This window comes from Gluconobacter sp. Gdi, from assembly GCF_014132155.1.
Taxonomy (GTDB): domain Bacteria; phylum Pseudomonadota; class Alphaproteobacteria; order Acetobacterales; family Acetobacteraceae; genus Gluconobacter.
In genome coordinates, this window is record NZ_BLJQ01000004.1 from 230,687 (window position 1) to 282,981 (window position 52,295).

Genomic DNA, 52,295 nt, shown 5'->3' on the forward strand with positions numbered 1-52,295 from the left:
GCGCAGCTTCTTGTCAGCCCGGCTTTCGGTCGTGTTTTCACTGATCATATGGCGACCATTCGCTATACGAGCGAAAAAGGCTGGCACGACGCCAAAATTACAGCGCGCCGCCCCTTGAGCATCGACCCGGCATCCACAGTCCTGCACTACGGACAGGAAATTTTCGAGGGCATGAAAGCCTATCGGGAAGCAGATGGTCATATCGCGACGTTCCGTCCGCAAGCCAACGCAGCCCGTTTTGCAGCCTCTGCCCGCCGGATGGGCATGGCTGAACTGCCCGAAGACCTCTTCATTCAAGCCGTTGATGAACTCGTCCGTATCGACCAGGACTGGGTTCCGGCTGGTGAAGGACAAAGCCTCTATCTTCGCCCCTTCATGATCTCCAATGAGGTGTTCCTCGGCGTAAAGCCTGCAAGCGAATACCTGTTCATTGTCATCGCCTGCCCGGTAGGCGCCTATTTCAGCGCAGGCTGCGTTTCTGTCTGGGTTTCCGAGTTCTACACCCGAGCAGCGATTGGTGGCACGGGCGAAGCCAAGTGCGGCGGCAACTATGCCGGCAGCCTTGTCGCTCAGGCCGAAGCCAAGGAGAAAGGCTGCGATCAGGTTCTGTTCCTCGATGCCCGTGAACGACGCTATGTCGAAGAAATGGGTGGAATGAACGTGATGTTCGTACGCAACGACGGCAAGATCGTCACGCCTCCCCTCGGAGGCACCATTCTACGCGGCATTACCCGTGACAGCCTGATCAGACTGGCTGCCGACAACGGCATCGAAGTCATCGAAGAACCCGTTGAAATCGACGAGATCTTCACGGGAGCCGCATCCGGGAAATACACCGAAGCCTTCGCCTGCGGCACGGCTGCGGTACTTTCACCCGTTGGCAAGCTGGTCCGGCCTTCCGGGGAAGCCGTGTTTGGCGACGGCGAGACGCCGGGTCCGGTGGCCACCAGACTGAAGAAAATTTTGACCGATCTTCAGGGCGGCCGCACCAATGACGCCCATGGCTGGGTGCATCGCATCGTCTGACGACAAAAAACTCCTGTCAGTTCAATACTAACAGGAGTTTTTACAGCTTTGACAACCACAGATCAGGCTTTCCAGCTTCTGATCGGCATCAAATACGGATTGCGCAGTCACACATCCGAAAGAACGCACCCAAACCCGTAATGGGATTTAGTCGGGCAATATTTTAAGAGAGATTGCTGGGGCGAATGACGGGGATCGAACCCGCGACAACCGGTACCACAAACCGGCGCTCTACCGACTGAGCTACATCCGCCACACAGCGATGCGTTCTTTAGAGAAAGGTTCAGCTGGCGTCTAGCCCTTTCTCAAAGTTTTCTTCAATTTTCTGCTTAGATAACAGGGACACCACCAGTTACAGCAATATTGGCACCCGAAACGTAACTTGCCTCATCACTGGCCAGAAAGACATAGGCCCCGGCGAGCTCCGCAGGTTGCCCCGGTCTTTTCATCGGACCATCTGCTCCAAAGTTGCGAACGTGCTCTCCACCCATGGTTGCGGGAATCAGCGGCGTCCAGATTGGTCCGGGAGCAACCGTGTTTGAGCGTATTCCCTGTTCCGCCAGCAACTCTGCCAGACCACCGCTGAAGTTCAATATGGCGCTTTTGGTTGCAGAATAGGCCAACAGCTTTGGCTTTGGCCGATCCGCATTGACAGAGACGGTGTGAATCAGGGAACCGCCTTCAGGCATATGAGGAACAACCAGCCGCGATAGCCGGAACACTGCGCCTGAATTCGTATCAAACGTCAGATCCCATTCGTCTTCGCTGACATCTTCCAGAGATTCACGTTCGATCTGAAAAGCAGCATTATTGACGAGCACATCCACCTTGCCGAACTCGGCCACCGTCTTGTCGACGATTTCCTTGCAGACGAAGCGCTCTTTAATGTCTCCCGGCAAGAGCAGCGCTTTTCGTCCCGCTTTATCGACCCATGCTGCAGTCTCGCGGGCGTCGTCCAATTCTTCGGGCAGGAATGACAACGCTACATCCGCCCCTTCCCGCGCAAAGGCAATCGCGACTGCACGGCCAATCCCGGAATCGCCTCCGGTGATAATCGCCGTTTTTCCCCTCAGGCGTCCATTCCCCACATAGGTCTGCTCACCATGATCAGGCTTGGGTGTCATTTCTGACGTCTGGCCCGGAATATGCTTTTGCAATGGTGTGTCGAACGGGGGCTTCGGATATCGGCTCATGTCGAACTCCTTAAGTTGTTCTCATGCCAACGCTGTGAATGCAGTGAATGTTCAATCATCTTTCCACGTGAACATCTTCAATCCTGCTCTAAGGCACGGTACACTGGCCGCACCATTGCCGCGCCGGGCCCGAATACGTCGCACCCTGTAGCTCTTCACTCTCAAGGATTGTCATGACACCCGCTCTCTACCGCCGCCAGTGGGGACAAAACCCGCTGCGTGAGGTTCTGGCTGGCATGGTCGGCACTTTTGCCCTCATTCCCGAAGTCATTGCCTTCTCTTACATCGCCGGTGTTTCACCTGCGGTCTCGCTGTTCGCGTCTTTTGTCATTTCGGTCTCAATCGCAATTTTTGGTGGCCGACCCGGAATGATCTCAGGAGCCGCAGGATCTGTTGCTCTTGTTGCCGCACCACTCGTACATGCCCACGGCGTGCAAGCCATGCTGCTCGCCACCCTGATCGCCGGCGCTCTACAGATTGTGTTCGGCCTTCTGCGCCTTCAGGCCGTTATGCGGTTTGTTTCTGCGGAAGTTCGCACAGGCTTCGTCAATGCGCTGGCCATCATGATCTTTTCCGCACAGATGCCACAGCTATTGGGTGTTGGCTGGGAAACTTACGCCCTGATCGCTCTGGGTCTCGTCATCATCTACCTGCTTCCCAAGATTTCTGACGCCATCCCATCCCCGTTGATTTGCATTGTCCTGCTGACGGCCATCACAATGGTCCATCCAATGCCTGTTCACACGGTGTCAGATCTAGGGGAACTCCCAACGGGTCTCCCTCACCTCACTATTCCCCACATCAACCTGGATTGGGCGACCCTGTCAGCCGTTATTCCCTATGCCGTCGCCATGGCTGCCGTGGGTTTGCTGGAATCCATGATGACAGCATCAGTCGTCGATGACCTGACGGACACGCACGGCAATCAACGTATGGAGTGCACAGGCCTTGGCATCTCCAACATTCTCGTTGGAGCATTCGGCGGCATTGCCGGGTGTGGCATGATCGGCCAGACAGTCGGCAATCTGCGTTACGGCGGCCGCGGACGTCTCTCCACCTTCACGGCAGGCGCTTTTCTGCTTGCCCTGATGGTCCTTCTTCATCGCTGGGTGGGACAGGTTCCGATGGCCGCTTTGGTCGCCATCATGATCATGGTTTCGATCAGCACATTCTCCTGGGGCAGCCTGCGGGACGTCACGCGCCAACCCAAGCTTTCAAGCCTGACAATGCTTGTAACCGTCGTTGTGGTCGTGCTGACGCATGATCTGGCTGCCGGCGTTCTAGCCGGGGTTCTCCTGTCGGGCGTGTTCTTTGCCTGGCGCGCTGCCAGCCTGCTGACTGTAACCAGCCACCGCGACGGATCAACAGAGACCTATACCATCTCCGGGCAGGTCTTTTTTGCGTCCGCAGACGGCCTTTCGGCCGAGATTGACTATCTGACGAACGCTGAACTCGTCGTACTCGATTTAACGCATGCAAGGTTCTGGGATGTCACGTCCGTTCAGGCACTGGAAAAGGTCCTGGACAAGCTTCGAAGTCATGGACGTACAGTTGAAGTCACAGGCCTGAAGCATGAGCAGCATGGCATAATTGCATCTCAGTCGGACAATACGCTTCTGGCAATGTGACACGCCTTTCACGGAATATCGCATCCGGACAGGAAGCAGGATACAAAGACCTACTCATGATTGTGAGAGGGGAACCTGCCCGGATGCGCAGATTTGTTATCACCAGCCTCCTATGCTCCATCCTCGCTTCCGGAAGCTCTGCCTCCGCACAACCCGCGTTTCACAATAAAAACGCCACAGCTCAGATACCTGCTGCCGCACAGGCTCTGATCAATCGCTACAACATGCAGCCCGTTCCTGTGGAAGGTGGCTGGTTTTCCCAGCTTCAGCGCACCACAGAAACTATTGCGGGCTCGGCTTTGCCTGCACGCTATGCTGGTGTCACACACCCTCTCTCCACAGCGATCCTGTTCGTGGAAACACGACGGGACTTCTCTGCACTTCACACCCTGAAGACAGCCGAGATCTGGCATTTCTACGCTGGAGATCCCGTTCATCTTCTGTTGCTTCATCCTGACGGCCGAGGCCAAAGTATCACGCTGGACCGGGACCATCCTGCCTATGTCGTTCCTGAAGGTGTTTGGCAGGGCTCGGCACCTATCGGTCCCGCTGGCTGGTCATTTGTTGGCACGACCATGGCTCCGGGCTTTATTCCCGAAGACTTTCAACTGGGTGAACGCAAAGCCCTTAGCGAGCGTTATCCTGCCTTCCGCAAGCAGATTACTGCCCTCACCCGTGTGAAAGTCCAGACCCAATGAAGATCAGCCTTGGTATTCTGTCGCTTCTGTTCGCACCTGGTTTTGCAGCCGCGCAGGTTGTCCACCCAGACCATGTTCCAGCAATTTACCCCGCACCAGGCAGTACCCTGCAGGAATTTATCGGTATTGGATCTGCACTCCCGTCCCATCATCAGAGCATTGCACTCTTCACCCTGACCGCAGGAACCACCTATCCTGAGAGTTACAATCGACGTTCGGAAGAAATCTTCCTGATCCATGAGGGAGAAGGCACCGTCTGGCTTGGAGATCAGATAACTCTTGTCAAAGCAGGCGACATCATTCGCATCAGCCCACATTTGAAGCACAAGATTGCGGCTTCCCCGCACTCGCCCCTCAGTTTTTACGCAATCTCGGCTCCCCCTTTCACCGCCGATGATTACATCCTGACCCCACCGCGGTGATGCCTCCAGCACCAGGCTCATTTCCTTCAAGAAATTTAATATCCCTGAATTCCCTGCAGTATTAAAAGAATGATCTGACTGCTCTTCCTGAAGCAGGTGAATGAATCTGCTTCAGACCGCGATGCAGTTTTCCATACAATCTTTAATGTTGCGGTAATCCAGTCTTCATACTCCCGTTTGATGAAAACTGTATTAAGGCACCATGCAGCTGCCAGCCTCATCATCCGATGCACAGTCTTTACCGCGCAAGCATACTCGCGACCATCGCGTTGATGCCTTGCGGGGCGCTGCTCTGCTGATGATGCTGGCTGACCATGTGCCCGATAATCTCATCAACAGAATCACCATTCGCAATTTCGGTTTTGCCGACGCAGCTGAAATCTTCGTCATGCTGGCAGGATATGCGTCCTATTTGGCATATGGTCGGTTGATCGACCGCGACGGGTGGACCAGCGGTATCCGCCGCATCCTGTCGCGCTGCGCCAAATTGTATATTTATCAGACAGCCATGACACTGGTGTTCGTCTGGACCGTTCGGCACTGGCGCCATTACGAGCCCGTCCCGGAATATATTCTTGAGCCGCAACTCGCCCACGGATACGGCTGGCTATGGCGCATCCTCACCTTCGATGCGCTACCGAGCTACCTCAACATCCTGCCGCTCTACATTGTTCTTCTGGCTCTTTTCCCGCTGATCTACGCTGCCCTCAAGAAAAGCGTCTGGCTGCTGCTTGGCGTCAGCGCAGCCATCTGGGCGATTGCCAATATCGATCCGCGCATCACGGTTCCAAACTGGCTGGACCCAAATGGCTGGTACATGAATCCGTTCGGTTGGCAGTTTCTATATATTCTGGGTGTGCTCGGTGCCGTTTGGGCATCCAAGCATAATGGCGACCTGCCAGCCAGAACATGGGCCAAGGTGCTCTGCGGGGGCTACCTGATTGGTGCCTTTATCCTCTGCTTTCCGTATGAATACTGGCACCTGAGCGGGCTGCGCCTGTTTCCGGCCCCACCCAATAATGGGAAATCGACTCTCGCCGTCTGGCGATTGTTCGACATTATGTCGATCTTTTATCTCGTGCAGTCTTCACGTGTTCTACGTCGTTTTTCAGCCGATCGTCTGGGCCAGATCCTGGCCTTGCTTGGCAGAAATTCACTGGAAGTGTTCTCGTTCGGCACAGTGCTGGATTTGCTGGGACGCCTGATCCTTGGAAGTTTTGGAACAGGCCTGGGCCTTCAGATCATTATTAATGTTCTGGGGCTTATTCTGACCTTCGCGCTGGCAATCCCGCTGGACCGCTCCCGCCAGAAGGCGAAAGCGGCCCGTGCACGCATGGCCCCTCAAGCCGTAGCAGCACGTCCGGGATAGCTGATCTCAAAGCGCTCACAGTCCATGGGGAAGAGACGGACCTGCACATCCATCCCGCCCTCATGATCAAACCGCTCGACCACTTCGCCATGCTGGTAAAGCCAGGCCAGTGCCGCACCATCCTGCAGGGACAGGCTGACTTTCACATCCTGCATGGACTGCGTCAGGTACTGGTCCAGCGTCTCGAACAAATCAGGGATACCATCGCCTGTGATGGCCGAAATCACCACAGCGTTGTCACGCTTCGGCACGGCTTCAACACCGCCGATCAGGTCTGCTTTGTTCAGAACCTCAATTGTTCGCTCCGGCCATTGGGCATCCAGCATGCCGTCCCGCACCATGCCGTCCAGAACATTCAACACGTCAGCACGCTGAGCGGCACTATCCGGATGAGCCACATCACGAACATGCAGAATGACATCTGCCTGCGAGACTTCTTCCAACGTCGCCCGGAAGGCAGCAATCAGTTCTGTCGGCAGATCGCTGATGAATCCCACCGTGTCAGACAGGATAACGTTCCGTCCTGAAGGCAAACGCAGCGCGCGCATCGTAGGGTCCAGCGTCGCGAAGAGCTGGTTTTCAGCATGGACTGCCGCGCCTGTCAGCGCGTTGAAGAGCGTGGACTTACCCGCATTGGTGTATCCCACAAGGGCAACAATCGGGAATGGAACCCGCTTGCGGGCATCCCGATGCAAGCCACGTGTGCGCCGAACCTGCTCCAGCTCTTTTTTGATCCGGCCGATCCGGTCCGCAAGCATTCGCTTATCTGCTTCGATCTGCGTTTCGCCCGGTCCACCAAGGAAGCCAAAGCCGCCGCGCTGACGCTCAAGATGGGTCCACAGACGTACAAGACGAGAGCGCTGATATTCGAGGTGGGCCAGTTCGACCTGCAACACACCCTCTCGGGTGGCGGCACGGGCGCCGAAAATATCAAGGATCAGACCCGTCCGGTCCATAACCTTGCACCCCAGCGCCTTTTCCAGATTGCGCTGCTGCCCCGGAGACAGGCGGGCATCGATAATGACGACATCAACTTGATCCAGCTTCACGGCTTCGGCAAGCTGTTCAACCTGCCCGCTACCCAGCAGCGTTGCCGGGCGACGCGCCCGAAGCAGAATTGCCGCCTGCCGAACGATTACCAGTCCGATGGAGGCCGCAAGACCCACCGCTTCTTCCAGGCGGGCATCTGCAGCCCGGATATCTTCCTGCTGTCCCGATTTCTCCCAAGGGAGAATAACAGCAGCACGCGTGGCAGGCTTCTTGGTATCAAATCCGCTCAAAGTTCATTGTCCGCAAACCGCGGGAGGGCTCCCACGGGCATGATTGTACTGATGGCATGCTTGTAAATGAGTTGAACATGCCCATCCCGGCGCAGCAGCAGCGTGTGGCTGTCAAACTGAGCTACGACCCCCTGAAGCTTCACGCCATTGACGAGAAACACCGTGACGGGTGCCTCGATCTGATGGAGATGCTGGAGGAAAACTTCCTGCACAGCGTCTCTTCCGGCGGAAGTGGATGAAGTTTCTGACGTCACGATAATTTTGACTCGCCGGCCCTGAGGAAAAAAGGAATTGGGATCACTGCCCGTTTATCCCCCGACTGCCGGTGACGTCGAGCGATCTTCCTGTGTGGTAACACCAAGCTGCTTCAGCTTGCGATGCAATGCACTGCGTTCCATGCAAACGAAATTGGCCGTACGGCTGATATTGCCACCAAACCGCATGAGTTGAACCTGTAGATACTGCGTTTCAAACAGATCTCTGGCTTCCCGCAACGGAAGACTCATCACGTCCGCCCCCGAGTTCAGACGCGTCATCGACGGCGCGCCCTGACTGATGGTGGAAGGCAGCATATCTGCACGAATGGGATCACTGCCCGAGCCCGGCATCATGATGAGCAGACGCTCCATCAGGTTGCGCAGTTCACGCACATTGCCGGGCCACTCATAAGCCTGCAACGCCGCAAGCGCATCCACGGAAAGTTCGCGGATCGGCAATCCCGAAGACTGTGCGCAACGCTCCAGAAAGTGCTTGGCCAATCCCGGAATATCTTCACGACGCTCCCGGAGTGAAGGAATGCGCAGAGGGACCACGGCCAACCGGTAATATAGATCTTCCCGGAAGCGATGCGCCATGATTTCGGACTGAAGATCACGGTTTGTCGTGGCAATAACCCGCACATCAACCTTGAGGCGCGTGTTGCCTCCAATCCGCTCAAAAGTCTGGTCCTGCAAGGCACGAACGATCTTGCCCTGCGTCTCCAGCGGCATATCTGCCACCTCGTCGAGCAACAACGTTCCGCGATGAGCACGTTCCAGAACCCCACGGCGTGCGGGCTGGCCGTCCGTACCATCCAGACCGAACAGCTCTTCTTCAAAACGGTTCGGCGCGAGCGTGGCACAGTTCAGCGCGATGAACGGACCTTCCGCACGACGGGAGCGCGCATGAATCATCCGCGCGGCCACTTCTTTGCCTGAACCGGCTGGGCCGGTAATCAGCACCCGGGAGTTGGTCGGGGCCACGCGTTCGATCTGGGCCCGAACAGCCGAAACGGCAGCCCCTTCCCCCGATAGCGTCGTCTCAGGCCCGGCCCGCAGTCGCAGCTCTGCATTTTCGCGCTGCAAACGGGCAGCTTCCAAGGCACGCTGAACCACCAGAAGCAGACGATCTGACTGGAACGGCTTCTCAATGAAGTCGTAGGCACCATGCTTAAGACTGGCGACAGCCGTCTCAATGGTGCCGTGACCCGAAATCATCAGCGTCGGCAGACCTGGCTCTTCAGCCTGCATGACCTTGAGCAGTTCAATCCCGTCCAGCTTGGAACCCTGCAACCAGATGTCCAAAATAGCCAGGGACGGCCTGTGTGCCCTGAAAAGTTCCAAAGCCTGATCGGAGTTCGCGGCCGTGCGGGTCGCATATCCTTCGTCGTTCAGGATACCTTCGATCAGGAACCGGATATCCGGCTCGTCATCGACGATCAGAATCTCATGTTCCATCTGTCACCCTCATGATCCGGTCTTCCTTCTCTCCTGCACCACCCAGCTCCGCCAGAGGCAGAGACAGTGTGACGAGTGTCCCGCGCCGTCCGGATGACGGATCGGGGTCCCGATCGGTGAGCTGAAGCATCCCGGCATGGTCCTCCATGATCTTTTTGACAATCGCAAGGCCAAGACCTGTGCCCTTCGCCTTGTGTGTCACATAAGGCTCGGTCAACCGGTGGCGTTCCCCAGTCGGCAGACCAATCCCGTCGTCTTCTATCCCTAGCAGGACATGCCCGTCCCGAATGTGCAAGCCCACCACAATGTGTCCAATTGGCTGCATCAGGGCGTCAGACGCGTTTTCCCGCGATTTTCCGCGGTCTGTCATGGTTATGGCATCTGCCGCATTCTGCAGAAGGTTTGTCAATGCCTGCCCTATGAGTCGCCGATCGCACCGAACGATAGGCCCTGAGGGCGGCAGATCCCGTGTTTCGAACACAATGTCGGGATGAGCGTTTCTTTGCAGCACCAGTGCTTCACGGCAGATCCGGGAAAAGTCCTCGTTCTGCATCACGGGTTGTGGCATCCGTGCAAAAGCAGAGAACTCATCCACCATTCGGCCGATATCCCCAACCTGCCGGACAATTGTATCTACAAGCTGCGTATATGTGTCGGGATCGCTCTGAATTTCTTTCAGGAAGCGCCTTTTCAGCCGCTCTGCTGCAAGCTGGATTGGCGTCAAGGGGTTCTTGATTTCATGCGCCACGCGTCGGGCCACGTCAGCCCAAGCCGCTTTACGCTGCGCTGACTGAAGCGCCGTGATGTCATCGAAGGTTACGACGTATCCAGCGACATCCGTGCCGCGGAGTTCGGCCACAATCCGCACCAGGAGTGTTCGTCCGGCACCGGCACCGCCACCGTCACCAGGCCCTCCCGGGCGCTGTGCGCCATCTGTATCCACTTGAATTTCATCAGTATGGACGCGTTCCGGCGCCTGCCTTGCCTTGTCCAGCAAAGCTGAAAATTCCGGGACACTGACAGAGAGCCTCATACCGATCGCGGGTTGCAAATCCCGCTGGAGCACGACGGAAGCAGCCCTATTCGGCAGTTCGATCACCTGTCCCCGGTCCAGACCAATGACGCCCGCCGACACGCCCGCCAGAACAGTTTCCGTAAATCGCCGACGCTCATTGATCTGATCGTAAGCCTGCATCAGTTCTGACCGCTGACTCTCAAGCTGGTCGGTCATACGATTGAAGGCCCTGGAGAGCCCCACAACCTCATCGTCCTTTTCGCGGCTCGTCTTTGCTGGCACCGGAACACGAACACCCAGATCGCCTTGGGAAATGCGCGTTGCTGCAAGAATGAGAAGGCCTAGCGGGTTTGCAATACGGTTGGCCAGCGCAAGCCCTGTCAACATGCCAACAGCCAACACCAGCAATCCCATCAGGCCGAAGATCACCACAACAGTGACCTGCGTTTTACCCCGATTGGCAATCATGTGCTGGTAATCCTGCACGAGCTCGTTGGTACGCCGCATATGCTCGAGGACATCAGGATCGACAGGTCGGGTAATGACCAGCATAAGCCCCGAATTCCCGCCCAGCGAGACAATGGCGCGCACCATGCGCTGATCAGGGCGGTTGAGAATGGCGACGTCTCCCCCGCGTGCCATCTCCACCACAGACTTGGGCGGTAAAGGCGGCAGGGTATTCATGTCCGTCTTGCCAAGAAGACCACCGACACCCAGGACTTTGTCCGTGAGCGGATCGAAGACCTCCGCATCGGTCAAACCACGCTCGTAAACCTCATCGTCCAGCAGTTCCTGCAGACGGGATGGACTGTGGAACAGGTCTGTCCCGTGCGTGAACAGCTCATCGTTCTGAATAAGGATCAGCGTATTTGCGAGGGCAAATGCTTCTGTACGGATATTGTCGTTATGCTCCCGCAAATACCCCGCAGCTACAGAGCGGGCCTCCGTCAGAGCATTACTGACGCGATTGGAAAACCAGATCTCCACGCCGTAATGGAAGAATAGCGCTGCTACAGCTCCCACGACGATGGTCGGTGCAACAGCGACAATTCCAAACAGGGTAATGAGGCGCGCATGAAGCCTTGCACCGGCTAGCCCAAGCCGCCGTTCCGCCATCATGCGCCCGATCTGCACCACGCCTGCTGCCGTGATCAGCATGAGCATGATGAAGTCGAGCAGGAAGATGATGGCCTGCACCTGCGGACGATGCGCCAGTGACATGCCGCCCGCGAGAACGACAAAAGTCGCGAACGCCAGAATCAGTGCCATGACGGTTAGAAGAACCACCCCGTTGGCGCTTGTCAGTCGTCTCAGCACACGCCCCGGAGAAAAAGAACTCACTCGTCACTTCCCTTTGGAACCGTAATATCCAGTTCCCTGATTTTCTTGCGCAACGTGTTGCGGTTCAGCCCAAGCATGGCGGCCGCGCGAAGCTGGTTCCCGCCTGTTCTCCGCAGGACCATGGTGATAAGCGGCCGCTCGACTTCCCCCACCACGCTGGCATGCAGATCACCCGCATCATTTTCCAGACCCGTCTCAAAATACTCAATCAACGGACGTTCGAGAGCCCGTGCCAGCCCCCGTGGCCGATCATTTTTAGTGCCTGGCAGACGACAGACCGCACTAATGCGCTCAGGTCCGAGGCGCTGCGACGGCTCGAATGCGGCCAACCAGCGATGCAGACCGCTTTGAAAATTACCCTGCCGCAGCAGAAGGGTCAGGTCATGCCTGCTGGCGGCAATCACACGCAGATCCGTCTCCGGACGCTCAATCTCCGAAACAAACCGGACCTGTAACGCAGGGCACAGGCAGTCAATCTCATCGACAAGCAGAGTCCCGCCCTGCGCCTGCTCGAACCAGCCGCTTTCACGCCCTCCGAACAGAGCATCTTCGCGCAGTGCACAGGGGGTAGCTGTCAGCGCCGCGACCACAAATGGCTGCTGCGCCCGAACACTATGCGTGTGCAGTCGACGCGCCACGTCCTGACGATCAAGCCGGGATGCCCCATACAGAAACATCGGACGGCATGCTTCATCCGCCAGCAAGGGCTCAGCCTGCATCACCATCCCTGACTAAACCTTGGCCGGTCAGGCTGCTTCACTGCATCCATCACGCGGCATGCTGCCGGCTGGTCCGTTCTCACGGTCCCGGACAACGCCCGCTTCGATGTTCCGGTCATAGAACTCTTCCAACATGGAGATTGCTTCCGGCGCGTTATCCACACGATTAATGGCGGAACGGAATGTTGCAGAGCCGGGCAGACCGCCGGAGTACCAGGACACATGCTTGCGCGCCAGACGCAGACCGGGGCGCTCCCCGAAATGATCCAGCATCATCCTGTAGTGACGCAGGGCAATGGACTTTTCCGTTGCCAGATCCGGGTCCGGAACGTCCTGCCCGGTTTTCAGGGACTGAGCCACCTGCGCCGTGAACCACGGACGGCCATAACACCCTCGCCCGATCATCACGCCATCCGCGCCAGACTGATGAAGTGCCTCACGTGCATCACGGATCGTATTGATGTCGCCATTCACGATCACCGGCAGACCCACAGCATCCTTCACGGTCTTTACGAAACGCCAGTCTGCAGTTCCGTTATAGAACATCTGACGGGTGCGCCCATGAACCGTCACGAGCCGGATTCCGCTCTCTTCCGCAATTTTCGCAAGCCGTGGTGCATTGAGGGAGTCGTGATCCCAGCCCATCCGCATCTTGAGCGTCACGGGAACGTTCACGGCCCTTGCCGTAGCCTCAAGAATCTTTCCAGCCTGCACTTCGTCCCGCATCAGGGCGGAACCCGCCATCTGGCCGATCGCGACCTTCTTCACAGGGCAACCGAAATTGATGTCGATGAGGTTTGCACCGCCATCGACCGCAATTTTCGCAGCCTGCGCCATCGCATCCGGATCACACCCTGCGAGCTGAACCGCATTCGGGCCATTCCCGGCCGAACGCGCCATGCGCATGGTGTTCTCGTTCTCCCGGATCATTGCCCAGGATGCGATCATTTCAGACACTACCAGTCCCGCGCCAAGGTCGCGCGCAAGCTGGCGGAACGGCAGATCCGTAACCCCTGAAAGCGGAGCAAGGATCACCGGATCTTCGATCACTACGCCCTGGCCAAGATCAATGGGCGCGAGAACGCGGTTCGGGGGAGCGGAAGAGGAGGAAGCTGTCATGACACTGTTAATTTACCGATGCACTCTCTCAAGCGCAAACGGTCCTTTGCCACGAAACCGTTAATGCCCCTGAAACGCTATCGACTTGCATCTCTTTCATACTTTGCAATGCGACGCAGGAGGTTTTCATGCCCCACATCACCGCGAGCGACGGAACACGCATTCATTACGAAGAACAGGGGCATGGACGCCCCCTCGTCCTGATCCACGGATGGACATTTTCTGGCCGGTTTTTCCACCGCAACGTCGAAGCCCTGTCCGAGCATGCACGTGTCATCACCATGGATCTGCGCGGACACGGACGCTCGGACAAACCAAAACACGGTTACCGCATCGCAAGACTAGCCGCAGACCTGCGAGACCTGATTGGTGCATTGAACCTAAAGGATGCGACCGTTCTGGGCTGGTCCATCGGGTGCCCCGTTATCTGGTCCTATCTGGAACTGTTCGGGCAGGATCGGCTCAGAAGCGCCATTTTCGTTCAACAGACGCCGAAACAGTATTACTCTCCGGAATGGAAGCTGGGTCACGCAACCTGCTACGATCAGGCCGGTCTGGCTTATCTTCAGCAGCAGGTTTTTCTGGATGCTGAAAACTTTGACCGCGGCAATCTGGCAGACTGCCTGAGCCGGGACATTCCAGAAGACGAGAAAGCTTTCCTGCTTCGGGAAATGGCCGCCAGCCCGGACTATGCCCGCGCCGCCATGATGGCCGATCACACCACACAGGACTGGCGGGACGTTTTGCCGCACCTCAAACTGCGATCCCTTATGATGGTCGCGGAGAAGGACAAAATCCTGCCCGCAGGGGGGCCAGCCTGGGTGGCCGATCATATGCCGAACTGTGAAGCCGTTTTCTTTAAGGATAGCGCGCACATGGTCTTCATCGACGAAACCGAAAAATTCAATCGGACCGTTATCGAGTTCCTGAAAGGCTGATTCCGATGTCCCTGCCCTTTCTGTTCGGCATGAACGAATTTACCACCCAGCCCTGGTCCTTCGAAGAAGATGTCGCACGCTACAAAGCAGCAGGCGTACAGGCAATCGAGATCTGCGAAGCGAAGCTGGACCCTGCACGCATCCATGAACAGATGTCTCTTGCTGCCAACAGCGGCATGACCATCAGCGCCATTCAGCCTTCTGTCCGTACCTTCTTCGACAGCCGGATGGCCCCTGAACCAACCGACCCGGCCCAGCGTGCAGCATGCCTCAGGAAAAGCCTTGAGACTCTTGCGCCCTATGCGCCCGGCGCCGTTTTTGTCACCAACACAGGCGCTCCACCCAATGGGAACATGCATCGCGTCATGGATGAGACCGCACGTTATCTGCGAGACTTGTGCCCGCTGGCGGCTGATCTGGGCGTTTCCCTGTCGCTGGAGCCGCTAAATCCCACATCCGTCAATGTTGAGAGCGCAATCTGGACGATAGAGCAGGCCCTGGAGATCATTGATGGTGTTGGCCACCCAGCGATGGGCCTTTGCCTGGATTACTGGAACATCTGGCAACAAGACGACGTCTGTGGTGCCATTCGGAAAGCTGGCAAGAAAATCAACGTTCTTCAGGTGAGCGACTGGCGGACGCCATATTCTGCCACGGATCGGCTCATTCCCGGCGATGGCGTCATTCCTCTGCATGACATGCTTCGCGCCACCTGGGAGGCGGGCTTTCGTGGAGCCTGCACCGTCGAAATTTTCTCGTCAGAGGTTCCGGACAGTCTCTATGACGGAGATCTCGAGGCTCTTATCAGTCAATCACGCAAGGGACTGGAGAATGCCTGGAACAAGGCCTGACATCAGCCAGTCGGACCAATTTCCAGCCGATGCCGGGTCATGCCGGCATCCGTGATCACAAAACGACCGTCTTCGCGCAGGCGAACGAACCCCATGCGCTCCAGGCGCTCAAGGCAGGGCTGGTCACGCAGACCTGTTGGCCGCCCTGCATCGCCACAAAGCAGAAGTCGGTGCAGGGTCGAGCGGCAACATGTTTCTAGATAGGGTTCTTCCCACATTGTTTCGCGTCTATCGCGTCCCCATGCTCCCGCCAACCCCTCTCCCCTCACGTTCTGCCCCACCACGTGCACGCTGCTCAGGTTTGCGGTAAGGGAAAGACTCATGATTGATCTTGGAAAACTGGCCACGCCCCTCCTGCATCGCTTCGATCCGGAGACGGCGCACGAGCTTGCCATAAACTCCATGGCCCTTGGGCTGGGAGGGTCTGCTCCGAAAGACGTACCGGCACTTGCCACCCGCGCTTTCGGACTCCGCTTTCCGAACCCAATTGGTCTGGCTGCGGGTTTTGACAAAAATGCGCGCGCCGTTCGCCCCTTGGCCAAACTCGGATTCGGCCATGTGGAAGCGGGCACCGTCACACCACGACCGCAGCCGGGAAATCCCCAACCGCGCCTGTTCCGCCTGCCGGAAGACGGCGCGATCATCAATCGCATGGGGTTCAACGGCTGCGGGATTGACCGGTTCTGCCGCAATCTCGCACGCCTGCATCGCCCGATGCCTAATGGCCGCACACGCGGTGCGACAGTGCCTCTGGGCGCGAACATCGGCATTAACAAGATCGGCGCAGAGCCTCTGCGGGATTATCCGGAACTCGTCTCCCGCGTCAGTCCTTATGTGGACTACGTGACGATGAACCTGTCCTCACCCAACACACCCGGCCTGCGGGACCTTCAGTCCGCCCAGATGCTGACGGACCTGCTGAGTGCCATCAACACGCGCAACCCGGATCGTCTGCCTCTGCTGGTCAAGCTGGCTCCAGACATGGACGACAGCTCCTACGAGCCCATTCTTGAGGCTGCCATTGCGGGCGGGGCACAAGGACTAATCCTGACCAACACGACAATTGCCCGCCCAGCAAGTTTAACGAGCCCATTGGCAGCCGAGACCGGTGGCCTGTCTGGCAGACCTCTGGCATCCCGGTCGCGTGAAGTTCTCAAGGTTGTCTCAAACCTGAACAAGGGCCGCATCGCGCTCATTTCCTGCGGTGGTATCGAAACAGGAGAAGACGTGCTGGACCGTATCCGTATGGGTGCGGACATGGTCCAGATCTACACGTCTTTCGTGCTCCAGGGGCCCGCTCTTCTCAGTCGCCTTAAGACGGAACTTCTGAATGCCATGCGTCGGGAAGGGTTCGAAACCATTGCAGACGCACACGGGACCGCTCTTTCCGTCTGAAGCCTGCGTCTCGTTTCAAAAAACGTTATCAATACCAGCGCCTTTGCCCAGTCTGGCAGAGGCGCTTTCTTTTTGCTCGCCAGCCGAAAAAGACCCCGATCGTCGCCTCTGCAAGGCTTTCCTGAACCTTGTGGCTCTTCGGATCGTTAAAACCCAACATCAAAACCAGGAGTGAAAGCCCCACATGCAAGAGCCCCACCTCACAGGGCCGGAAACCCGCCGGCGAACCCGCTTCACGTGCAGAAGCGCTTTCCTTGCCCTGACGCTCTTGTGTGGCGTACCGATCACAGGCCATGCCGCCCCCGCTGCGGCCCCACAGGCAGCACCAACAACAACCCAGAAAGCCGTTGTGGACAAGAACGGCGGTCTGGGCTGGACGGCCGTATCGGACACGATCAACCGCCAACTTGAAGACAGTTCAGCAACGCTGAAACAGATCCTCAATGTTCTTAACCGGACAGACGCCAATCTTGGCAGTACCGAGTTGGACAATCTGTCTGCGCGTGCTCAGCGTGTTCAGCAAAATACACAGGACGCACTGACACAGATTCAGAACTACGACGACATCACGGACTCCTATCTTCAAATTCTTGGGCCCAAGGCCGCAGAAAACGAAGACCCGTCTGTCACGGAACAGCGCGCGCGACTGCAGCAGAACTCCCAGGGTGTGAAGTCTGCCCTGATGCGGTCCAAACTTTACAATCTTCAGGCCAAGCAGCTCAATTCCGCCATCGCCACGCGTCGGACACGCCTGCAAAATGCCGCTCTGTCTGAACGGACAGTATCTCCGCTGGCGCCCAAATTCTGGCATGCCCTCCTGACAGAACGGCCGGAAAACAAGTCGTCGCTCCATGAAGACGGCGTACTATCAGCATGGATGATGCTCCTGATCGGCACGGCGGGAACATTGGTCCTGATCGGAATTGCTTCCCCCTTCATTCTGCGCCTTCTAAAGCGCGCTGGCGCCAAATTCCGTTCCTCTGCGGAGACTGGCGTAAAAGACGCGCTCGCCAGCAGCATCATCGCCATCACACTCAATGGCATCCTTTGCGCATTGCTCGGAGGGCTTGCCTGGCTGATCTGGAGTGCTGCCGTACTGGATGCAGATGGCGGTCCGATCGCCGCCATTCTGGGAGAAAGCCTGCCGATCTGCGGTTTTATCATCGGCGCCGGCCTCCCGGTTTTCGGACGGAAAGGTGTTCTGGAGGGCAATCCAAATGAACGCCGCGCCCTCCGTGGTGTGGACTGGATGCTGGCACTCAGCATTCTTGTCCTGAACCTTCTTCGCTCTTTCCGCGCTCAGGATGTCTTCGGCCCCACGCTTCAGACCGTCCTGGAAATGGCGTTCTCTCTGGCGATTGGCATCTGTGCAATCGACACCTTCCGCCGGTTGGGCAAGCAGGACGATACACGCCAGTTCGCACCCACCGCGCTGGGCCTGTCTTCCCTGATTTTCGGCATCTCGCTCATCGCCGTGCTGCTGGGATATGTCTCCTTCGCATTCTCCCTGAACGGCTGGCTCCTGTCATTAGGAACGGGTCTGGCCGTCGTTGTGCTTCTGGGTCTGTGCTGGCGTAGCATTCTGGATCATCTTTTTGATCCAGAAGGCCGCTTTAGTGCACGTCTGCACCCTCTCGGCCTGTCTTCGCGTCGCCTCACGCAGATCGGTGTTCTGCTGTCCGGCATTGGGAACATCCTGCTGCTGCTGCTGCTTTTCTCGATCGCACAGACTGACGGAAGCTTCAGCGTGGGCGATATAGGCAGCCGCCTGCGCCTGCTGTTCGTCGGCAATACCATCAATGGCGTAAAGATCTCGCTCGATACGGTCGTTCTCTGCGTCGTGCTGGTAAGCGTCGCTTACTACATCATTCGCCAGACAAAACACTGGATCCGAGATCGTTTCCTGCCCACCACGCAGCTTGATATCGGTGCCCGGACATCCATCCTGAGCATTTTCACATACTGCTCGTGGATCCTGGTTGGCCTTGGCATTCTGTCGATTGCTGGACTGTCTGTTCAGAACCTCACCTGGGTGGTGAGTGCGCTGTCGGTGGGTATCGGTTTCGGCCTTCAGTCCATTGTACAGAACTTCGTCTCCGGCATGATCCTGATGGCAGAACGACCAGTCCGGGTCGGGGATATGGTGGAAATCGCGGGCGCCAAGGGTGACGTTAAGCGCATCAGCATCCGGGCTACGGATATTGGCCTTGGCGACGGTTCGACGCTGATTGTTCCGAACTCGCAGTTCATCACGTCCAGCGTCAAGAACTGTACCCTGTCCGGTTCAACAAGCGCTCTGACACTGAACTTCAAGGTGCCCACCACCACCGATCTGGAAAAAGCCAAATCCCTGCTCATTGAGGTGGCTGCCCAGCGCTCTGAAATTCTGTCTAATCCTGCACCTGTGGTGCGGATCAGTGCGCTCGCAAGCTTCAGCCTCACCATGAGCCTGACTGTCCGGATCCTGTCTGCCCGGGACGCATCCGCCATACAGGATGCGATCCTGTTCGATGTTTTCCGTCGGTTCAATGCGGAAAATGTCACACTCACGACTGCCTGATATTTCCAAGTAGCCAGTGGAAAACCTCGCTTTTCCACTGGCCGTCCTTTAAGGTGTTGAGTGTCTGAACCGCAGGGACACAGACCGTGCCGCCATCACATATTTCCGGACACAACAGCTCAGGGCAGCTTTTTCATCTGCCCATCCGTGCGCGAATGCTCGCCGTCACCGAAGCTGCCGCTTATCTGGGACTGTCACTCCGTCGACTAAGACTGCTTTCCATGCTTGGAGCAGGCCCAGAGCGCGGTCATATGCCGAATGGGAAGCCCGCATACCGCCGGGAAGACCTCGAAAACTATCTCGTCCAGCTTTATGGCAAAGCCGATATTTCCGGCACTGAAATGGCTCGTCGTCGGGCCGAATACGCCAATCAGCGTAATTCCACACTCGAGCGACTGCAGACAGACCCCAAGGCTCCTCTTCCCCCACCGGACCCCTTCATGATGATGGCCACGAATGGGGAAGTGTGCCAGCATATGGTGTTCTTCATCCTGAAGGTCATGGCCATTTTTGGCTTTATCCTTCTCTGCATTTCACCCACACCGCTCCTGCGTACCCACTTTAACTGAGTCGAAATCAGCCCTGTATGAAAGTTGCCGTTGTTGCCATCGTCCGCGATGAGGTCTCTGATATCCTCTGGTGGCTCGGCTGGTATGTCAGTCTTGGTGTGGATACCATCATCATCTTCGATGATGGTTCGAAAGATGGAACAGATCGCGTTATTACAGACGCAGCCTGTGTGCATGATATCCGCCTCTACCGCATCGATAGTGATGGCGGCTCTCATATAGAAAGACAGAAACAGGTCTATCTTGAAGCCTTGGAACACCTCAAAGGTGAGTTTGACTGGGTCGGCTTTCTGGATGCGGATGAGTATGTATTTTTCCCGAGCCACAAGACCATTCATCAGTTCCTGAGCGAGATGGACGATGATGTTGGTGCGGTTGGAATCAACTGGTGCAATTACGGCAGTTCAGGCCATGTCATCAAACCACGTGCTCCGGCCTTTCATGCCTTCACGCATCACTACAAACCTGAGATCTACATAAACCGTCACGTCAAATCCTTTGTCCGCCCCGATCGATGGAGTGGCGAATGGTGCAATGTTCATTATTTCGACGTTGCCCCTTATCGCTACGTCAACGACGCCAGACAGGACATTGAGTGGTCTGACACACTAGGCATCACGGACCGCATTCCAGAATGGAAAAATGCGAAAGTCATGCATTACCAGCTCAGAAGCATGGAGCATTACGTAGAGCGCACAAAACGCCGCAAAGACGTTCAGTATGGTATGCAGGCCTTCACAGAGGCAGATTATAACGACCTCTATGATCCAACGCCTCAACGTAAAACAGACATTATCCGCGAATGGGCTCGCAATGTCGTTCGCCAAGGCCGTGCAGGAATTCTTGATGCTCTTCCGGACACTGAACGCTTAGCCCCGCTCCCTCCCGCGACACCCACACTGCATGCATTTACACTGATGCCCTTGGGCGGTGGTCATATCTGCGTCCGTGACACCAAGGCGTCAGTTACCGACCAAGCGTCAACAGACCCTTTGCTTCTCGCGATAAGAATTGGGGAAGCGACCTCCCGCGTTTTTCTGGCCGCCATTGGTGCTGATGGCAATCCAGCTCCAGTCAACCTGGACGGCAATCTGCATCTGCTCGATTTTTTGCCTTATGACGTCGTGCCTACAACAGAGGCAGGATCTGTGGCCCTGCGCCAGGCAGACTGTAATCTTTTCCTGAGTGCGACCCCGCATGTTCTGGGTGGGCAGGTCACGTCGGATCGGCGCGAGGTCAAGGAATGGGAGTTGTTCCAACTCTGCCCCCTTGAGGACGAAACCGCTGCAAATGCCATTCTAACCGGCCCTACACTCAGCTTCGCAAGACTTGCCCTGTCTCAGCCGGTTTCTCTTGCTGCCATCAGTTTTCTGTCCAAAGAGAATTTGCGACTGACAGTTTCTGTGCTGCCTCTACTAATGGACTTTCTGGATGATACGGAACGTCAGATGCTGGAAGCCAAACTCCCAGCCTGACAGAAGTTCTCAGTCTGGAAAGCCTGACAGCACGACCTTCCCAATTCCCTTCCCGCTTTCCAGAAGTTCATGCGCCAGACGTAGGTTTTCCAGCGTGATAGGACCCAGCGTCTGATGCAGCGTGGTTCGGAGTAATCCTGCATCGACCAGCGACGCAATCTGCCCAAGAATTCGCCCCTGCACAGCCATGTCTGGCGTATTGAAGGCTGGACGCGCGAACATATATTCCCAGTGGACGGAAAGCGATTTTCGCTTGAAGGGCATGATATCAAATTCACCCGGATCGTCGATCATGGCCAGCGCACCCTGCGGGGCCAGCGCGCGAACAATCGCATCCTTGTGCTGCCCAGTCGCAGTTAGACCGGCCACATACCGTACATGTGGAAGACCAATCCGGGCAAGTTCCTGATCGAGCGGACGACGGTGATCAATGACATGATGCGCCCCCATGGATTTGCACCATTCCACGGTCTCCGGCCGGGATGCTGTCGCAATGACCTTCAAGCCGGTCAGACGACGAGCAATCTGCGTCAGAATTGACCCGACACCTCCAGCGCCGCCAACAATCAGAAGCGCATCCGGGCTTTCCATTTGCCCGGCCGTGAGGCCCAGACGGTCGAACAGCAACTCCCACGCCGTTAAAGCGGTTAGAGGCAAAGCGGCCGCTTCGACATCCGTCAGGCTTTCCGGGGCACATGCAACGAGGCGCTCATCAACCGCCTGAAAGCGGGCATTACTGCCCTGACGAAGATTGCTGCCAGCGTAGAAGACCCGATCGCCAGCACGAAACCCGCGAACCTGACCACCCGTTGCCACAACCCGCCCCACGGCATCGTAACCCAGAACGCGTGCTTCTCCTTCAGGGGGAGCGACAGACCGGAGTTTTGTATCAACCGGGTTCACGGAAACAGCCGAAATTTCAACGATAACATCCCGTGGGCCCGGCTCAGGGGTCGGAATATTCAATTCCACGAGCGCATCTGTTTCTTCGATGCGGGTCGCACGGGTGTGTCCGAAAGCTTTCATGACGGGCTCCGCAAGGTACTCAGGAATTACGATCCATCAGCATGCTTGTCACAGCTGATTTGAAGGGAAGAAGGCGGTTAGCAACGGCCAGACCCAACTTTCTGGCAGCCAGAAATGGCGTCTCATCACGCGTATAAACTGTCGCGATCGCATTGGTTGCAGCAAACAGGGGCGCCGTCGCCATACGATGCGTCCGGGCGAACTTTGACAGTACGCTAGGGGACCCCGCGTCTCCAGGCCCATCGGCGATGGCACGCGCGAGCGTTTCCTGTCCTTTAAGACCCAGATTGAAGCCATGGGCCGTAATAGGATGCATCCCCACGGCAGCATCCCCGATCAAGGCAAAACGCGGCGCATGAAAGCGATGAGCATAGACCGCTTTCAGGGGATAGGAACACCGGAGGCTCTCCAGCTCCATTGGACCCATACGTCCCTGCGTCCGCTCCGTGATCTCGGCGTTGAATGCGTCGGCGTCGAGCGTCTTCAGTCGCGCAATTTCATCGTTTTCCAAGGTTAGAACGAGCGAGGACGAAGCCCCTTCACGTCCGTCAGGAGCGATTGGCAAAAGGGCAATTGTCTGTCCCTCGTCAAACCACTGAAGCGCGGTATGAGCATGGCTTTCCGGATGATGCATCCGACAGACCAAAATGCTCCGGCCAAAATCATGAATGATTGCACCGATGCCCGCATTGTCGCGCAATCGCGAGAAGCGTCCATCTGCTCCGACCAGAAGATCAGCAGTCAGTTCCGTACCATCTGTCAGTGTTACAGAGGCGGACTGCGCATTGTGTCGTGCCGTCTCAATCCCTTCCCCGGCGCGGATTTCGAGGCCCGGTGTCCGCTCTGCCACACGGTACAGAGCCCGGCGAATCAGATGATTGGCGACAAGATATCCAAGTGCGTCAGGGCCATCGGCTGGCGCATCGAACAGAAGCGGTGGACTACCTGCCGCACCTGTTTCAATGCGCGCTGTGTGCATAGGGCAAATGGATGTTGCTGGGATTTCAGCCCATGCTCCCGCATCTTTCAGCCAGTTCGCGGCGTGATGCGTCAGAGCAATTTCTCGCCCGTCAAAAGGTGGATCAGCCAGCACAGATACTGGCGAGCGCTCAATGACACAAACCCTGCGTCCATCCCGGGCAAGAGAAATGCCACAAGCCAGACCAACCGGGCCGCCACCCGCAACAATCACATCATACCGCATTCTGTTCAGCCTGCGTCTGCATCAAATGTAATGGGCTCGCCTTTCCAGACCGCCATATACTCTTCGATGTCCGGGCGCTTGCGCCCCTCGACCGGCTTTTCCGGCGTTCCGACGAACAGGAAGCCTGCAAGACGATGCGGATCTTTCAACCCAAGCGATTCGAGAAGCGCGCGGTCTTCGCAGAAAGGTCCTGTGACCCAAACCCCGCCAAAGCCTTCGGCGTGCAAAGCGTTAAGAACATTCATCGCACCCGCAGCCACGGACATTTCCTGCTCGATGACCGGGATCTTGCCGTCAGGGACAATATGCATCCCCAGTGCAATAATCATGGGCATATTGGAGAAACGATCCCGGCGCTTTTCCTTCTTGGCAGAGGGGGCATCAGGCTCCTGCCGTTCCATGGCTTCCAGCACTACCTGAGCAAAGGCCTCCCGATGCTTTCCTTTAATGACCGTGTAGCGCCACGGTCGCATCCGGCCATGATCCGGCGCTCGCAAACCTGCAGACAGAATATTGCGAAGCTGCTCGCCCTTGGGGGTCGGCTCAACGAGGTTATCGGTCGAGGCGCGGGAGAGAAGAAAGTCGAGGGAGGAGTGATGATGTGCCATGGCCCAGATATGGCGCGATCAGCCGCATCCGCCAAGGGGGCGACAGAGTCTCGCCCCAACTCTTGAAGACAGGTGACAGTCTTCTCGTTCTGCGGCACTCTAGGGGCCTTCTTTTTCATCCTTTATCTCAGGGACAGCGTGGAAATAACCCTCCCGCTGGTGTAGCAGAATCACCATGACCGAACCCCGTCACGCCCGTCTGCACCGCGCGACAAGCGAAACCGATATCACCCTTGCCCTGTCTCTTGATGGGCAGGGACGCTCAACCGTGGACAGTGGCATCGGCTTTTTCGACCATATGCTGACGGCACTCGCCAAACATGGTGGCTTCGATCTGGAATTGCTCGCCAAGGGTGATCTGCACATTGACGGGCACCACACGGTCGAGGACGTCGGCATCGTGTTCGGGCAGGCTTTCCGTCAGGCAATCGGGGACAAGCGCGGCATCGAGCGTTTCGGCCATGCACTGGTGCCACTGGACGAAGCCCTGTGCGAAGCCGTGGTGGATATTTCCGGCCGCCCCTATCTGGCGTGGAACGTGGTTTTCCCACGCGAGAAGATCGGCACGATGGATACCGAACTTTTTGAAGAATTCTTCCGTGCTTTTGCAATGTCTGCGCACATCGCGCTGCACCTGACCTGCAAGGCAGGAACGAACGCTCACCATATTGCAGAAAGCGGCTTTAAGGCAGTGGCCCGGGCCCTGCGCGTTGCCGTCTCGATGGACCCCCGTGCGGCGGGCGCCATTCCCTCCACCAAAGGCGTCCTGTGAAGCTTTTCACGCCCTGTACGGACCCTGCCTCATCGCGGCCGCTAGGTCTGCCTGTCATGGTGCAGAACGGTTTTTCCTGGCGTGTCATGTTTTTCGGATGGCTGGGCCTTCTCACTTATGGTGCCTGGATCTCCGGACTTCTTGCCGCAGCAGCGTCCATCCTGCTGCATGTCTTTATTGCTTCACGCTGGGACATGGCGATTATCGTAGGCATTCATGCGCTCCTTGCCACGTTCACGGCAGAAATCCGTCTGTGGGAAATGCGCCTTAATGGCCGCCAGATGGGCCTGCCAATCCCTGCCCCAAGCAAGGACATTGCGCTGATCCGCTGGGCGGACCGGCACACATCACCTGTTAGCCCCCCGGAGTTCCCATGCGCGTCGTCGTAATTGACTATAATGGTGGCAATCTTGCGTCGGCCGCTCAGGCCGCCAAAAAGGCTGCGGCATTGCGTGGACTTGACGCAGACGTCACCATTACGCGCGATGCGGAAGCCATCCTGAATGCCGATCGCCTGATTCTGCCAGGTCAGGGGGCGTTTGCAGATTGTGCCGCAGGCCTTGGGCCGGATCTTCGCAATATTCTTGAGACTGCAACGGCTAAAGGCACGCCTTTCCTTGGCATCTGCGTTGGCATGCAGCTCATGAGTGAATATGGCCTGGAGCATGGCCGTACCGAAGGACTGGGCTGGATTTCAGGCAATATCCGCCGCATGGATGAAGCCGCCAACGCAGGTCTGCGCCTGCCCCACATGGGCTGGAATACTCTTGATTTCAAACCGGGCGCACATTTGCTGACGCAGGGCCTGGAGCCCGGAATGCACGGTTATTTTGTTCATTCCTATGCCCTGCATGATGGCCATGAAGACGAACTGGTTGCGACTGCACAGTACGGAAATTCGGTCCCCGCCATTGTTGCGCGCGGCAACCGGTGCGGAACACAGTTCCACGTCGAGAAAAGCCAGACTGTTGGCCTGACCATCATGGGCAACTTCCTGAGGTGGACGTCATGACCGTCGTTTGCGAACGGGTCGTCTCTTCCCTCTCCCCTGATGATATGGAAGCGCTCTGCGAAGCTGCAACCGCGGGTATCCTGGATGGTGGCGGCTTTGGCTGGCTCCAGCCGCCCGGAAATCAGGCTCTGGAGCGTTATTTCGAAGGCCTGCTGCTGGTGCAGGAGCGCAGCCTGTATGTTCTGCGCGAAGACGGCATCATTTGCGGTGCGGGACAGCTTGTGCGTCCGCCTTCAAGCTATGAAGCCCATGCCGCCACAGTCAATCTGACAGGCTTCTTTGTCGCACCCTACGCCCGAGGGCGAGGACTGGGGCGCGCTTTGATTCAGGCCATGATCCAAGGCGCAAAAGCCATGGGTAGCAAAGTTATCAACTGCGACGTGCGTGAAACGCATGCTGCTGCCATCGGGCTGTTCCGGTCGCTCGGTTTTGAGCACTGGGGCACCCATCCCTATTATGCACGGATCGGAGGCCAGACAGTGCGCGGACTTTTCTTCTCCAAACTACTCGCCGGTGAACATGAAGCAGCCCGCTGGCAGTCCAGCATTGCTGCACCGGATGCCGGCGGCGCGCCTGTTTCCCCCGAGACCACCAAAAGCCATCAGGGCCTGATGCTCTACCCCGCCATCGACCTGAAAGACGGCGCCTGCGTTCGGCTTCGCCGTGGCGAGATGGAAGATGCCACTCACTATTCCGACGACCCTGCGGCACAGGCCAAGCTGTTTGAAGAAGCAGGCTGCCGCCATCTGCACGTCGTTGACCTCAATGGTGCTTTCGCTGGCAAATCAACAAATGTGCCAGCCATTGAATCCATTGTGAAAGCTACTGGCCTGCCGGTGCAGCTTGGTGGCGGTATCCGCGATATGGCTGCCATTGAGCGCTGGCTGGAAGCCGGCGTTTCTCGCATCATTCTCGGTTCCGTGGCGGTAAAAGACCCGGAACTGGTCCGACAGGCCGCACGCGCCTTCCCGGGCCAGATTGTTGCTGGGATTGATGCCCGCCAAGGCCGCGTTGCAACAGAAGGCTGGGCAGAAGTTTCGGAACTTGAAGCCAACGATCTGGCACTCCGTATGGAAGATGCAGGCGTTGCCGCCATCATCTTCACGGAAATCACCCGCGACGGGATGCTGGCCGGGCTTGATCTCGAACAGACTGCAGACATGGCGCGCCGCCTCTCCATTCCCGTCATTGCGAGCGGTGGCGTCGGCACCCTCGATCATCTTCGGGACCTGCGCACTATTGCCCGCGATGTACCTGGCATTTCCGGCGCCATCGTCGGCCGGGCGCTGTATGATGGGCGTATTTCCCTCAAGGACGCCTTGGACGTACTCGGTTCATGCTGAAACTCCGCGTCATTCCCTGCCTTGACGTCAAGGATGGCCGCGTCGTCAAAGGGGTGAACTTCGTCTCCCTTCGTGATGCGGGTGATCCGGTGGAGCAGGCCAAGCTTTACGACGCTGCCGGTGCTGATGAGCTGACATTTTTGGACATCACGGCCAGCGTCGAAAACCGCGATACCATTCTGGATGTCGTCCGCCGCACGGCTGAAGCCATCTGCCTTCCCCTGACGGTCGGCGGTGGTGTTCGCACCTGCGAGGATATGCGACGCCTGCTTCTGGCTGGCGCTGATAAATGTGCCGTAAACTCGGCCGCGATCACACGCCCGGAACTGATCCGCGAAGCCTCGCAACGCTTTGGCAGCCAATGCGTGGTCGTGGCGATTGATGCGCGATCGAATAGTCGCGGTGGCTGGGAAGTCTATGCCAAGGGCGGCCGCGAACCCACTGGGCTGGACGCGGTGGTATGGGCCAAAAAGATGCAGGATCTGGGCGCAGGAGAAATCCTGCTCACCAGCATGGACCGTGATGGCACGAAGTCCGGTTTCGATCTGGATCTGCTCAGAGCGGTCTGTGGTACAGTGACCATCCCTGTTGTTGCATCCGGCGGCGTTGGCGAATTGCATCACTTTGTTGAAGGCGCCCAGGTTGGCGCAAGCGGCCTGTTAGCCGCCAGCGTCTTCCATTTCGGACAGTTCCGCGTTGGGGACGTCAAACAGGCACTGAATGAGGCCGGCCTTCCGGTCAGACTTGGAGAATAAGGCAATGGCAAAAGCAGCAAAGCCGGAAGAGCGCAAAACGACACCGGCCAGGGAGCACGTGCTGGAGCGCCTGTTCGAGACCGTTCAGTCCCGTCGCGGCACAGACCCGACGCTGAGCCATTCAGCGCGTCTGATGGCCCGTGGTCGCAACAAGATCGCCCAGAAATTTGGCGAAGAAGCTGTTGAATGCTTGATTGAAGCCGTCAACGGCAACCGCAAGGAACTCGTCGGAGAGAGCGCTGACGTTCTTTATCATCTCATCGTCATGTGGGTGGACGCAGGCGTCTCCCCTGACGATGTGTGGGCTGAACTGAAGCGTCGCGAAGGCACGAGCGGGATTGCCGAAAAAGCATCGCGCCCCAAGGAAAAGCTTGGTTAAGGGACAAAGCCATGACGTACGATCACAGTAATATCTTTGCGCGTATCCTCCGTAAGGAGATCCCCTCCCGCACGGTTTACGAAGACGACTACGCGCTGGCCTTTCACGACATCGCCCCGCAGGCACCTATCCATGTGCTGGTCATCCCCAAAGGGCCATATGTCTCCATTGCGGACTTCAGTGCGACAGCATCAGCCGATGCCATTACTGGCTTCTGGAGAGCGGTCGCAAAAGTGGCTGAAGCAGAGGGGCTGACGAAAGACGGTTTTCGCCTTATCAGCAACTCCGGCGCCAATTCAGGCCAAGAAGTTCCTCACTTCCACGTCCACCTTTTTGGCGGGGCAGCACTTGGGCCGCTGCTTTCACAAAAACTGTAAAATAGTACTTGCAAACCCAGAGGGCCTCTTCTATTAACGCCCTCGCTCTGGTCCCATTCGTCTAGAGGCCTAGGACACTGCCCTCTCACGGCGGCAACAGGGGTTCGAATCCCCTATGGGACACCAGTTACCTTAAGTAACTGTATTTTACATAAAAAATCGTTTTCCCACTCTCGTATGCTAATTGGCATTACGTATCGGAGGCTACTTTCATGTATCTGATACACATCCCCATTTATTAAAAATTTCTGATTAGAATGACCGCACAAGCTCGCGCTTGTAGAAATGGCTTCGTCGTTAGTCAAAGTTGTCTGAGGATATTCGAGAGCGACTACCTCAAAAGACTGTCGGCATCAGGGATGAAATAACTGACCCCCCTGCCTCTCAAACACTTTTATTCAGAACGATCCCGCAGTCAGCCGCCCCTGAGCATACAGACACTGCCATGCGCTCGAAACCCTGCCAACAGAGCTAAAGGAACGGCAGGTTATCAACCACGAGGGGGCAGTCACATCCTTCTCCATAGCACCGTAGTCCGTGCCCATTCACAGGCCACGGGGACAACGAGGGTGGGCTCATTCGGAAGCTTTTGGTCGATCACGCGCGGTTTTACGAGCAAAATCCATGCCCGTGTGACTATCAGGGACGCCCTCTCGCCTTTGTCCTTACCGGCAGGCCCGGTCTAGGACTACAAAGCCACAAGGCACCCTGAAAAGTTGCTTGTCCCGCACCCCAACGCCATGCTGGCCGACCGGGACTATGACAGTGACAGCCTCCACCAGGATCTGCTGATCCACGGGACCTGCCGGCTATTCCCTCACGTAACAGTCGTAGCGCTCTCCAGCAAACAGACTGGCAGTGTTACCGCAACCATATCGAACGGATGTTCAACAAGCTCAAGCAGATGCGCCGTATCGCAACCCGCTACGACAACACCGACTTGTCCTTCATGAGTTTTCTCAACCTCACCGCCGCAAGGCTTCTGATCAGGTCCTTTCTCAACGTGACCTAGTCTTCTGTATCGTGGCCAAATGTTATGTTGCCGGAAAGCTACATTCTCTATCATACGGATAAAAACTCGTAGATTTTCAATGTTTTCCTAGAGCACACAATTGTGTTCCTGCGAGGCAGAAAGCTCACCAGAAATGTTCGCTATACATTTGAAGGCTCAAACCAGGCAGAGAACTCCCCGTAAACCTGAGAGGCCGTGCGAGAAGAGCACGCCCCTCACTTCAAAGCTCAAACATTACTATGCGTGTCTTGAGAACATCGATATGATCGCATAGATCAACTAGTTCTGTTTTCCGAAAACACGAGGGAATTCAGCACAGAAAACAAGGGTTTCAGGGGAATTCTGCCGAGTGTCATTGAGGCTTTTCAGAAATGATTGGCTGGAACGGCTCACATATATGCCGTTGTCAGTTTTCGTCCCCGTATGGGTCGTCATCTTTTCCCTTGTCTGCATGGACTGCATGCCGATGGCGCCGGTCCCATTTGTGGCACTTTTCCTTGCGGGCCTTATCTTCTGGTCTTTTTTTGAATATATCGGACACCGCTTCCTCTTCCATCTCAACCTTTCTCATGAAATCGGCCAACGGTTCATCTTCCTGATCCATGGCAATCATCATGAAGAGCCTGGAGAGAAGCTCCGCAACATGATGCCCCTCTCCGTTACTTTGCCACTCGGTGGTTTGCTTTGGGGCTTGGCGCATGTTTTAGGCGGCCATAAGGGCACAACATTTTTTCTGGGCTTTCTCGCTGGCTACATAGCCTACGATCTTGTTCATTATGCCTGCCATCAATATCGCCCAAAACGCGGTATCCTGCGAAAGCTTCGTCGCCATCACCTCATCCATCATTACGCTGCACCGGAAAAGAATTTCGCTGTCAGCAATGATATTTGGGACCGTGTTTTCCACACAAGACCGGACGTTCTTCCTGAAGCCTATGCGGATCGGACTTGATACCCGTAATACGGGCCGCTCCGGAGGCACGGGTGTTGCAACATACGCCGCAACTTTGGGAGAAGCCTACAGCGATGTAGGCATCAGCCCGGCATGGCTGCACGACGATATGGCTAACCATACTCGTCCTCATAGTTTTCCCAGAAAAATTAAACGTTTTTTCCAGAGTGCCCACTCCACTCATCACGTTCAACCGACTTCTGACGGTTATGTGGGCCATGACCTTTATCGTGCCGCTGAAATAAGAGACCGCACGTTTCACACCCCCATTTCCATAAAAGCAGATACACCGCCGGACCTGATGCACTGGACCTATCCAGTTCCCATGCGATGGCACGGTATTCCTAATGTCGTGACGATCCACGACATTATTCCACTGCTTCATCCAGAATTTAGCGACACGCCGACCAAGCGACTCCATAGACGCCTGAAATTTTGGTGCGACAATGCAGATGCTATCGTCACCGTTTCAGAAGCAGTCAGGCAAGATCTGATCAGCTTCTTCGAATTACCTCCCCAAAAAGTCAGCATGCTTTCCCAATCTGTTTCTTTTGCGACAGACCTCATGGAGGCGTCTCTGACTGTCGAAGCTCCTTGTCCGAAAAATGGATTTCTCTACTTCGGAACGATTGAACGTCGCAAAAACATTGGACGCCTGATCAAGGCACATGGCCGTTCAGGAACGATGCGCCCGTTAATCCTGATCGGAGGTTTAGGGTTTGGAGGAGCCGAAGAACTTCAAGCTCTTGCGCACCACCCGACTCCCGAGCGTGTTCACATCCTTCCCTGGTGCAGTAGACCGGCCTTGGTCCGCGCGATCAGAGAAGCACGATGTGTCACCTTCCCTTCATTGGCGGAAGGGTTCGGCCTGCCCATTTTGGAAGCTATGGCGTTAGGCACGCCAGTTTTAACCAGCTTTGGGCATGCGACAGAGGAAATTGCCGGGACTGCGGCATTTCTGGTGGACAGTACAAGTACAGAAGCGTTGACCGAAGGCCTTACAAAACTCGATTATGACGATGCCCTCTCCCTGGAACTCTCATCGTCAGGCCAGGAACGCGCACAGGCGTTTGCTATCGACCCATACGTGCTGCGCATGAAAAATTTTTATCAACGATTACTGACCGGATGATGCTTTTTGTCGAACGAAAATGTTCGGTAAGATCATGCGCAGATAACTGTCGGTTCCTTAATTTCATCGCAATCAAAATCGAGATCAGGTTTGGCATCCTCACACCTGATTATTTTATCTGCTCCAGTGCCTGAGCCACGCTCTCGTCCCAGGAAAGAGCGGAAAAATTTTCGGTCTGCAAAGTATGTTTCTGTCGGTCCGATCCCAGAGCAGCATAGCGCATGATTGCATCCATCCATGCTGGACCGTCCAGAGGATCGAGATAACGAGCTGCCTCTCCGCCAACTTCTCGCAAAACTGGGATATCGGCACAGAGAGCAGGCACTCCCAGCGACAAGGCTTCTGCAAGCGGCAAACCGAAGCCCTCGACAAAAGAGGGGAACAATAACCCTGAACTGCCCTTCAACAGAGTTTGCACCTCTGTATCAGCCAGAGACTGACACTCAATGACGTGCCCTTTGAGAGCAGGCGCACGATCCAGAAGATCGAGAATATTCTCATTCTCCCAACCACGCTTTCCTACAATTACCATCACAGGCGCTGAAGACGGGTCCCGCTCTACAAGACGACGCCAGACATTTAGCAAAAGAAGATGGTTCTTACGGGGCTCAATGGTGCCCAAGCAAACAAAGTAGGGACGTCCCGCCAACTGAGTACGCAGTGAGGCATTCAGTTCCGCATGATGTGAAAGCTGGTGAGGAGCATCTACGCCATGAGGAACAGCATAAACAGGAATATTAGCTGACTTTGCAGCCAGATGCCGGCAAACGGATTCCCTCACATAATGCGACGGTACAATAATGGCGTCTACATAGCGCGCGACCGTTTCAAGGCGGACTTCGTGACGAGCGGGCTCTCTTGGACGGGAATATTCCGGATAGTCTATTGGAATGAGATCGTGAATCATCACGACAAAACGCGCGCCCGTTTGCCTCAGAAAGGCATCCACCACCCTGGGACGCGTCAGATGATGATGGGAAACGTTGAGGTACACCGTTCCAGGCTGCAATGCCCGAGGTCTGCGCCAGAACAGGCCACGATTAATCACACCGCGCAACGGTGCGGCCGGTCGACCAGACACGGACTGCCCCCACTGGACTTCCAGCGCCTTTATGAACCGCCTCGCCACTGTGCCGTCAATCATGCCCATCACACCGATGGGATGCATGGCACAAAACCGCGTTTGTTCGGGCGCATGGGACAGCAAATATCGCGCATAGGCCAGTTCGACCCGATCAATACCTGTTGGTACATTTGCGCTCGAACGGGAAAGAAGGCGTGAAATATCCAGCAGAAACGGAGTTATTGCCTTATCTTTCACTCAGGCGCCCCTACTGCGTCCGCTACCTTTTCTGAAAGGCGCAACAACGGACGGCTCATCCCATGCCAGAATTCATGTCCCTCTTCGGTCGCCCTGGTCTGAAAAAGTTGAGGCGAGTGTCTTTCGAATTTCGCTACGACACCCCGGACAAGCTTGGACATGGCTTCGTCTGAGAAAAAACCACCAGCAACGAGACAGTATTCGACCAGCACACGCCTGAAAGCTGCAAAAAGCTCCATATCCGGCTTTTCTGGTTTCTTCCAGAATGCGTCGAGCGTTCCTTCATATGTAATGCCGGCAATATTGTAGATGGCCTGCCCCAGCGTAATAACTGGAATGCCTTCTGCCAAAGCCAGTGTACCGGTCGTACTATTGATGGTGATGACCCCTTCGGCCCTCTTTACCAGCAATGCAATATCACCGCCTTCGATGAAGCCAATGCGTCCGAGCACACCATGCCGACGACCAGAACACGCAATGATGTGACGCCAATCGCGCAGGCCGTTATCCAGTGGATGCTGCTTGATGATAAGCCGCATATTTTCTGGAGCGTGGGTAGCAAAGGAGGAAATGACGTATTCGATCGCATCCTGCATGCCGTTAAAATCTGAATGAAGACGGACCTGCGCGTCAGCATCCAGTTGAAGAGGAAAGAGCATATAAGGAGCCCTGCAGGCCTCAAGCCGGGCCAGGACTTTCTTTGTACGTTCCGCAACAGCCTTGCGACGGGAAAACCGTCTCAGCCAGCCTACCCCCTCGACCAGAGGGTGCCAGGGGCGATGGTTTGTCCAGTGAGGGAAATACCAACGGAGCAGAAGATCGGCAGTATTGTAAGCAATACCTTCTGCTGCACGCCGCTGAAAAGAGGACGGAACAGGACTATGGGGAACCTGGGGAGGAAGTAATTTTTCTTCCACACGATAGTACTCAGGATCCCGCGGCAGACGTGAGTGACCATTCACGCCCCCGAGTTCAAGGGTCACCCAATCGGGCCTGAGATAACCTTCTTCAAAGACATGCATCGGAACCTGAAGGTCTTCACAAACCTTCGCTGCAACCATGTGATGCAGCCGACAGTCCCCAAAAATTACGACATCCGTGATTTCACGGCGCACTATGAAGTGACGTAGAAATTCGGGCCAGTCTTCAAGACTTCCACGATAGTCCACACCCCCGGGAAGGCGCCAGAAGAGCTTGTCTCCGCCATTGAAGTTAATTTTGGAAACCTTGTAACCATCCGCCAGGAGAGCCTCTCCAACGCGCTCAAAGAACGGCCCCATCAATCCCTGCAGAAACAGAAAATGCCGTGTGGTCAGAGGTTTAAGATTTTCCTTGCCGAAGCGGCTATCGCCCGTTGCCTTCATTTCGGCCAGATCCTCATACGCATATACTGTCCGCGCCTACGTAGCCGACCCTGCCAGCGCCGTAAACGCACAGTGAAAGATGTAGTCCAGATTGTTGGATCAGAAAGTCTCTCGACAAGAACTTCAGGTCCACATGGCGTTTGGGTGACCGGATCCAAATAAAGCGGGTAAAGAATAAGCGCTCCTGCCACAAGATCTTCCAAAAGCAGGTTTCGCCCTCTCCTGCCCGTGCTGGGGGCAAGATCACATGTCAGCCCCCATCCCGCGTAGAACGGATTTCCATAGGTCGTAACTGCCCGTCCACGCAGCAAGGCTTCGAAACCTGCAAGCGATGTCATGGTGTGAACCTGATCCACCTGCGCAATCAGAGACACCATTGCGCCACCCCGTACAATCTCGTCTGCATATTGCAGGGCAATATCGTCTCTGACGCCGCCTGGGCGATGACCTGCGTCAACATCTGGATGGGGGCGGAAAACAATGTACGCATCAGGCATCCGGTCACGAACGTTACGGAGGAGGGAGAGGTTGTCGCTGACGTCCCCACAGCCCAACTGAATGGACAAATCATTACTGACCTGACCTGGCACCAGAATAACCGTCTTGCCTGCCGGTCGAGCGAGCAAGGAACCAACGTCAGCCGTACTCCCGTATTTGGAGACATTCCGCACGACGAGTGTGTCAATCAAATGGCGGGCACGCTCACGCAGCCTGTCATCAAAAGCCGTTCTCATCAGGATCTTTTCCAGATCGCTGGGTCGGGAAGGATCAAAATAGATACCCGACCGGTCGAGAACGATGGAACAGGGCGGCAAAAGATCACTGCCAAGCCCAACAGACCGCAGAAAGCCATCTTCAACCTGGCATATGCCGATGCCTTGAGCTTTTGCCTTCCGCTCCAGTCCCGACGGAATACGACTGGACCAGGCGGCGATTATTCCTTTCCTGCGCTGGGCTTCTTTTAACGCCCCGTACATCGACTTCCGGAAAAAGACCCGATTACGGCCGATATTGAAAAATTCTCGGATACGTTTGCGTTTCCACCACGCCATGCCAAGACAGACCGCCACATCTCTCGTGCGCTCCCATGCCCGGCGGTCGTCAGCCACGACCCTAACGGCTTCGCTGAAATCAATTGAGCGGCCATCGAAGGGACTGTGCCAGGAAACGGACTCTGTCAGCCACGTAAGCGCCATGGCTTCAGAAAATACCACCTCGCCTTCTGTGGGCGACCATAGCGTTACTGCCCGGCCATAGATTGCCCCCAGCAGCGCAGCATCATCCCGGCCAGCAGCCCAAACCTCTTCAACCTTCTCTACAACACTGTGGGGATCGACTTTCGACAAAACCTGCCCACCTGCGGCCCTGACCCTGTCAGCGTGATGCAGATGTGGAGACAGTACTACAACCGTACTCGCCTTTACCCGCGCCGTGACATGGCTCCATAAAGCCCATGCCAGATCCGGATCTGGCGGCAATGAGACAAGGATTTTGCGACCGGAAGACATTACTGCCGGGGGCAGCCAGAACGTTCCACCAATTCGGCCAGACCGAATGTCCTGCAAAAGAGAATCTGCTGAAAATGTAGGCGTCACACCGGCAAATGAAGAGATGCATCCCAGCTCGGAAGCTCGGCTTTCTTTCCTTGGCGGACGCCTGAGCAAGACTGAGTCAGTCGTAGAGCCTGTGCGTGATGGATGAAATCTCATAGATATGCTTTCTAACTGAAAGCCCGCGACATCCGGAAGCCGATTTCGAATTCATGATTTATCTTTTTTCTGCGTCGTTTCTGTGAAGAACTTTCTGCTCTCCCTTCTTTGTACGATCGTATTTTCGATCTTATTTGACAGATTTACTCGACCATCTCGCATTGGCTGGCGTGGATACGCAATCCATACCCTGATTATCTTAATTTTTTATGGTGCGGCACTTGCCCTGACGGGCGGCTTCTGGGTTGCCTGCGTTCTCACTGGAGCAATATTTCTTGCTGTCGTGATCGCTTCGAACATCAAATTTCGAGTGTTAGGTGAGCCATTAGTTTTTTCTGATCTCGCAGTAGCCGCTTCATTCTTGCGCTATCCGCGTTTTTACTTGGCGGCAATTCCCAGCTCCCTGAAGATCATCCTTCTTCCTGCGGTAATGATTGTGATTGGGTGCGTCATAGCCTTCTCGTCCATTACGCCAGCGCCTCACCTTGCAGGCTTGGCAGTCTCTTTGGGCGCCCTTTCGGTGGTTGGCACCAACTGGAAGCTTTATTGGCGCTCCGGCTTCATGCCCTGCCCCAATCTTCAGGCAGATATCACGCAATACGGCTTACTCTCCGTATTGATAGTCTACACACTAAGATGGCGCGCAACTCCATCTCCTGCTGCAGTGCCTCCGCTCCCGGCACTTAAGCCAGACCAAGACCCTGCTCCCTTTTTAATCATCATACAGTGTGAGTCATTTGCTGATCCCACAGATCTTGTCCCTGGGCATTTTCTTCCCCCTCTCCAAGCACTTGAGCGACTACAGAAAACGTCTGATGAATATGGAAGACTCTCCGTCAGCGGGTTCGGTGCTTATACGATGCGGACGGAGTATGCCGTGCTCTGCGGCCGCAGTGATAAGGACCTTGGGTTTCGTGCATTTGATCCTTTTCTGACAGCCGAGGATGAAAGAACATTTGGGCTGCCAAATCGACTTGCCGCGCTTTATGAAAAACGACTTTTTGTCCATCCTCATGATCTACGGTTTTACGGTCGCGACCGTCTGATGCCTGCATTGGGTTTCACGACGCTAGTCGGGCCTGATGATTTCAAGAACGCTGAAAAATCCGGGCCTTACATTAGCGACAAGGCGTTGGGCGACTATCTCCACAACCGCATACTAACAACTGATGAGGCGGAACTGATTTATGTCGTCACCATGGAAAATCATGGCCCTTGGGATGCAGGACGCCTGGATGCGACAGACCCGCTCGCAGCCTGGAATCACCACGCTCATAATGGTGACGCTTTATTGGAGAGCCTGAACCGTACCCTACAAGAATGTGGCCGTCCCGCACATCTGATCTTTTTTGGTGACCATCGCCCTTCAATCCCCGGATACGTTCACCCTGCCCCGGTACGATCAACACCCTTCATTTCTCTCACCTATAACATCGAAAAGGCAGCAGCCCCCGCAACCGCCTGCACGATAACGCCCGCAGAACTGCATGATGTTATTTTAAAAAAATTGTCCACAAATAAGAAATAAATATGAAGTTTAATAAGAAATATTCAACTATTTTTACTTGTTGATATATTAATTTTTATTGCCCTATACACTACGAGAAAATAAAAAATAATTTCTACACAGAAATTATCAGCATCACCGCACCAGCCCTAAAATTTTCAACCGTCATAATCTTTTTCAAAAATTCTTATTGCGAATAATTATCATTTGAATGATAGTCCCGCTTCTTTCACCCAGCCACCGCGTGAGACCCGTGCCCAGCAATTCCAGAATGACCCCCGCCATTGCCGGTTTATGCCTTGTTTTCAGCCATGCTCACGCTGCTGACCAGACAGCCACTCCAGAACACCATACGAACAGAAAAACCACGTCTACGCCTGCTAAAATGGAACATATTTCTGTCCGGGCACGCAGAATGGCGACGGTGGCGACGTCTGCAACGAAGTCGGATACTCCCCTGATCGAGACGGCCCAGTCTGTTACGGTCATTACACGCAATGAGATGGACGTTCGGGGCGTTCTGAACCTTAATCAGGCCGTTCGCTACACAGCTGGCGTCACCGCGGACCAGCGCGGCGGTGCAGTTGGCACGCGTTACGATCTGTTTGCCCTCCGCGGCTTCTCCGTCCCAACCTTTCTGGATGGATTGAAACTACAGGACAGCCCCACAGGCTACGCCGTTGCACAGACCGACACATCGCGCCTTGATCGGGTTGAAATTCTCAAAGGCCCCGCCTCTGCACTGTATGGCCAATCCAGTCCCGGCGGCCTGACGGCCCTCTCCAGCAAGTTGCCAACAGACCAGCGCTTCTACGGCGGGGTCAATGCAACGGGAGGCATGTTCGATCTTTATCGCGTTGATGCGGATGTCGGCGGGTATGCAACAGACAATGGGCTTGTCCGGTACCGGGTCTATGGCACCGTCAATGGGCAGCATACACAGTTAACGCACACCGGAAGCCGACGCTTCTCCATTAGCCCATCGGTGACTTTCGGCGGAAATGGACCGACAACACTCACGTTGCTTGGTAATTATCAGTACGACCCCACCAATGGAACTTATGGTGGCGTTCCTTTGGTGGGATCGCTCAAGCGGGCGCCATACGGCTATTTGCCCAGAAATTTCTATGACGGTGATTCGTCCTTCGAAAAGTACAACCGTCGTCAGGGTGCCATTACCTACATCTTCAATCATACATTCAATAATGACTGGAGCTTCACGTCTCGCGGCCGTTATGACGATGTGAAGACTCAATACCGCAGCGTTTATGACATGGGGTATTACGTCAACGACGATACGCTGGCCCGCTCAGCAATCGAGACATACGAGCACACCCACAACCTGGCGTTTGACAGCCAGTTCAAAGGCAAAGTCCGTACAGGCCCGCTGCATCACACGCTGATGTTCGGCTTTGACTATATGCAGCAGAGCGCGACTGAAGTTGGATATTACGGCGCAGCGCCTGACCTGAACGTGTTTCATCCAGACTACCAGATGGCTATTGCCCCCATGTCTCCATGGGTCAACTATCGAACGGACTCGCATCAGGTGGGCGCCTATGGGCAGGATGAAATCCGCTGGGACCGCCTGATCCTGACAGGTAGCATCCGCAACGACTGGTATCGCTCCCATCAGGTCGAATCCAATTACAATTCAGACAGCCGTCAGAGCCCCAGCCAGATTACTTGGCGCACCTCCGGCCTCTATCATTTTGATTTCGGTCTCGCACCGTACATCAGCTATTCGACATCTTTCCAACCACAGTCTGGCGCCGTGTCCAGCGATGGCGGAAAGACCATGCATCAGGCTGCCCCGTCTCTCGGCAAGCAACTTGAAGGCGGTGTGAAATATCAGGTTCCGGGAACCAGCATCCTGCTGACAGCAACCGGTTTTCACATTGAGCAAACCAACGTTCTGGTTGGTGTCGGGAATACGGGTTACAGCACCGCCAGTGGTCTGGTTCATTCAGATGGTTTCGAGTTCGAAGCACATGCTGAGCCATACAAGAACCTTATGGTCACAGCATCCGTCAGCTTCCAGAAAGTCCATGACGATTCAACCGGCAAGCCCCTGATGCAATCAGGCAAAGGGAATTCCTCCCTGTTTGTTTTCTACACGATGCCATCCGGCCCTCTGAAGGGCTTCGGCTTTGGCGGTGGTATGCGATATTCTGCCAAGACCTATGGTGGCGAAGCATCCTACGGCAGCGTCTGGATTCCGCAGTATGCGCTCTTTGACGGTTCCGTCCGCTACGATCTCAACAACCTGTCCCACAGACTGCATGGCTGGACAGTTGCTGCCAGTGTCCGCAACCTGTTTGATAAGAACTATGTGGCGAACTGCCTTGCTTACGCCTCTTACAATCAGGAATTCTGCTATTATGGCGAACGCCGCAACGCACAGGCGAGCGTTGGCTACACCTGGTAAGTCCGGTCCGGCGCACCAGCATCTGACATTGCGTTTACTGGCGGCATTGCCCGGCGGATACGCATTGTCAGTTCTGGGGGGAGTCTGCCTGAGCCTCTGGCTTCCCCTCTCACGCGCAGATTGCGCTATGGCCGGCATCCTTGTCGGCCTGCTGGTCTGGCCGGTTACGTTCATGACCTGCTTTGGTGTTACCGATGGTCGCAAAGCGTTTGGTGGCACTCTACTTGCGGTACTCTTCACGGGAGGACTGGCTCTTTTGAAGGGCTGGAGGCCATGAAAGGCAATTTTCGTGCCTCCATGGCCTGGCTACACACAGGCCTTGGACTGATAACAGGATGGGTTCTCTTCGCGATTGCCCTGTCTGGAACGCTCAGTGTGTTCCGGCAGGAAATCAGCGTCTGGATGCGGCCAGAACTGAGCGCAACTAATATCTCCCCCATTCAAGCAAGCGCCCACGCCGTAGAGTGGCTTACACAGAATGCCCCGACATCTCCGGCATGGTATCTGAATGCGCCGACACAGCAGGAGCCTTTCACCTTTGGGGTCTGGGCTGACCCCAAAGGCGTGTATTTGCAGAAAGCACTCAGCCCACAAACCGGCAGCCCTGACGGCATTCGACAAACCTTTGGCGGCGAGTTTTTCTACCGCTTCCATTTCGAGCTTCAACTCCCCTACCCGTTTGGTCGCCTGATCGCCGCTATCGCCGCGCTGACCCTTGTCGTCGGCCTGATTTCCGGCGTCATTATTCACCGTCGGATCTTCACGGATTTCTTTACATTCCGTCCGGGAAAAGGACAGAGAAGCTGGCTGGATGCGCATAACCTTCTAGGCGTTCTGGCCCTGCCCTTCCACCTCATGATCTCCTTCACAGGCGCAGTTACGCTGGGGACCCTGCTTCTCCCATGGAGCACGCAGGCCATTTACAAACATGATCTAATGGCGTCTTACACAGATCTGAATCCGGCCTTGAATACCCGTCCGCCCAGCGGCCATCCGGGCCATCTCGCGCCCATCCTTCCCATTCTTCAGGATGCAGAAAGACGCATCGGTGAAGCCGGCATCGCACAGATCTATATCTTCAATCCGACCGATCAGGCGTCAGTGATTACCATCACATCGGGCAACACGAACACCGTCAGCACGACATCACACACCCTGAATTTTGACGGCACGAACGGCCACCTTCTCAGCGAACATGTCGAAAAGCGACCACTCATTGGTGCTTACACATTCCTGTATGGTCTTCACGTCGCACGCTTTGCGCCCAGTGTGACGAGATGGCTTTATTTTGTGTGCGGACTGATGCTGACCGCCGTTATTGGAAGCGGAATGCGCCTCTGGACGATCAAACGTCTCAGAAGCAATCCTCATCTAGGGCACATTCTGACAGAGCGCCTGAATGTCGGGGTTCTGGCTGGGCTGCCCCTCGCTTTTGCATCCTATTTTCTTGCAAACCATATTCTCCCAGCGCGCCTTCCGGGACGGGAGAACCACGAAATTCAGTGCGTCTTCATCATCTGGGCTCTCGCCCTGATTTTCGCCCTGTTCCGTAAATCAGAAGCCGCCTGGACCGAACTTCTGGCTGCCTGCGCCCTAGCATGTCTGGCTATAGCTGCACTGGGGGCACCATGGCGTGATAGTGTCAGCGCCGCGACAAGTGTAACGGCCGCATTTTTTGCCGGGTCGTTCGCCTATGCCGCCATCAATACCTATCGCAAGAAAAGACTTTCCCCATGATGGGGGCGACGCTGCTGTGTGGGCAGATTTCCATTCTGTTGATGGCGGCGGGCTCCGCTCGTGGCAGCGGAATTTTCTTCAAAAAAGCCACGTCGGCGTCCTATCTGCTCGGCCTTAGACTGATAGGCTTTGCACTGCTGGGTTTAAGCCTGATGCTTCAACTCCATGGATCGCAAACGCCCATCATTGATGTCATCACATGGCTTGGCCTGCTCAGCGTAGAAATGTTGCTGGCAGCCCTGCTCTGCACGACATTGAACGCCAAGAAAAATCCGCCGCGCCGGAGATAGCTTCAACGACTGCGGACATCCCGCAGCGACTGCCCCTGCTCTTTCGAGAAAAGAGCCAGTTTGGGCGTCCCGATCCTTTGGGAAAGATAGATGCCGGTGTGGCCGGACACGAGATAGGCGATGAAACACCCAGTCGCGTAATAAATCACATCGGTCGCGCCGAAGAGCTCCACCGCCATGAATGTACAGGCGAGAGGTGTATTGGCCGCCCCTGCAAACACGGCGACGAACCCCACCCCTGCAAGAAGATCAACCGGCACACCCAAAAAAGGGGACAATGCGTTTCCCAAGCCCGCCCCGATGAAAAAGAGGGGCGTCACTTCTCCGCCTTTAAAGCCGGTTGCCAATGCGACAAGAGTGAAGACCAATTTCCAGAGCCAGCTCCAGGGATAATATCCAGCTCCAAAGAAGTTCAGAATGCTCGCCCCGCCCTCCACATGTGAGACAGTACCGAGGCCAAGGTAGTCCCGCGTTCCGAGTATCCAGACCAGAAGCAACGTCAGCACGCCACCAATCGCAGGCCGTATCCAGGCTGATGGGCAAAGGCGCTGGAAGACGCCTGCCAGGCGATGAACACCGTCCGCAAACGCCCGGCTTGCGAGACCGAAACACACGGCAGCAAAACCGACCTTCACCAGCAAAATGGCGTTGACGTGAAACATCGAACCGTCTGCCGCCGCGATCCCCCGAAAGCCGACATGATAAACGGCATGATGGATACCCCACGCATGACACGTCCAGTCTGCGACAATCGAGGCCACCGCGACCGGCAGCAGAGCCGCATAATCAAGCCGGCCGAGCGTCAGAACTTCCAGTCCGAAAACAGCCCCCGCAACAGGCGTTCCGAAAACGGCACCGAAACCTGCGGCAATCCCCGCCATGAGTAACAGGCGCATGTCCTGCACATGCAGCCGGAACAGGCGCCCAATTGCAGCAGCAAAGCTTCCTCCGATCTGAACGGCCGTTCCTTCCCGACCAACAGATGCGCCGAAAAGATGACTGACAACCGTTCCAAACAAAACCAAAGGCGCCATGCGGAAAGGGACGCCCCCACCCGGCTTATGAATTTCGTCGATAATCAGGTTATTGCCTGCGGCTGATTTCCCGCCGAACCACTGATACAGCAGCGCAACGCCCACTCCGGCCAGCGGAAGGCCAAAGATCAGCCAAGGGGTCTCAAACCGTGTGTCCGTGGCCTGGTCCAACAACCAGAGAAACAGGGCACAAACAGATCCGACACTTCCGCCCAGCAACAGAAGCAGAAAACCCCATCGCAATGTCGTCACAGCCACGCGGGGGGAATTATGGAAAGCAGGCATCGGACGCAATTCTCCTGTCATGCTTCTAGAGAAGCGAGTTTGACAGGAATCATCAGCATCTCGCGGAGGAGAGCGGTTCGACCAGTACGGTCAGGCAGAATCCATTGCCGTTGTTGAAATGCTAGCGTTCAACATCCGTGTTGTCATCCTCACAGCACAAAAACGGCCCTCCCTGTTTCCAGGAAGGGCCGCCATTTTCTCAGAAATATTCCACCGCCAGATCAGAACCCGACAGAGATGTTCCCTGTCACGCTGAAGCGCGGATAGAGGTAATAGGTCGGCGTTCCGCTGGCACTGATCGTGCTGCCATAAACACCCTTGGCTGCCTTGGCATTGGACACGAGGCTGTAGGCGCCAGTCCGGACGAAATCACCGCCCAGATTGCTGAAATTCAGCTGGAATTTCGGTGCCTTGAACCGGCCATAGGAGTTGAAGCGATAACCCAGTGACAGATTATCCGTCAGATACCCTGGGATTTTCTCGTCATTCATGAACGTCGAATACTGGGACGACACATAGCTGACGCTGCCATTGGCAAAGAAATGACCGTCATCATACGTCAGGCCCGCACTCGCATGCACATGCGGAGACTGAACTGCCGTCTTACCCTTGGTCGGCAGCAGATCGCTGACCGTCCGGCCATTCAGTGTGCCAGTCGTGAGGATATTGGAATCCATCGTCGCGTTTAGATACTCGACGGAGACATACGGACTGAGATGGTGCCACGGATGTGCCGAGATCATGAAATCCACACCACGTGCGGTCTGATTACCGGCATTGATGGTAGAGCTGATGGCCTGATTGTTGATGTAAACGCTCGTGGACAGCAGGCGGTTGGTGATGGAGTAGTTGAACAGCTCCAGATCCGTCATGAAGTAGTCATTGTCGAAGCGCCAGCCGAGTTCTTCCTTGATGGAATACTGCGACTTTGGATTGTACGGATTGCCGACATAACCACCCGTCTGCGCATCATAAACCTGACCAAGCGATCCCGGGTCCGGCATGCGGAAGTCGCCTTCGGCATTCACATAGATCAGATTGTGCTGATCAATCCGATAGCTGATGCCAACCTGCGGCAAAGGCACAACCTGGTTCTGCTCGCTGCGCGGCGTTGACGATGCACCATTGACCGTCCAGCGATTGATCATGGCAACCTTGATGCCGCCATTCAGCGTCAGGCGATCATGCAGGAACTTGGCCGTATTCTGGAAGAACAGCGAATGGATCTTCCAGCCAGCATCCCCCTGGTACGGCATATAGCGCGTTCCATTCACGTACAGCCCCTTGGAGGTGTTATACGGGAAGTGCTGTGAGCCATTGGTCTGCAACACGGAATACATGTTGTTAACCTGGTTATCCTGATAATCGAACCAGTACCCCAGCTCCATATGGTCCCAGCTCACCGGGTCATAGTTCAGCTTCGCCACTGTTCCGGCGTGCGGGCGATAAACGCTGTAGTAGGAGGCCGCAGGCACACTGCCGGAAACGGGCGTTCCGCCTTGACCAATGGTCGCATTGCGACCAGCGCCGTTAAAGAGGCTTCCGTTATAGGTGTAGCCACCGTTGTAAACGTAATACGGCTTGAAATCGAAAGAGAACTTAGCCGGAAGATGAATGTGGACAGGCAGCGTCACAAACACCTGATCCCACATATTGCCGTTCAGCATGCCGTATTTTGACGGGTTCGACGGGTCATAGGTGGAGGAGTAGTTATACGTCCCGATCCCGTCTTTCTTGTCATGGAACTGCTTTGCCGTTGGCTTGAGCGGCTCCATCGTGAACTGGTGGTTCCACGAGACAAAGAGATTGACGGAAGAACCGTCCTCAAAGTCCTTTGCAGCACCAAAATCAAGGTGACGACGCTCGTTCGTCCCTGGGCCATTCCAGTTACGAGCATGCGTGTGGGAGAAGGACGCAAACGTGCGGATGCCGGAATTGCCGATGTCGCCGCTCTCAACACGGAGGAACTCACGGGACATGTTGTTTGTGCCGTACGAGAAATCCATCAGGCCGCCGAACTTATGCGACGGCGTCATGGTCTGGGAGTCCATAATACCAGCGGCGGCGGACGTTACCGGCAGATCAATGGCAGACGATCCCGGCGTGACGGAGATCATGTTGACGTTTTCAGTGTCGACGTTCTGGTTCAGGTAATACGCTGTTGCGACCGGCACGCCATTCAACAGGATACCCATGTCTGAATCGGTCAGGCTGCGGCTGTTGATCTTGCCGCCAAGAATGCCAGAGCTATCAACAGTCGAAACCGTGACGCTGGGCAGGTTCTTGATCATGTCTAGCGCAGTGCTGGCCGGACTCTGCATCTCAATATACTGACGCGTGACGGTCTGAACGGAGTGCGATGCCATTTCGTGACGCATCATGCCCCCGCCGCCATTCAGCGCCTGACGGGAAACATGAACGGAAATCGCTTCCGCATCCTTGGCATCAACAGCCGTGCGATGATGGATGGGGGCCGCATGAGGATGAACTGGTGCAGCATGCTTACCCCGAGCCTGTGAGACCGCAGCATAGGCTGCTGCATCACAAAATACTCCGGCCAGCACAGTTGCTGTCAGCAGTGTGAGACGTCTGGCACCAAAATTCATCTTCACGCGATCCTAGATATGTCGTTTGCAGCGCAGAAAATATTCATAACGCCAAGCAAAACAAGTTAGACGAAGAACTTCCCGAACCTATATTTTAAAGTTTATTCTGGTTTTTTGTTTCGTGTGTCTTTTAAAGCACACATATGCACATATTGTATTTCAAGTTATTAATTTATACAGAAGTAAATTATTAAATATTCCAATCTATATTTTAAAATATTACCATACCTATAAAGGGCATCATTCCGTTGCCTATAATAGAACACTCACCAAGGATGAATATTTCTTTTCGATATCTTTCCTGTATGGTGTCCTCATTATGAGAGCGGAACGAGGGTAGGAATACATGAAACTTATCTCTTTTGTGCAACAAATCATGCCACGTACTCTTTCCTTGGGTTGCCTGGCCTCCATGGCACTCGCAACAACGCCAGCGGAAGCCAAACAAAAACCCTGGGATATCCGGGCCGTCGTGCTCACAACGTACGAAATTGGCCAAGATACCGGGGATCGTGCAGGCGAATTTCAACCCTGGATCGAAGGAGAGCACCTGACAGAGCAGGTCCCATTCCCGCTGGGGATTCATCCGATCTACACGGATGCGCAACACCATCTGCTGGTCGTGGTAACAGGAACTCCGATTGCTCCAGCCACGACATCCGTCATGGCCCTCGCAACGGATCCAAGATTCGATCTGCGTCATGCCTACTGGATGGTGGACGGCATTTCCGGCTTTGATCCCGCAGTTGCATCCGTCGGTTCGGTGTCAATCGCGGATTACGTGGTCGGGGATATCACGCGTTATATTGACAAGCGGGAAGCTCCGAAGGAGTGGCCATACGGCTACTTCATGATCACGGCTCAGAAGCCGAACCAGTATGCTCTATCGGGCGGGGACGCGCCTGATGGTAGCATTCAGCACAACAATGCCTTCCAGTTGAATCCCTCTCTGGTGCATTGGGCCTATGACTTGACTCAGACCGTCACACTGTCTGATCCGCCCCAGCTCGAAGCCCAGCGCAAGCTCTACAAACCTACCGACGTCGCTGCTGGCCATCCAGCCGTTGTGACCGGTGGAGACTTCGGCTCAGATACCTTCTGGCACGGCAAGATCATGACCGGTTTTGCACGGGACTGGGTACACCTTCTCACACAGGGCAAGAGCCATTTTGTCTCCAGTGACATGGAAGATTCTGGCATTCTCGAAGCCCTGACACGCCTTGGGCAGGCGGGCCGCGTGGACAGCAACCGTGTTCTGGTCCTGCGTAGTGCGTCCAATTACACCGAGCAGCCCCATGGCATGACAGCCGTTCAGTCCATGAACAGCGGCTACGATGGAGAAAAAGTGGCGCTGGACAATGGGTATCGCGTAGGGTCCCGCATCATTCATGAACTGCTGCAACACTGGGACAAATTCGGCGCGCAGACGCCCTGAACTGACCTTCTCCCCTGTGACTGGCACAATATTGCGAAGTCTTGCTGAAGGGTTCATACAGCATGTCGGGCTCTCTTTTTCGTGAGAGCGCCCGACATGGAAGCGCCTACCCGCTTCAGCCGCCGACCGGACATGTTTATCGACTGATCGTGCCCCCTTCGACGGCTCCTGCAAGGTGCTTCGCGGTCAGACAGGGGACCACACATGAGCCGAGAAACCAGCGCCACTCTTTTTCTTGAAAAACAGGGCGTGCCTTTCAGTCTGCATGACTACGAATACAATCCGAATGGCGGCCTGATCGGTATGCAGGCGGCCGATGCCATCGGCGCTGATCCAGGCAGTGTGCTCAAAACGCTCGTCGTCGAAATCGACAAGAAACAGCCAGCCTGTGTCGTGGCCCCCGCTCATCAGAAGCTGAATTTGAAGAAAGTCGCAGCCTTATTCGGTGGCCGGAATGCAAGAATGATGAATCCGGAAAAGGCCCATGAACTGACAGGCTATCAATCCGGCGGGACAAGCCCTTTCGGCCAGACCACATCTATTCCCGTTGTCCTGTCTCAGGACGCCATGGGACAGGAAGCCGTCTACATCAACGCTGGTCATCAAGGGTTCGTGGTGCGCATTTCTCCCGCGGACGCTCAGCGTATCACCGATGCCAAGGTGGCCGATGTTGCCGCAGACTGAGAAGCTCTCTTCAGCGCAAACAAACGCCGCCATCACAAAATTTTCCCTGTCGCGTCACTTGTCCGCTGAGCAGAAGGAGCTTTTAAACGACGTCCTCTCTTTCTGCTCCGCGCATCTGTCAGATCAGAGCGCGCTCCTCATCATTGAAGGCGCTGCCGGCACAGGGAAGAGCGTTGTCCTCAATGCAATTTTCAACGCAATTCAGACACGCGCACGCTCAAAGAACCCAGATGATCCCATGACGGGCACACGCAATATGCTGCTGGTCAATCATCCGGAAATGCTGAAGCTTTACCGTAATGTCGCTGCGGAGATGCCAACTCTTCGCAAGGCCGATTTCGACAGACCTACGACGTTCATCAACCGCCTGCACAAAGCCAATCAGAAGGCAGACATTGTTCTGGTCGATGAAGCCCATCTGCTTCTCACCCGGGCTGACCGGTACAATCATTTTCAGCAACAGAACCATCTCGAAGAAATTCTGGCATTGGCCCGCGTAGTCGTCGTGGTGTTTGACCCGTTACAGGTGCTGAAATTCAAGAGTCATTGGTCTGCGGATCTGCTGGATCGTTTCAAGAACGGCCGAGCAACCAAGACCTTGCACTTAACCAGGCAGTTTCGCGTCGAGGCGGGTCCAGAAGTTCGGCATTGGCTGGACCAACTTGCAGAAGGACACATCGGAAAGCGTCCTCAAGACCCAGACTTTGATCTGCGCGTTTATGACGACTGCGCCCAGCTTTACGATGACCTTAAAGAGCGGAATAACGAAGTCGGCCTATGCCGACTGCTCTCAACTTACGACTACCCTTATCGGCTGGATGGAGAAGACCACTTCATCGACGAAGGACGGTTCCACCTGCGATGGGATCGCTCAAAACCCGATGAAAAGCTTCCCTGGGCCGAACGCCCTGACACAATCGACGAAGTCGGCTCGGTCTATACAATCCAGGGCTTTGACCTGAACTACGCCGGCGTCATTCTAGGCCCTTCCCTTTCCTATGATGCTCAGACTGACAGCATCCGCGTCGATCCAGCCCGCTACGAAGACAGTGCTGCCTTTCAGGGGCAAAGCGGCATTGTTGCTCCACAGATGGCGAAGGAACGCATCATTCTAAATGCGCTGAATGTCCTGCTCACCCGCGGAATGAAAGGTCTTTACCTTTACGCGCATGACCCCGCGCTTCGAGAGCGACTACGAAACAGCTAGGGCAAGCCTGCTGCATGATGACTTTCCAGCTTGAAACTTTAACGCTCAACTTAACTTGAATTGTTACCCGCACAGCGTTCTGATCCAGTGCAGCAAGGAGATTGGTCCATGAAATTCTACCATCCAGCCCTTCTTGCCGCACTCGTTAGCGCCCCTTTAATTGCTTCCACTGCCTATGCTGCGGAAACAACAGACAAGGGCTTAGTTTCCTCTGGAAATGTAGAAATCATCGGGCGCTTTACCAATGCACAGCCCTCCGGCATTGCTGCTCTTCCAGATGGTCGCCTGGTGCTTGGCTTTCCCAGGAGTGTCAAAGACCATTCCGGGCCGCGTCTCGCCACGTATGCTGACGGCCACCTGACGCCGTTCCCGAACGCGGAAACACAGCAGGATTTTGTCTCCCCTCTCGGCATGACCGTTGATGCGAAAGGGCACTTCTGGGTGCTCGATGAAGGAATGCTGGCAGGCAAAGGAACGATCACAGGCGCGCAAAAGCTATTTGAGATTGATCCCGCGACCAACAAGGTTCTGAACGTTCTCACCTTGTCTGCACCAACCCTTCTGCCAGATAGTCACGTTAATGACGTTCGGATCGATCTGACCCATGGGAAGGCCGGAACCGCGTTCATTACTGATACCTCGACAGGCATTCATCCCGCGCTGATCGTCGTCGACCTTGCCTCTGGTCATCAACGCCGCATTCTGTCTGACACGAAACCGGTCATGCCCGAAAAGGGCTTTGTGGCCGTCATGGATGGCAGAGCAGCCCGGTACAATCCAACCAAAGCCGAAATGCCCCAAGGCGGCGCTAATGGCATTGGCCTCAGTCCAGACCAGCAAACGCTCTATTGGCAACCGCAGACAAGCCGTCGCCTCTATGCGGCTCCCACGTCAGTTCTGTCGGACTGGAAAGCCACAGAAAAGCGCATTGAAGTCTCCGTCCGCGATGAAGGAGAAAGCGGGATGGGAGACGGCATGGCAACCGGACCTGACGGCTCTCTTTACATTACCGATGACGAACGCCACGCGATCCTGAAACATGCCCCTGATGGCACATTGTCAGTCGTAGCGCATGACCCGCGTATGATTGAACCAGATGGCCTGACCTACGGGAAAGACGGCCTGTACTGCACAATAGGCCAATGGGCACGGCTGCCAGACTTCCACGATGGAAAAGACATGCAGGAATTACCATATATTGTCGTGAAAATTACTTTACCTAAGTAACTCCTAGTTCCGGCGCCGTATTCTAATGCATTCTTCGGATTGCGGCACCGGCCTACTCATTTTCCGAAAACATAATGCGCCGGGATAGAGCTTATATCGGAGCAATGGATGGAACAGTTACTCGCCTTTCCGTCGCCACTTCCATCCGCCTTCCGTTTTAACAGAGCAAATCCAAAGCAGTCCGATGACCGACACAAAGTCCACGATAAGAGAAATGATAAAAACGGGAATGCTCTTGGCCCACATCATAACCATGTTGCTCAGAAGGATTGCGCCAATAGACACAAGAATGGTCACGCGCCCTTCCCATGTTATCGCGCGCCCTGCTCCATAACCATTTCGCTTCGCCGCAAACCAAGGTCTTTCCATGACCGGCGCCCCTAAAAGGATATCCAGTGAAAATTGGGCGTTCGCAGCAGTACCTGTCAAGGCGAATGGCTTGTTTCACACAACTTTCGCAAGACGATAGAAAATACTCGCAAAAGAAACCGGTCTATGCTGACTTTAAAGTCCAATATGCAGGTTTAAACCCGTGCCGCTTAAAAACTTAATAACGCGACACTGAATGCTACACTCAGCGATCAACCAGGCACCTAGATTTTATCGTCAGGATGGAGTGTGCAATTGAGCGATTCAATGTGCGTCTTTCGCACTCATCAACCTTCGACGATGCTATACCGCCGTCAGACCTACGCACAGCGAGAACTGAGTGGGGTCCACGCTGCAAAATAATTGATTTTCTTGGAAGAAAAGACCTGGTGGAGAGAGTTTCCTTAACGAAAATAAGATAACCTATTGATAACATATGTTCTTATTATTCATTCGTTTTTACTCATGCCCGGATTTTTGCCCAGTTTCTACGGAAGATTTTAGGAACCACATCTCTTCCGGATTTTTTCCATCTGAAGAGCCGATTCGATAAGGTTAGGACACTCCTGACGATGCGCCCGGATCTCGGCCGCCATTCCCTTCTGGAAATCGACCGTCCAGGGATGCAAGGCAGGACACACAACCTTTAGCCGTGGCTGCGCACATCCAGCTAGTGCCAAGCACAACAAAACAACGCGCATCACGCTTTCCCCTTGTCCAGGGCGTCCAGAAACTCGTCCACGGTCTGCGGAGCATCAGCGCCCCGCTGATCCATGGCCTGCTGTTGTGCCACCTGAGATTGAGCGTCCTTAACGTCCTGGTCAGCCGTATCGGCTTTCTGCGATTTACCCCCGGCTCGATAGAGCCCGAGGGCCGATGCCACGCCCACGAGGAGCATGACACCGACAATCGCCAGACTGGCCGTATTCACTGGGCAGGCTGATTGAGGTCAGCAGCTTCGTTTGCAGGTGTCTGTACAACCGGACCAGCTGCCAGAACGCGCTCTAGTTCCGTGGCACCTTCCAGCGTCTTGGTCAGCGCGGCATCGAGCGCGTTGACGTCCACATGCCCCGCAAGTCGGGAGATACTGGCCGCAAGAACACCCTGGAGGACGAGACCGCCGACACTGACAACCTGCTGGGCAGCTGCCGTGTCAGCCTTGCCAAGGGACTGGTTTACGAGACCCTGAAGGGCCGTCACAGAATTA

Annotated in this window: 47 protein-coding genes, 2 tRNA genes and 1 riboswitch (1 of these 50 cut by a window edge); of the genes, 30 read left to right on the forward strand and 19 right to left on the reverse strand. The window is 55.5% G+C overall.

From position 1 onward, the window contains the following. On the forward strand, nucleotides 1-1,026 hold the 3' portion of the coding sequence (locus JN414_RS10205) for a branched-chain amino acid aminotransferase (RefSeq protein WP_202207762.1). Its footprint begins 54 nt before the window's first position; the window shows 1,026 of its 1,080 coding nt (coding positions 55-1,080); the start codon falls outside the window, past its left edge; its stop codon occupies nucleotides 1,024-1,026. 177 nt (nucleotides 1,027-1,203) lie between these two features. Here JN414_RS10205 and JN414_RS10210 read toward each other — a convergent pair. Further along, nucleotides 1,204-1,279: transfer RNA gene (locus JN414_RS10210), tRNA-His, on the reverse strand. Nucleotides 1,280-1,355: 76 nt separating this feature from the next. Beyond that, nucleotides 1,356-2,219 carry an SDR family oxidoreductase gene (locus tag JN414_RS10215; RefSeq protein ID WP_202207763.1) on the reverse strand — a complete coding sequence of 288 codons (864 nt, stop codon included), beginning with the start codon at nucleotides 2,217-2,219 and terminating at the stop codon, nucleotides 1,356-1,358. Between the two features lie 173 nt (nucleotides 2,220-2,392). On the opposite strand from JN414_RS10215, the gene JN414_RS10220 reads away from it, so the two are divergent. From JN414_RS10220 to JN414_RS10235, 4 genes are all read left to right on the forward strand, one after another. After that, on the forward strand, nucleotides 2,393-3,847 hold the full coding sequence (locus JN414_RS10220) for a SulP family inorganic anion transporter (protein WP_202207764.1): 1,455 nt from the start codon (nucleotides 2,393-2,395) through the stop codon (nucleotides 3,845-3,847). Between the two features lie 83 nt (nucleotides 3,848-3,930). Further along, entirely contained in the window at nucleotides 3,931-4,545 is a 615-nt protein-coding gene (locus JN414_RS10225) for a cupin domain-containing protein (protein WP_202207765.1), read from the forward strand. Further along, nucleotides 4,542-4,967, forward strand: a complete 426-nt coding sequence (locus JN414_RS10230) for a cupin domain-containing protein (protein ID WP_202207766.1) — start codon at nucleotides 4,542-4,544, stop codon at nucleotides 4,965-4,967. The genes JN414_RS10225 and JN414_RS10230 overlap by 4 nt, the downstream gene beginning before the upstream one ends. Nucleotides 4,968-5,169: 202 nt before the next feature. Beyond that, a complete protein-coding gene (locus tag JN414_RS10235; RefSeq protein ID WP_202207767.1) occupies nucleotides 5,170-6,336 on the forward strand; it encodes an OpgC family protein in 1,167 nt (388 codons plus the stop codon). On the opposite strand, the gene hflX is transcribed toward JN414_RS10235, so the two are convergent. From hflX to dusB, 6 genes are all read right to left on the reverse strand, one after another. After that, nucleotides 6,309-7,616, reverse strand: coding sequence for a GTPase HflX (gene hflX / locus JN414_RS10240; RefSeq protein ID WP_046901109.1), 1,308 nt, complete (start codon nucleotides 7,614-7,616; stop codon nucleotides 6,309-6,311). The two genes, JN414_RS10235 and hflX, sit on opposite strands and share 28 nt — an antisense overlap. Further along, entirely contained in the window at nucleotides 7,613-7,870 is a 258-nt protein-coding gene (gene hfq, locus JN414_RS10245) for an RNA chaperone Hfq (RefSeq protein ID WP_046901108.1), read from the reverse strand. The genes hflX and hfq overlap by 4 nt, the downstream gene beginning before the upstream one ends. A gap of 54 nt (nucleotides 7,871-7,924) precedes the next feature. Continuing rightward, nucleotides 7,925-9,331 (reverse strand): sigma-54 dependent transcriptional regulator, encoded by a 1,407-nt coding sequence (locus tag JN414_RS10250; RefSeq protein ID WP_202207768.1) that lies wholly within the window; start codon nucleotides 9,329-9,331, stop codon nucleotides 7,925-7,927. After that, nucleotides 9,321-11,615, reverse strand: a complete 2,295-nt coding sequence (locus JN414_RS10255; RefSeq protein ID WP_237389983.1) for a PAS domain-containing sensor histidine kinase — start codon at nucleotides 11,613-11,615, stop codon at nucleotides 9,321-9,323. Before JN414_RS10255 ends, JN414_RS10250 begins: the two co-directional genes overlap by 11 nt. Nucleotides 11,616-11,683: 68 nt before the next feature. Further along, nucleotides 11,684-12,412 carry a helix-turn-helix domain-containing protein gene (locus JN414_RS10260; protein WP_202207770.1) on the reverse strand — a complete coding sequence of 243 codons (729 nt, stop codon included), beginning with the start codon at nucleotides 12,410-12,412 and terminating at the stop codon, nucleotides 11,684-11,686. A gap of 21 nt (nucleotides 12,413-12,433) precedes the next feature. Then, nucleotides 12,434-13,525, reverse strand: a complete 1,092-nt coding sequence (gene dusB / locus JN414_RS10265; RefSeq protein WP_046901104.1) for a tRNA dihydrouridine synthase DusB — start codon at nucleotides 13,523-13,525, stop codon at nucleotides 12,434-12,436. A gap of 128 nt (nucleotides 13,526-13,653) precedes the next feature. On the opposite strand from dusB, the gene JN414_RS10270 reads away from it, so the two are divergent. Both JN414_RS10270 and JN414_RS10275 read left to right on the forward strand, forming a co-directional pair. Continuing rightward, a complete protein-coding gene (locus tag JN414_RS10270; RefSeq protein ID WP_202207771.1) occupies nucleotides 13,654-14,463 on the forward strand; it encodes an alpha/beta fold hydrolase in 810 nt (269 codons plus the stop codon). A gap of 5 nt (nucleotides 14,464-14,468) precedes the next feature. Continuing rightward, nucleotides 14,469-15,314 (forward strand): sugar phosphate isomerase/epimerase, encoded by an 846-nt coding sequence (locus JN414_RS10275; protein WP_202207772.1) that lies wholly within the window; start codon nucleotides 14,469-14,471, stop codon nucleotides 15,312-15,314. Between the two features lie 2 nt (nucleotides 15,315-15,316). Here the strand turns inward: JN414_RS10275 and JN414_RS10280 are convergent, their stop codons facing one another. Then, nucleotides 15,317-15,532: a hypothetical protein gene (locus JN414_RS10280; RefSeq protein ID WP_064275151.1), complete on the reverse strand. Its 216-nt coding sequence runs from the start codon at nucleotides 15,530-15,532 to the stop codon at nucleotides 15,317-15,319. Between the two features lie 103 nt (nucleotides 15,533-15,635). Between JN414_RS10280 and JN414_RS10285 the strand changes: the two genes are divergently transcribed. The 4 genes from JN414_RS10285 (at nucleotide 15,636) to JN414_RS10300 (ending at nucleotide 21,313) form a co-directional block, all read left to right on the forward strand. After that, the gene (locus JN414_RS10285) at nucleotides 15,636-16,709 is read left to right on the forward strand and encodes a quinone-dependent dihydroorotate dehydrogenase (RefSeq protein WP_202207773.1); all 1,074 of its coding nucleotides are present in this window, start codon (nucleotides 15,636-15,638) and stop codon (nucleotides 16,707-16,709) included. A 184-nt stretch (nucleotides 16,710-16,893) separates the two neighbouring features. Further along, entirely contained in the window at nucleotides 16,894-19,269 is a 2,376-nt protein-coding gene (locus JN414_RS10290; protein WP_202207774.1) for a DUF3772 domain-containing protein, read from the forward strand. An 86-nt stretch (nucleotides 19,270-19,355) separates the two neighbouring features. Then, a complete protein-coding gene (locus JN414_RS10295; RefSeq protein WP_202207775.1) occupies nucleotides 19,356-19,838 on the forward strand; it encodes a hypothetical protein in 483 nt (160 codons plus the stop codon). 17 nt (nucleotides 19,839-19,855) lie between these two features. Next, complete coding sequence (locus JN414_RS10300) at nucleotides 19,856-21,313, forward strand: glycosyltransferase family 2 protein (protein WP_202207776.1); 1,458 nt, start codon at nucleotides 19,856-19,858, stop codon at nucleotides 21,311-21,313. 9 nt (nucleotides 21,314-21,322) lie between these two features. On the opposite strand, the gene JN414_RS10305 is transcribed toward JN414_RS10300, so the two are convergent. From JN414_RS10305 to JN414_RS10315, 3 genes are read right to left on the reverse strand one after another with little or no spacing between them, the layout of a single operon-like run. Then, a complete protein-coding gene (locus JN414_RS10305; RefSeq protein WP_202207777.1) occupies nucleotides 21,323-22,339 on the reverse strand; it encodes a zinc-binding alcohol dehydrogenase family protein in 1,017 nt (338 codons plus the stop codon). A 19-nt stretch (nucleotides 22,340-22,358) separates the two neighbouring features. Further along, entirely contained in the window at nucleotides 22,359-23,543 is a 1,185-nt protein-coding gene (gene ubiM / locus JN414_RS10310) for a 5-demethoxyubiquinol-8 5-hydroxylase UbiM (RefSeq protein ID WP_202207778.1), read from the reverse strand. A gap of 5 nt (nucleotides 23,544-23,548) precedes the next feature. Further along, a complete protein-coding gene (locus JN414_RS10315; protein ID WP_237389974.1) occupies nucleotides 23,549-24,151 on the reverse strand; it encodes a nitroreductase in 603 nt (200 codons plus the stop codon). Nucleotides 24,152-24,326: 175 nt separating this feature from the next. On the opposite strand from JN414_RS10315, the gene hisB reads away from it, so the two are divergent. From hisB to JN414_RS10370, 10 genes are all read left to right on the forward strand, one after another. Next, nucleotides 24,327-24,923, forward strand: a complete 597-nt coding sequence (hisB, locus tag JN414_RS10320; RefSeq protein ID WP_046901095.1) for an imidazoleglycerol-phosphate dehydratase HisB — start codon at nucleotides 24,327-24,329, stop codon at nucleotides 24,921-24,923. Nucleotides 24,924-24,979: 56 nt separating this feature from the next. Further along, the gene (locus JN414_RS10325; protein WP_237389975.1) at nucleotides 24,980-25,312 is read left to right on the forward strand and encodes a hypothetical protein; all 333 of its coding nucleotides are present in this window, start codon (nucleotides 24,980-24,982) and stop codon (nucleotides 25,310-25,312) included. After that, nucleotides 25,297-25,935 (forward strand): imidazole glycerol phosphate synthase subunit HisH, encoded by a 639-nt coding sequence (hisH, locus tag JN414_RS10330; protein ID WP_202207780.1) that lies wholly within the window; start codon nucleotides 25,297-25,299, stop codon nucleotides 25,933-25,935. The genes JN414_RS10325 and hisH overlap by 16 nt, the downstream gene beginning before the upstream one ends. Then, nucleotides 25,932-27,278 carry a 1-(5-phosphoribosyl)-5-[(5-phosphoribosylamino)methylideneamino]imidazole-4-carboxamide isomerase gene (gene hisA / locus JN414_RS10335; RefSeq protein WP_202207781.1) on the forward strand — a complete coding sequence of 449 codons (1,347 nt, stop codon included), beginning with the start codon at nucleotides 25,932-25,934 and terminating at the stop codon, nucleotides 27,276-27,278. Before hisH ends, hisA begins: the two co-directional genes overlap by 4 nt. Beyond that, nucleotides 27,272-28,033, forward strand: coding sequence for an imidazole glycerol phosphate synthase subunit HisF (hisF, locus tag JN414_RS10340; protein WP_202207782.1), 762 nt, complete (start codon nucleotides 27,272-27,274; stop codon nucleotides 28,031-28,033). The genes hisA and hisF overlap by 7 nt, the downstream gene beginning before the upstream one ends. 4 nt (nucleotides 28,034-28,037) lie before the next feature. After that, nucleotides 28,038-28,412: a phosphoribosyl-ATP diphosphatase gene (locus JN414_RS10345; RefSeq protein WP_046901090.1), complete on the forward strand. Its 375-nt coding sequence runs from the start codon at nucleotides 28,038-28,040 to the stop codon at nucleotides 28,410-28,412. Nucleotides 28,413-28,423: 11 nt separating this feature from the next. Next, nucleotides 28,424-28,789: a histidine triad nucleotide-binding protein gene (locus tag JN414_RS10350; RefSeq protein ID WP_202207783.1), complete on the forward strand. Its 366-nt coding sequence runs from the start codon at nucleotides 28,424-28,426 to the stop codon at nucleotides 28,787-28,789. Nucleotides 28,790-28,839: 50 nt separating this feature from the next. Next, nucleotides 28,840-28,915 (forward strand) — tRNA-Glu (locus JN414_RS10355). Nucleotides 28,916-30,267: 1,352 nt separating this feature from the next. Then, entirely contained in the window at nucleotides 30,268-30,753 is a 486-nt protein-coding gene (locus JN414_RS17230) for a sterol desaturase family protein (protein WP_202207784.1), read from the forward strand. Beyond that, nucleotides 30,737-31,885 carry a glycosyltransferase family 1 protein gene (locus JN414_RS10370; RefSeq protein ID WP_215768799.1) on the forward strand — a complete coding sequence of 383 codons (1,149 nt, stop codon included), beginning with the start codon at nucleotides 30,737-30,739 and terminating at the stop codon, nucleotides 31,883-31,885. The genes JN414_RS17230 and JN414_RS10370 overlap by 17 nt, the downstream gene beginning before the upstream one ends. Before the next feature lie 109 nt (nucleotides 31,886-31,994). On the opposite strand, the gene JN414_RS10375 is transcribed toward JN414_RS10370, so the two are convergent. From JN414_RS10375 to JN414_RS10385, 3 genes are read right to left on the reverse strand one after another with little or no spacing between them, the layout of a single operon-like run. Further along, nucleotides 31,995-33,206, reverse strand: coding sequence for a glycosyltransferase family 1 protein (locus tag JN414_RS10375; RefSeq protein WP_202207786.1), 1,212 nt, complete (start codon nucleotides 33,204-33,206; stop codon nucleotides 31,995-31,997). Further along, nucleotides 33,203-34,570: a capsule biosynthesis protein gene (locus JN414_RS10380; RefSeq protein ID WP_202207787.1), complete on the reverse strand. Its 1,368-nt coding sequence runs from the start codon at nucleotides 34,568-34,570 to the stop codon at nucleotides 33,203-33,205. Before JN414_RS10380 ends, JN414_RS10375 begins: the two co-directional genes overlap by 4 nt. Continuing rightward, a complete protein-coding gene (locus tag JN414_RS10385) occupies nucleotides 34,567-36,135 on the reverse strand; it encodes a hypothetical protein (RefSeq protein WP_202207788.1) in 1,569 nt (522 codons plus the stop codon). Before JN414_RS10385 ends, JN414_RS10380 begins: the two co-directional genes overlap by 4 nt. 226 nt (nucleotides 36,136-36,361) lie before the next feature. Here JN414_RS10385 and JN414_RS10390 point away from each other — a divergent pair, with 226 nt between their 5' ends. From JN414_RS10390 to JN414_RS10410, 5 genes are all read left to right on the forward strand, one after another. Beyond that, a complete protein-coding gene (locus JN414_RS10390; protein WP_202207789.1) occupies nucleotides 36,362-37,807 on the forward strand; it encodes an LTA synthase family protein in 1,446 nt (481 codons plus the stop codon). A gap of 250 nt (nucleotides 37,808-38,057) precedes the next feature. Next, nucleotides 38,058-40,214: a TonB-dependent siderophore receptor gene (locus JN414_RS10395; RefSeq protein ID WP_202207790.1), complete on the forward strand. Its 2,157-nt coding sequence runs from the start codon at nucleotides 38,058-38,060 to the stop codon at nucleotides 40,212-40,214. Beyond that, a complete protein-coding gene (locus tag JN414_RS10400; RefSeq protein ID WP_237389978.1) occupies nucleotides 40,168-40,491 on the forward strand; it encodes a hypothetical protein in 324 nt (107 codons plus the stop codon). Before JN414_RS10395 ends, JN414_RS10400 begins: the two co-directional genes overlap by 47 nt. Continuing rightward, nucleotides 40,488-41,951, forward strand: coding sequence for a PepSY domain-containing protein (locus JN414_RS10405; protein WP_202207791.1), 1,464 nt, complete (start codon nucleotides 40,488-40,490; stop codon nucleotides 41,949-41,951). The genes JN414_RS10400 and JN414_RS10405 overlap by 4 nt, the downstream gene beginning before the upstream one ends. Beyond that, the gene (locus tag JN414_RS10410) at nucleotides 41,948-42,241 is read left to right on the forward strand and encodes a hypothetical protein (RefSeq protein ID WP_237389979.1); all 294 of its coding nucleotides are present in this window, start codon (nucleotides 41,948-41,950) and stop codon (nucleotides 42,239-42,241) included. The genes JN414_RS10405 and JN414_RS10410 overlap by 4 nt, the downstream gene beginning before the upstream one ends. Before the next feature lie 2 nt (nucleotides 42,242-42,243). Here the strand turns inward: JN414_RS10410 and JN414_RS10415 are convergent, their stop codons facing one another. Together JN414_RS10415 and JN414_RS10420 are read right to left on the reverse strand one after the other, a co-directional pair. Continuing rightward, nucleotides 42,244-43,560, reverse strand: coding sequence for a voltage-gated chloride channel family protein (locus JN414_RS10415; RefSeq protein ID WP_237389980.1), 1,317 nt, complete (start codon nucleotides 43,558-43,560; stop codon nucleotides 42,244-42,246). Nucleotides 43,561-43,596: 36 nt separating this feature from the next. Beyond that, nucleotides 43,597-43,678, reverse strand: a riboswitch (Fluoride riboswitch). 103 nt (nucleotides 43,679-43,781) lie between these two features. Next, on the reverse strand, nucleotides 43,782-46,166 hold the full coding sequence (locus JN414_RS10420) for a TonB-dependent receptor (protein ID WP_202207816.1): 2,385 nt from the start codon (nucleotides 46,164-46,166) through the stop codon (nucleotides 43,782-43,784). Nucleotides 46,167-46,542: 376 nt separating this feature from the next. On the opposite strand from JN414_RS10420, the gene JN414_RS10425 reads away from it, so the two are divergent. From JN414_RS10425 to JN414_RS10440, 4 genes are all read left to right on the forward strand, one after another. After that, the gene (locus JN414_RS10425; protein ID WP_202207793.1) at nucleotides 46,543-47,601 is read left to right on the forward strand and encodes a purine nucleoside permease; all 1,059 of its coding nucleotides are present in this window, start codon (nucleotides 46,543-46,545) and stop codon (nucleotides 47,599-47,601) included. A gap of 204 nt (nucleotides 47,602-47,805) precedes the next feature. Further along, nucleotides 47,806-48,285, forward strand: a complete 480-nt coding sequence (ybaK, locus tag JN414_RS10430; RefSeq protein WP_202207794.1) for a Cys-tRNA(Pro) deacylase — start codon at nucleotides 47,806-47,808, stop codon at nucleotides 48,283-48,285. Then, on the forward strand, nucleotides 48,269-49,492 hold the full coding sequence (locus tag JN414_RS10435; RefSeq protein WP_202207795.1) for a DUF2075 domain-containing protein: 1,224 nt from the start codon (nucleotides 48,269-48,271) through the stop codon (nucleotides 49,490-49,492). The genes ybaK and JN414_RS10435 overlap by 17 nt, the downstream gene beginning before the upstream one ends. Before the next feature lie 108 nt (nucleotides 49,493-49,600). Further along, the gene (locus tag JN414_RS10440; RefSeq protein ID WP_202207796.1) at nucleotides 49,601-50,719 is read left to right on the forward strand and encodes an SMP-30/gluconolactonase/LRE family protein; all 1,119 of its coding nucleotides are present in this window, start codon (nucleotides 49,601-49,603) and stop codon (nucleotides 50,717-50,719) included. 1,069 nt (nucleotides 50,720-51,788) lie between these two features. On the opposite strand, the gene JN414_RS10445 is transcribed toward JN414_RS10440, so the two are convergent. Together JN414_RS10445 and JN414_RS10450 are read right to left on the reverse strand one after the other, a co-directional pair. Then, on the reverse strand, nucleotides 51,789-52,019 hold the full coding sequence (locus JN414_RS10445) for a hypothetical protein (RefSeq protein ID WP_202207797.1): 231 nt from the start codon (nucleotides 52,017-52,019) through the stop codon (nucleotides 51,789-51,791). Continuing rightward, nucleotides 52,016-52,295, reverse strand: a 280-nt coding sequence (locus tag JN414_RS10450; protein WP_202207798.1) for a hypothetical protein, incomplete at its 5' end; no start/stop codon positions are given. The genes JN414_RS10450 and JN414_RS10445, both read right to left, overlap by 4 nt.

Excerpts from the sequence above, each read along its gene's own strand:
- JN414_RS10215 (WP_202207763.1), bottom strand. The coding sequence starts at position 2,219 with ATGAGCCGATATCCGAAGCCCCCGTTCGACACACCATTGCAAAAGCAT.
- JN414_RS10220 (WP_202207764.1), top strand. The coding sequence starts at position 2,393 with ATGACACCCGCTCTCTACCGCCGCCAGTGGGGACAAAACCCGCTGCGT.
- JN414_RS10225 (WP_202207765.1), top strand. The coding sequence starts at position 3,931 with ATGCGCAGATTTGTTATCACCAGCCTCCTATGCTCCATCCTCGCTTCC.
- JN414_RS10230 (WP_202207766.1), top strand. The coding sequence starts at position 4,542 with ATGAAGATCAGCCTTGGTATTCTGTCGCTTCTGTTCGCACCTGGTTTT.
- JN414_RS10235 (WP_202207767.1), top strand. The coding sequence starts at position 5,170 with ATGCAGCTGCCAGCCTCATCATCCGATGCACAGTCTTTACCGCGCAAG.
- JN414_RS10250 (WP_202207768.1), bottom strand. The coding sequence starts at position 9,331 with ATGGAACATGAGATTCTGATCGTCGATGACGAGCCGGATATCCGGTTC.
- JN414_RS10255 (WP_237389983.1), bottom strand. The coding sequence starts at position 11,615 with ATGGCACTGATTCTGGCGTTCGCGACTTTTGTCGTTCTCGCGGGCGGC.
- JN414_RS10260 (WP_202207770.1), bottom strand. The coding sequence starts at position 12,412 with ATGGTGATGCAGGCTGAGCCCTTGCTGGCGGATGAAGCATGCCGTCCG.
- dusB (WP_046901104.1), bottom strand. The coding sequence starts at position 13,525 with ATGACAGCTTCCTCCTCTTCCGCTCCCCCGAACCGCGTTCTCGCGCCC.
- JN414_RS10270 (WP_202207771.1), top strand. The coding sequence starts at position 13,654 with ATGCCCCACATCACCGCGAGCGACGGAACACGCATTCATTACGAAGAA.
- JN414_RS10275 (WP_202207772.1), top strand. The coding sequence starts at position 14,469 with ATGTCCCTGCCCTTTCTGTTCGGCATGAACGAATTTACCACCCAGCCC.
- JN414_RS10280 (WP_064275151.1), bottom strand. The coding sequence starts at position 15,532 with ATGTGGGAAGAACCCTATCTAGAAACATGTTGCCGCTCGACCCTGCAC.
- JN414_RS10285 (WP_202207773.1), top strand. The coding sequence starts at position 15,636 with ATGATTGATCTTGGAAAACTGGCCACGCCCCTCCTGCATCGCTTCGAT.
- JN414_RS10290 (WP_202207774.1), top strand. The coding sequence starts at position 16,894 with ATGCAAGAGCCCCACCTCACAGGGCCGGAAACCCGCCGGCGAACCCGC.
- JN414_RS10300 (WP_202207776.1), top strand. The coding sequence starts at position 19,856 with ATGAAAGTTGCCGTTGTTGCCATCGTCCGCGATGAGGTCTCTGATATC.
- JN414_RS10305 (WP_202207777.1), bottom strand. The coding sequence starts at position 22,339 with ATGAAAGCTTTCGGACACACCCGTGCGACCCGCATCGAAGAAACAGAT.
- ubiM (WP_202207778.1), bottom strand. The coding sequence starts at position 23,543 with ATGCGGTATGATGTGATTGTTGCGGGTGGCGGCCCGGTTGGTCTGGCT.
- JN414_RS10315 (WP_237389974.1), bottom strand. The coding sequence starts at position 24,151 with ATGGCACATCATCACTCCTCCCTCGACTTTCTTCTCTCCCGCGCCTCG.
- hisB (WP_046901095.1), top strand. The coding sequence starts at position 24,327 with ATGACCGAACCCCGTCACGCCCGTCTGCACCGCGCGACAAGCGAAACC.
- JN414_RS10325 (WP_237389975.1), top strand. The coding sequence starts at position 24,980 with ATGGTGCAGAACGGTTTTTCCTGGCGTGTCATGTTTTTCGGATGGCTG.
- hisH (WP_202207780.1), top strand. The coding sequence starts at position 25,297 with ATGCGCGTCGTCGTAATTGACTATAATGGTGGCAATCTTGCGTCGGCC.
- hisA (WP_202207781.1), top strand. The coding sequence starts at position 25,932 with ATGACCGTCGTTTGCGAACGGGTCGTCTCTTCCCTCTCCCCTGATGAT.
- hisF (WP_202207782.1), top strand. The coding sequence starts at position 27,272 with ATGCTGAAACTCCGCGTCATTCCCTGCCTTGACGTCAAGGATGGCCGC.
- JN414_RS10345 (WP_046901090.1), top strand. The coding sequence starts at position 28,038 with ATGGCAAAAGCAGCAAAGCCGGAAGAGCGCAAAACGACACCGGCCAGG.
- JN414_RS10350 (WP_202207783.1), top strand. The coding sequence starts at position 28,424 with ATGACGTACGATCACAGTAATATCTTTGCGCGTATCCTCCGTAAGGAG.
- JN414_RS17230 (WP_202207784.1), top strand. The coding sequence starts at position 30,268 with ATGGCGCCGGTCCCATTTGTGGCACTTTTCCTTGCGGGCCTTATCTTC.
- JN414_RS10370 (WP_215768799.1), top strand. The coding sequence starts at position 30,737 with ATGCGGATCGGACTTGATACCCGTAATACGGGCCGCTCCGGAGGCACG.
- JN414_RS10380 (WP_202207787.1), bottom strand. The coding sequence starts at position 34,570 with ATGAAGGCAACGGGCGATAGCCGCTTCGGCAAGGAAAATCTTAAACCT.
- JN414_RS10395 (WP_202207790.1), top strand. The coding sequence starts at position 38,058 with ATGACCCCCGCCATTGCCGGTTTATGCCTTGTTTTCAGCCATGCTCAC.
- JN414_RS10400 (WP_237389978.1), top strand. The coding sequence starts at position 40,168 with ATGGCGAACGCCGCAACGCACAGGCGAGCGTTGGCTACACCTGGTAAG.
- JN414_RS10405 (WP_202207791.1), top strand. The coding sequence starts at position 40,488 with ATGAAAGGCAATTTTCGTGCCTCCATGGCCTGGCTACACACAGGCCTT.
- JN414_RS10410 (WP_237389979.1), top strand. The coding sequence starts at position 41,948 with ATGATGGGGGCGACGCTGCTGTGTGGGCAGATTTCCATTCTGTTGATG.
- JN414_RS10415 (WP_237389980.1), bottom strand. The coding sequence starts at position 43,560 with ATGCCTGCTTTCCATAATTCCCCCCGCGTGGCTGTGACGACATTGCGA.
- JN414_RS10420 (WP_202207816.1), bottom strand. The coding sequence starts at position 46,166 with ATGAATTTTGGTGCCAGACGTCTCACACTGCTGACAGCAACTGTGCTG.
- JN414_RS10425 (WP_202207793.1), top strand. The coding sequence starts at position 46,543 with ATGCCACGTACTCTTTCCTTGGGTTGCCTGGCCTCCATGGCACTCGCA.
- ybaK (WP_202207794.1), top strand. The coding sequence starts at position 47,806 with ATGAGCCGAGAAACCAGCGCCACTCTTTTTCTTGAAAAACAGGGCGTG.
- JN414_RS10435 (WP_202207795.1), top strand. The coding sequence starts at position 48,269 with ATGTTGCCGCAGACTGAGAAGCTCTCTTCAGCGCAAACAAACGCCGCC.
- JN414_RS10440 (WP_202207796.1), top strand. The coding sequence starts at position 49,601 with ATGAAATTCTACCATCCAGCCCTTCTTGCCGCACTCGTTAGCGCCCCT.